The sequence below is a fragment of the Dietzia sp. NPDC055877 genome, assembly GCF_053615975.1.
The window spans coordinates 167348-222642 of record NZ_JBSHCV010000001.1 but is presented as its reverse complement, the minus strand read 5'-3'; the positions used below and the strand labels follow the sequence as shown (position 1 = coordinate 222642).

Below are 55295 nucleotides of genomic sequence, written 5' to 3'. Positions count from 1 at the left end.
ACCCCCGGAGCGCCGAAGAAGAAGGTCCACGTCGCGCCGATCCCGATCACCGTGAACATGGCGGCCACGACGATCGCGAGCCGGCGCGCGCGCATCGCCCACCGGCCCCGACGAGAGCGGGTCGTCCCGGGCGGCTGATCGTGATGCAATACGTCCATACCGACATGGTTTCGCAAGTTGTCCGTATTTTAAAGGGGGGTGCATGCCGAAAGTCGTCGATCATGATGAGCGACGTGCTGAGCTGGTCCTGGCACTGTGGCAGGTGATCCACGATCAGGGCATTGACGGAGTGACGTTCCGCGCCGTCGCGCAGGCGGCGGGCGTATCCGTGGGGCGTGTCCAGCACTACTTCCCTTCCAAGGACGACCTGGTCCTGCACGGCTGCCGGCAGATGGTGGCGTCGGCGGTGGTCGATCACGGCCCTCCCGAGGCGCCGGGTGATCCGCGGACTGCGGCCGAAGAGCTTCGATCACTCCTGATCGGCGCGATGTCGGAGAGCGTCGACTTCAAGGTCGGGGCCTCGGTGTGGGCTGCCTACCAGTCCAAGGCGGCCTCCAGTCCGGGGATCGGAGCGATAGTCACGGACGCACTGGCCGAACGCGCCCGGGCCCTCACCCGACTCCTGGCCGGCGCACGGGGGAGGGGTGGTCGGGAACAGCCTGCCCCGACCTCTGACGACCGCCGGGATGCTCTCCGGTTGGCGGCGCTGTCCGAGGGCCTCACGCTCCGTGTCGTCGTGGGGGCGGTGCGGGCCGACGAGGCCCGCCGAGTGATCCAAGCCGAAGTGGACCGGTGCGTGAACGACACCTGAAGGGATTCCGACTGGCCGTCACCGGCCAGCTGGTCCCAGACAGGGCCCTCGCAGTCGGTAGGCCTTCGAAGAAACAGGCGGATTCGCCGAGGCGAGGGTAACGTTCCGGGCGCGCACACCCGAGATCAGGAGTCCCATGGTGGATGCAATGAACAGTCATGACGCCGGCGCCCAGAATGCCGGCCGTCGGCATCGAGTCGTCATCATCGGTTCGGGCTTCGGTGGACTGGCCGCCGCGCAGCGCCTGGCAAAGGCAGACGTCGACGTGACGCTGGTCGCCAAGACCGGTCACCACCTCTTCCAGCCGCTGCTCTACCAGGTGGCAACCGGCATCCTGTCCGTCGGCGACATCGCGCCCTCGACCCGGCTCGTCCTGCGGGAGCACAAGAACATCACGGTCACCCTCGGTGAGGTCGACAAGATCGACGTGGCGAACCGGACCGTCCACGCCGTCGCCGGGCACATCGACTTCGATCTCCCCTACGACAGCCTGATCGTCGCGGCCGGCGCCAACCAGTCCTACTTCGGCAACGACCATTTCGAGCGCTGGGCCCCCGGAATGAAGACCATCGACGACGCCCTCGAGCTCCGCGGCCGGATCCTCGGGAGTTTCGAACTGGCTGAGATCACCGAGGACGAGGAAGCTCGCCGGCAGCTGCTCACCTTCATCGTCGTCGGCGCGGGGCCGACCGGAGTCGAGATGGCCGGCCAGATCGGCGAGCTCGCACACCGCACCCTCAAGAACAGCTACCGCCGGATCGACCCGGCCGACGCGCGCATCATCCTGCTCGACGCGGCGCCCGCCGTGCTGCCACCCTTCGGCGAGAAGCTCGGCGAGGCGGCGAAGGCCCGCCTGGAGCAACTCGGCGTGGAAGTGCACCTGAACGCCATGGTCACCGATGTCGACTCGACGGGGATCGAGATCAAGGGCGCGGACGGGACGACGCGACGGATCGGGGCGGCGTGCAAGATCTGGTCCGCCGGAGTACAGGCCAGCCCACTGGGCAAGATGCTCGCCGAGCAGACCGACGCCGAGGTCGACCGTGCCGGGCGGGTCAAGGTGAACAAGGACCTCTCGGTGCCGGGCCACCCCGAGATCTTCGTGATCGGCGACATGATGAGCCTCGACAACCTGCCCGGGGTCTCACCCGTCGCGATCCAGGGCGGCAAGTACGTCGCCAAGCAGATCGACCGCGAGCTGGCGGGCAAACAGAGCCCGACGGGTCGGCCGCCGTTCAAGTACTTCGACAAGGGCTCGATGGCCACCGTGTCCAGGTACAGCGCGGTGGTGAAGATCCGTGGTTTCGAGATCCACGGCTTCATCGCCTGGGTGCTGTGGCTGGTCGTGCACCTGGCCTTCCTCATCGGCTTCCGGAATCGCCTGGCCACGCTCTTCTCGTGGGGGATGCACATCCTCGGCGACAAGCGCTCCCACCTCAGCGCGACGTCCCGGTTCGTGTACGGCAGGCGCGCGATCGACCGCGTCTACGGGGACAGCATCGCCTCGAGTCTGGATGACAGGTCGCCGGGAAGTTAGGCGTGGGTGGCGGTTCAGCTGTTCCGCTTCTGCTTCTCCCGGATGAGGTCGAGCGACAGCACGGCGCCGATGATCGCGAGGCGCTGAGGGGCGGTCAGATGCTCAGCGAGCCGCAGGACATAGGTCGACTTCCCGAAGAAGGCGTTGCCGACGCCCGACCACTCCCGCGAGACCCACGCCATGGCGCCGCCCTGACCGTTCACCTGGAACTCGAATCCCCAGATGTTGCCCGTCAGCTCGAGTTCCTCGCCCTGCAGATCCAGCGTGATCCGGGTCTTGAACAGCGCGAGCCGCTTGACCAGCGAGGCGAGGTGGCCGCCGCCGGCGCCCAGGATCTCCATCCGCTCCCGGCCGAACGAGTAGGTGTCCTTCACCCGGATCACCGGGCGCTCCGGCCCTTCGAACACTGTCAGCTCGCGCGATCCGACCAGCATCCGCCCGAGAGTGCTGCCACCGGTTTCCACATGACCGACCTGGGTCCCCTGGTCGTCCATGATCGCGAAATCGTTCCTGACGAAGTTCGTCGTCTGCTGGAACACGAGAACATGGTTCATGAGACTCGACATGGATCCACCCTAGGGTCCGAGCACACTGATCAGAAGGGGAGCAGATGCCCGACACCACCGACCTCCGGGAGGCCTTCGACGCGGCCCGGGACCAGTTCGAGCAGTACCGCGCCTCGGTGTCCTCGGTGATCGAGGAGCGTCCGCCCGGCGAGTTGTCGCGGGCACTCGACGCGATCCTCCCAGACCTGCTGTTCTACGAGGGCCGGGCGTTCGCGGCCGAGCTCGGCCTGGCGCAGCTGGATTCGGGCGACAGTCCCGAGGAGGTCTCGACGGTTCTGGCGCGTGGGCTCGTCGAGCAGCAGGCGGCGCGCCGCAACGGCGACTACCTCGCGGGATTCGCCGACGTGCTCGCCCGGGCGCATCGGGCGGCGGCACACTAGCCCGTCGCCGCCTCATTCCCGCAGGTTACGACCCCGGGGAGCGGGGGCAGAAAGACGGACGCCCCGGGCCGCTGCGTGCGGCCCGGGGCGTCGGCGTCTGAGAATCTAGGACAGGCCGCCGAGGATGTCAGTCGGCAGCAGGCCGCTCAGCATGTCGCCGCTGCCACCGCCACTGCCCTGCGAGACCAGCGACCCGAGCCCCAGCGAGCCGAGGAGGGGCGCCGCCAGCGACCCGATTGCGAGCGATCCGAGTGAACCCATGGATGAACTCCTTTCGACGGGAGTGAGCAGCCGTGACGCTGATCACAGACGCGAGCGTAATCGTCGGCGGGGTGATGCGCCATGCTCGCCGGCGTGGCAGGGTCGTCGGGGACCGCATCTGGAGGACTCACGGGGGAGTGGGATATGCCATCGATCTTCATCTCGGGCGGCGCGGCGGGCATCGGCCTGGCCACCGCCGAGCGCTTCGGCCGTGAGGGCTGGACCGTCGGCGTGTATGACGTCGACACGGCCGCTCTGGCCGCGGTGCAGGCCGCTCACCCGGACTGGATCACCGGCGAGCTGGACGTGCGCGAGGCCGAGCAGTGGGAGCGGGCACTCGCCGAGTTCACCGCGCACACCGGCGGCACCCTCGATGTGCTCGACAACAACGCGGGCGTCCTCGTGGCCGGCGACCTCGCCGAGATCACGCCTCAGGCGGTCAAGGCGCAGATCGACATCGATGTGCTGGGTGTGACGCTGGGCGCGCAGGCCGCGTTCCCGTTCCTCCGGGCGACTCCGGGGGCGCATCTGGTGAACATCGCCTCGGCCTCGGCGATCTACGGCCAGCCCGGCATCGCCACCTACAGCGCCGCGAAGTTCTACGTCGCGGGTCTGACCGAGGCGCTCGAGCTCGAGTGGGAGAAGGACGACATCCGGGTGGTGGGCATCTGGCCGCTGTGGGCCAAGACCGCCCTGGCGGACAACGACGCCAAGACCACCCAGACCCTCGGCGTGCGGATCACGCCGGCGGAGGTCGCCGACAAGGTGTGGGAGTCGGTCCACCCCACGCCGACGGATCGACGCATGCACCGCACGTCGTACTCGGTGGGAACCCAGACGACGCTGCTGGCGAACCTCTCCAAGTTCTCGCCCAACGCCCTGTCCCGACTGGTCAACAAGTTCCTCGCGCAGTAGCCCCTGCCGTGGCGGGGGTGTCCGGGGTGTACACGGTGCACAGGAAATTCGGTCCGAAGTAGCCGATTCCGTACCATTTGTACGCATCTGGCCGGCAGGTGTGACGGCCGACACAGCATGGTTCTACTGTGGTGTGCGCTCGGCGGCTCACCGCGCCGCCCGGGCCCCAGGCATCACCCGCCATGACAGGCGAACGTCGGCCTTCCGTCACATCGGATCCCGGTCGCCGCCGTCCACGAGGAGGACCATGAGAACGTCGGATTCGCGCACCGATCCCAGGAGGGACGACGACGACGGCGTTGTCGTCGTCGACCCGTCTGTCGGCGATCCCACGGTGGGCACGCCCGCGGCGGCGACCACCGCGCCCGCCCCCCGTAGTCGGATCATCTTCGCGTCCCTCATCGGCACGACGATCGAGTTCTACGACTTCTACATCTTCGCCACGGCCGCGGTCTCGGTCTTCCCGCTGCTGTTCTTCGCAGGCGGCGACTCCGGTACGGCGCTGCTCGCCTCCATGGCGACCTTCGGCACCGCGTTCATCGCGCGGCCCCTCGGCTCGGTGATCTTCGGCCACTATGGCGACCGGCTCGGGCGCAAGGTCACGCTGGTCGGCGCACTGCTGACGATGGGTATCGCCACGTTCCTGATCGGCCTGCTGCCGACGATCCACCAGATCGGGCTGTGGGCGCCGGCGATGCTCACCATCATGCGCTTCTTCCAGGGCATCGGCCTGGGCGGCGAGTGGTCGGGTGCCGCGCTGCTGGCGGCGGAGACCGCCAAGCCCGGCAAGCGCGCGTTCGCCGCGATGTGGCCGCAGCTCGGTGCCCCGTTCGGCTTCATCCTGGCCAACGGCGTGTTCCTGCTGCTCACCACCTGGTTCGCCTACGACTCCACCGCGGCCGAGCTGTCCGACCCGTTCCTCGTGTGGGGCTGGCGCATCCCGTTCCTGCTGTCCATCGTGATGGTCGGCGTGGGCCTGTACGTGCGGCTGCGGATCGAGGAGACGCCGGTCTTCGCCAAGGCGGTCGCGCAGAACGAGCGCGTCAAGGCGCCTGTGTCCGAGGTGTTCCGCAAGAACTGGTGGGAGATCATCCTCGGCACCTTCATCATGCTGGCCACCTACGGCCTATTCTACCTGATGACCACGTGGATCCTGTCGTTCGCGATCGGCGGCGAGGCCACCGGCGGGCTCGGCTACGGCTACCGGTCGTTCCTCATCCTGCAGGTCATCGCGATCCTGCTGTTCGCGGCGTTCATCCCGCTCGCCGGCTACCTCGCGGACCGCTTCGGGCGGCGGCGGATGCTCATCACCACCACTGCCGGGATCATCCTCTTCGGCCTGTCGTTCGGCTGGTGGCTCAGCCCCGAGGCCATGGGCACCGGTGACGGGCTCGACGTGGTCCGCATGCTCGGCTTCCTGTGTGTCGGCATGGCGCTGATGGGCCTGACCTTCGGCCCGATGTCGGCCGTGCTGCCGGAGCTGTTCCCCACCCACACCCGCTACACGGGTTCGGGCGTGGCGTACAACTTCTCCGCGATCCTCGGCGCCGCCCTCACGCCGTTCGTCGCGGTGTGGCTGGTGCAGCACTTCTCCGTGGCGTGGGTGGGCTACTACCTCGTGGGGCTGTCGGTGCTGACCATCATCTCGCTGATCCTGTCCCCGGAGACCAGCAAGAAGTCGCTCTACACCGATGGAGTCCATCACCACTAGAGGCTTGGTACGACTCACGCCCCGGGCAGGCCCCCGGATCCGCACCGCGGACCCGGGGGCCTCTTCGTCGCCTTCGCCGGCGGCTCGTCAGTCCGGCGCGTTGTGCGGCATCACCACGACCGGGCACTTCGCGCGAGCCACCACGTACTGGCTCACCGAGCCGAGCAGCATCCCGGTAAAGGCGCCGCGGCCGCGGCTACCGATCACGAGGAGCCCGGCTCCGTCCGACTGCTCGACCAGCACCTTCCCGGGATGGCCCTGGACGACGCGCTGAACGACCGCCGCGCCCTCGTCCTCGCCGAGCGCCGACTTCACGGTGGCGTCGAGCATGGCCCGCGCGTTCTGCTCGAGATTCGCCGGGTTCTCCCACGCGGCCATCCCGTAGGGACTGAGCATGGCGGGCACCTCGTACACGGCCATGACATGCAGCGGAGCGCCCACGGAGCGGGCGTGGACCACGGCCCACTGCAGGGCCCGAACGGAATCCTCGGCGCCGTCGATACCGACAATGACTGGCTTGGTCTCCATGACTGGATCCACATCCTTGCGACGGTGAACGGTTCCCGCCGGGACCGTCGTCTCCCGACGCCACCCTGATGGTAACGCCGCGTCCGGCGGGGTGCGGGGGATCAGCCCGGGCTGACCCCTGCACCGGTATCGAGGGGCGGAATCGGCGGGTTAGAGAGTGAGGTCCACGGCGAGCTGGCGGGCCAGCGCCGTGATGAGCGCGGATGCCGTTCGGGCGACCGTCGGGCTGTCGAGTTCGGGGGCTGCCGGCTCGGCGTCGTCGTCGTAGTCATGATTTTTGCCGTTGCCACCGGCGTCCCGATCCGCGTCGGGCGGCTCGTCCCCCGCGGCCCCGAACTGCGCGTCGTATCGGGCATTGAGCCACGTCGACAGCAGCTGGGTCACGCCGCCCACGACGAACTGCGCGGCGTGGTCCAGGACGATTCCGGGCACGGGCTCGGCGGCCGCCTCGCGGGCGGTCGCGGCGGTGATGCCCACGAAGAACTGCGTGGATTCCTGGCGCTTGCGGGCGATGAGCGCGTTGGCGATGCGGGTCGAGAAGAGGATGTGTCCCGCCCGGGGGTCCGCTTCGAGCGCGTCGACGAGCGAGGACATCGCGCTGGAGATCTGCTCCTCGACGGTCGGCGGCGCGGCGAATGCGGCGGCCACTTCGGTGGCGATCGTGCTGACGCAGGCATCGTACGCGGCTTCCGCCAGGGCGTCCGTCGAGGCGAAGTTCTCGTAGAAGTAGCGCGAGGTCAGCCCGGTTGTGTGGCAGACGCCCCGAACTGTGAGCGGCTCGCCGGTGATGAGCGTGTCGATTGCGCCGTCGAGCAGGCTTTGTCGGCGCGCGGCCTCCCGGTCGGCCGACGAGCGGCCGCCGTAGACGCGCCCGGGCTTGTCGCCAGCGGTCATGCCCGACCTCCCGTGTCTCGCACTGTCGCAGCTGACCGTATCAATCACGTACCGAGCTCGCCGGATCGAATCTGACTACACCCTTGCTCAGATGGTCCTCGCGGGTTTACGGTGGGCACACAGGTCGCCGGGAGTGCGGAAGCGAGCTCCCCCTACTTTTCGAGGACGGACCGATGACCGCTGCGATGACCGACTCCCACTCCGTACCGACGCCCGGCGGCGTCCACGCCGCCCGCGCCGGACTCGACCGGATGATCGCCGTGCGGCGGCCGGCCGAGCGGGACCTCACCGAGATCGACTCGCTGCTGGACCTGTCGAGCGGGCTGTGGATGTGGCTGGCCGGCGCGAACGTGATCATGCAGCTGGCCAATCCGGCCGTGGGTTACGGCGTGCTCGAGAGCCGCGTCGAGCGCGGCCGCGCCGACACGCACCCCGTCAAGCGGGCGCGCACGACCGCCCTGTACCTCGCCGTGGCGACGATCGGGAACGACGACGACAAGGAGTTCATGCACCGGGAGGTCAAGCGGATCCACGACGAGGTCTTCTCCACCTCGAGCAGTCCCGTGCGCTACTCCGGTAACTCCCGCGAGCTGCAGCTGTGGGTGGCGCTGTGCCTCATCCGGTTCTTCGTGGACCAGTACGAACTGCTGTACCGCGAGCTCGATGCCGCCGAGCGCGAGCACGTCCTGACCCTCGCCTCGCCGCTCGCGACCGTGCTCAACGTCCCCGAGGAGGACTGGCCCGCCACCTGGGCGGAGTACGAGGATCGGTTCGCCGCGGGGATGGCGGACGCGGAGATCGACGACCCGGTCCGGCAGATGCTCGATGACCTGTGCGCTTTCCGGATCCTCGACGGCAAGTTCCGCGGTGCCGGAGACCTGGCACGGCGCGCGCTCGGGCCCACCAACCATTCGTACACCCGCTTCGGCGTCCCGGCTGTGACCCGCGAACAGATGAACTGGGAGATTACGCCCGCCGACCTGCGGCGCAAGCGCAGGATGAACGCCGTTGCCCGCGTCGCCGACAAGGTCCTGCCCATGCCACTCAAGAAGATGTACACCCTCGCGCTGTGGGACATGCGGATCCGCCGCAGGCTCGGGGTTAGCGTCTTCTGAGGCTCACTTCCGGTGTCGAACGCCGAGCAAGGGCAGGGCCTGCCTCTAGCCGACTAAGATGAGACCGTCGTCACACTGAGGTACTGGTGGCGGTCGAACAGGAAGGGCGGGTGAGCGCATGGCAGGCGAGCCGCGCGCGCCGGCACCGGGTCCGCTTCCCGGGACCGTGGACGTCAACGGCGTCACGCTCGCCGTCGAGCACGTCGGTGACAGGTCGATGCCGACGGTCCTCCTCGTAGGTGCCCCGACGATGCTGTCCTGGTCGGATGCGCTCTGTGTGGCGGTGGCGCGGGGAGGTCGGCACGTCGTGCGCTACGACCTGCGGGACAGCGGGCGATCAACCAGGCACGACCCGGCCACGCCCGGGTACACGCTCCGCGACCTCGCCGATGACGCCGCGGCGCTGGCTCGGGATCTGTCCGTATATCCCGTCCATCTGGCGGGCATCGGTGTCGGGGGGATGGTCGCGCAGCTGGCCGCGCTCGACCATCCTGCCGCGTTCTCGGCGCTCACGCTCATCGGCACCCGGGCCGTGGCCCCGGGGCCGGTCGACGAGAACCTTCCGGATCACGATGCAGACGTCAAGCGCCGGGTGTTCTCCCTCACCCCGCCGGACTGGGCCGAGCGGGAGTCCGTCGTCGCATTTGCGACAGCGCGAGCCGAGATCCTCGGCAATGACGCCGTGGCGGCAGGCGAGGTGGCGGGCCGGATTTGGGACCGCACGCCCGGGTCCGATGCGGGGTCCCGTCAGGCCGATCAGCTGGGGATGGCGTTCGCCCGCCTGGACTGCGCCCCGCGGTGGCGCGAACGGCTACCCGGTCTCACACTGCCGACGCTGGTCGTGCACGGCCGCTGCGACCGATTTTTCCCCGTCGGCAATGGCGAGGCGCTCGCACACGAGATCCCCGACGCGCGACTGCTCGTCCTCGACAACGCGGCGTCGGCGATCCCGCCCTCCGCGGTGGGAGAGGTCGCCGCCGCGATGCTCGCGCTGTAGGGCCCAGCCGGGGACCATGCCGGGTCGGACTCCGCGAGCTCGGCGGTGGAGTGCCCGGCGGGATCATGACCGGCTTCGTCGCCTCCGGTCGCCGGATGGGGCCATTCTCACGGAAAATTATGTGTCCGTGCAGGGCTCTATGGGACTACTCTTGCCGCATCGTCGTCGTCGACACACAGGGGTGCCCCATGGGAACGCTGAGCTTTACCGCGACGGTCTCCCTCGACGGGTACGCCGCCGACGCGAGCGGGGACTTCCAGTGGTCCGCGCCGGGCGACGAGGTGTTCCGGTTCCACGTCGAGCGCATGGGCGCGGTGTCCACCGAGGTCCTGGGCCGCAACACCTACCAGCTCATGACGTACTGGAACGCCGAGCCCGAGGACGGCTCCTGGGGCGAGGACGAGCGGGAGTTCGCCCGACGCTGGCAGGGGATCGAGCACGTCGTGGTGTCGTCGACCCTGGAGCCTGAGGACCTCGATTCACCGCGCGATCGGCTGGTGCCCCGTCTCGAACTGTCCGAGCTGGAGCAGATCGTCCGCGATGCGCCCGGCGAGGTGGAGATCTTCGGCCCGACTACCGCCGCCGCCGCGATCCGGGCCGGCATGGTGCGCGACTTCCGGTTCTTCGTGGTCCCGAAGGTCGTCGGCGGTGGCCTCCGTGCCCTACCCGCCGACGCGGCGCTCGACCTGGACCTCGTCGAGCACCGCACCTTCGGCGACACCGCGTACCTCCACTACGCCCGGCGCTGACGGCGACCCGGACGGCCCGGGCGGGGTTGCGACTCAGGAACTGAGGTCCTTCTCGTCGTCGGCAACCGGGCCGCCCAGCTCTCCGGTCCCGTACCGGTCGAGCGTCGCGCGCACCTGGGCGCCCCACCGTGCGTGGGCCGCCTGGCGGGAGATGCCGGCCGCACGCCCGATCACGTCCCAGGTCACCCCCCATCGCCGCAGGCCCACGACGGAGCCGAGCGCGTCGAACCCGGCGGCGTGTTCGATCCGAAACGCGAGTACCTGAACGGCGACGTTCCACTGCTCACCGTCGGCCCCCGGCGGGGGCGTGGTACCGAGTACGGCCTGCGCCTGGGTGAATGCCGCGCCCGCCGCGGCGGCGTGCGCCGCCCGGATGGGCGCGTCGAGATCGGCGGATAGTGCGGTGTCGAGGTGGGTGCTCATGTGTCAACTAATAGTTGACGACGACGGCAACGTCAACCCACACTTGACGGAGATCGGTCTTCTCAGGTGTCCGACCCCGCGCTCGCTTGGGTGGTTCGATCCGGCCCGTGGGAGTTGGAGATGAAGAACGAGCCGATGATCCCCAGCGCGGCCACGACCATGGAGACGAGGAACGCCATGTCGGCTCCGTGGACCATCCCCTCCATACCGTGCACCTGCGGGTCGAGTGCGGTCGAGGTCATGACGGTCACCAGAACGGCGGCCCCGACGGAGGCCGCGATCTGGCGGAAGGTGTTGTTGACCGCCGTTCCGTGCGGGACGAGGTGCTTCGGGAGCTGGTTGAGCGCTGCCGTGGTCACGGGCATCATGACCATCGCCGCGCCGAGCATGCGGACCGCGTTGAATCCCGCCAGGTAGGCGAACGACGTCTCGGTGGTCAGCTGGGTGAACGGGAACGTGGCGGCGGTGAGCAGGGCGAAGCCGATCACGGCGAGCCATCTGGCGCCGACGGCGTCGAAGATCCGGCCGGTGATCGGGGACATCACTCCCATGACCACGGCGCCGGGTAGCAGTGCCATCCCGGACTCCATGGCGGTGAAGCCGGTCATGTTCTGCATGTACAGCGGCAGGACGAGCATGCCGCCGATCAGGGCGATGAAGACGATCATGCCGAGCACCGTGTTGAGCGTGAACATGGGGTACCGGAGAACCCGGAGCTCGAGGAGCGGCTCCGCCAGCGTGAGCTGCCGATGGATGAAGAACGCCAGCGCGACGGCGCCGACCGCCAGCGCGATGAGCACCTCGGGGCTCACCCATCCGGCGTCTCCCGCTGTTCCGAAACCGAAGAGCAGGCCGCCGAAGCCCAGCGACGACAGGATGACGGACACCACGTCGAGCCGCGGGTTGGTTTGTTCCGTGACGTTGGCCAGCAGGAAGTACCCGAAGACCGACGCGATCACGGCGATCGGCAGCATCATGGTGAACAGCGTCTGCCACGGCCAGTGGTCCACGATGAAGCCGGACAGGGTCGGGCCGATCGCCGGCGCGAAGGCGATCACCAGTCCGAATGTGCCCATCGCCTTGCCGCGCTCCCGCACGGGGAAAATCGCGAAGAGGATGGTCTGCATCAACGGCATGATCATGCCGCCGCTCGCGGCCTGGATCACGCGACCGCCCAGCAGGATGGGGTACACGGGGGCGAGCGCGCAGACGGCGGTGCCGACGATGAACAACACCATCGCCGCGAGGAACATCGTCCGGGTGGTGAACTTCTGGATGAGGAACGCCGTGACCGGGATCATGATGCCGTTGACCAGCATGAAGATGGTTGTCATCCACTGGGCGTCACTCGCGCTGATGCCGAAGTCCGCCATGAAGGCCGGGAGCGCGGTGTTGAGAAGGGTCTGGTTGAGGATGATCACGAACGCGCCCGACACCAGCACCGCCAGGAGGAGGTTGCGGTTGACCGGCGCCCGTGCGGTGTCGGGCTGATCGGTGGAGTCTCGGGGTTCGGGGGTCACGGCAGGGGCTCGATTCGTGCGGGGTCGGGTGGTGCGGGCGTCGTGGCGGAGGGCCCGACGGTCGGCCCGGAGCAGCGCGTCGCCTCGCGAGACGCGTCTCGAGTGCCTTCGATTCGCGCAGGCTCGTGGGTGGCGGCGGCACGGTGGGCTCGATCCGTTTTTACACTAGGTGCATGTTTGCACTCGATGCAATTTGATGTGCGGGGCGTCACCGTCAGCCGTGGGGTCAACGCCGTGGTGCCGACTCCGGTCGGCGCCTGTCAGAGGGCGCGCACAGATCCGAGCCTGACCACGCGATCCGCGGCGGCGATGAAGCCGTCGTGGTGTGTCGCGCAGACGACGACGGCACCTCGACGGTCCGCCTGGTCGAGGAGAAGATCGTGAATGCGGCCACGGCTGGCGGCGTCGAGTCCGGCGTCGGGTTCGTCCATCAGCACGATGTCCGCCCGGCGTGCGAGTGCCTGGGCGAGGAGAGTTCTCTGTCGCTGCCCCCCGGACAGGTCGGTCAGGGGGCGGGAGTCGTAGCCGGTCAGGCCGACCACGTCGATCATCTCCGCGACGACTTCCCGCGTTCGCCTCCTCCCGAGGCGGCGGCCCCACGTCCCCATCGCGACGGTGTCACGCACGGTGAGTGGGAGGGTCTCCGGCGCGGCTGGGCGCTGCACCACCAATGACACCGTGCCCAGCCGGCGCACCTCACCCTTCTGTGGAGTGCGTACCCCGGCGAGGATCTCGAGCAGTGTCGATTTGCCGACGCCGTTGGGTCCGGCGATGGCGGTGACCGTCCCCCGGCCCAGTTCGAGATCGACATCGTGGATCACTTCGTGTCCTGCGTAACCGAAGCACACGCCGTGGGCGCTCAGTGCGGGGCCATTCGAAGGCGTCAAGGCGAATCTCCTCCTTGTTGAAAATGATTATCAGTACCGTTACCGTACTACCTCGTGTCCTGGTTCCTTGATCCGTTCAGCACGGTGTTCGTCGCGCGTGCTGCGCTCGGTGGTGTGCTCGTGGCGGCCATATGCGGCGTCGTGGGCACCTGGGTGGTCATCCGCGGGATGGCGTTCTTCGGGGAGGCGATCGGGCACGGGATGCTGCCGGGGGTCGCGCTGGCCACAGTGCTCGGCCTGCCCGCCCTGGCCGGCGGAGCCGCCAGCGCGGTGACGATGAGCGTGGCGATCGGCGCACTGCAGCGGCGCGGGCGGCTGTCCTACGACACGACCATCGGTTTGCTGTTCGTCACGATGCTGTCGGTCGGGGTGATCATCGTGTCGCACTCGGGCAGCTTCGCCACGGACGCGACGGCCATCCTCTTCGGTGACATCCTCGCGGTAGGCACTCCCGAACTCGTCACCCTGGCGATCGCCCTGGCGGTCACGGTCGCGCTCGGGGTGGTCTTCCACCGGGCCTTCGTGGCCGCGGCATTCGACCCGCGCATCGCCCAGACTCTCGGGCTCCGTCCGGCGCTGGCCCACGTGGTGCTCATCGGCCTGGTGACCCTCGCGGTGGTGGCCTCGTACCAGGCCGTCGGCACCCTGCTCGTGGTGGCGCTGCTGCTCGCACCGGTGGTCGCCGCGAACCGGTGGACGCGTCGTATCCCCTCCACGATGGCGCTCGCTGCCGTCTTCGGCAGCGCTGCCGTGGTGGTCGGCCTGCTGGCGTCCTGGCATGCGGGAACGGCCGCCGGCTCCTCCATCGCCTTCTCCGCCATCGCGCTCGCCGGGGCCTCAGCGCTGGTCAGAGCCGCGTACGACATCCCGCGAGCCCGCCGGTTGACGCACCACCCGTCTTCCCGCCGGTAGCCGCAGACCCCGTCACCCCCGGCCCGACCCGAATGACTATCCGAAAGCAGGTCATGCAGAATTCCAGAACGATCGTGCCCCTCGCCGTGGCCCTGGCGCTCTCACTCGCGGCGTGCGCCGGTGCCGATGACGAGGGCACCGACGCAACCGGCGCCGCGCCGGCTGCCGAGGTGCCCACCGCGCAGGGCCCCGCCGCTGGGAGTCCCGCCGGAGCGGAAGCCTCCGGAGCCGGACACGGAGCCATCGACGGCGCCGAGGAGGTGGCCGAGCCGCAGCTGCACCTCGTGAGCATCGATTCGGACGGCGCCGTGGGAATGGTGAACCTGCTGGACGGGACCGTCTCCGAACCGGGGGTCATCGCCCCGCCGTCGGCGGTCACCTCCGACGGGCGCTACCTGTTCGCCGAGACGGTCGAGGGCGTCGAGATCGTCGACAGCGGCGTGTGGACGTGGGATCACGTCGACCACTTCCACTTCTACCGGACCTCGCCGCGGGTGCTGGGGCCCGTGGCGGGCAGCGGTCCGGTGGTCGTGTCGACCTCGGCCAACGCGACCACCGGCGGCACCGGGCTGTTCTTCCCGGAGTCGGGCGAGGCGGTGCTGTTGGACAACCAGGCACTCTCCAAGGGGCGGATCGAGGAGGTCTTCCGTCTGGAGACCGAACCACACGAGGGGGTGGCCGCCCCGCTGGGCGGCGGCGCGCTCGTCAGCTCCGTCGACGACTCGGGCGCCGTGACCGGGGTGCGGTTCCACGACTCGGCCGGCGCACCCGTGGACGGCGCGGCGGCCCCGTGCCCCGATGCGCAGGGCACCATCACCACCCGCGTGGGCGTGGTCGTCGGCTGCGCTGACGGAGCCGTCCTCGCCACGCTTGACGGCGACGAGCCGACCCTGGAGCACGTGCCCTACCCCGAGGGCACGGACGCACCGCGCGCCACCGACTTCCGGAACCGCAAGGGGCGCCCCACCACGGCCGCGCTCGCCGGCGAGACCGGATTCTGGCTGCTCGACACCCGCGAGAAGCAGTGGCGGCACGTGCCGACGGCGGAGCCGCTCGTCCAGGTCTCGGCGTCCGACGACGCGGACCGACACGTCGTCGCACTGGACCACGAGGGTAGGATCCGCGTCTACGACGGCGCCGCCGGAGCCGAGATCGCCGCAACGGAACCCCTGCTGGCCGCAGCTCTCGCGGACCCGGAAACGCGGAAGGGGGTCGACCTCACCGTCGACCGGGAACGCGCCTACGTCAACGACCCCGCCGGGGGCGTAGTCCACGAGATCGACTATCGCGGCGGGGCGCGCGTCGCCCGCTCTCTCGACACCCCGACCGCGCCCGACTTCTTCGCGGAGACGGGGCGATGAGGCGGCGGCGGACACCCGTGGTCGGCGTCCCTCAGGGGCCGGTAGCCGCGGTCCTCGTGGCCGTGCTGACCCTGGCCGGGTGTACGGGCGCCGACGCGTCATCGGACCGGCCCGTGGTCGTCGTCACCACCAACATCCTCGGCGACGTGGTGGAGAACCTGGTCGGCGAGAGCGCCGACGTGACGACGCTGATGAAGCCCAACGCCGATCCGCACTCCTTCGAGATCTCCGTCCAGGAAGCGAGTCTCCTGGACCGCGCGGATCTCGTGGTTTCCAACGGACTGGGCCTGGAGGAGGGCCTGCAACAGCACCTGGACCGCGTGGCCGACGCGGGCGTGGAGACGTTCACGGCGGGGGAGCAGATCGAGGTCATCTCCTACTCGCAGGAGGAGGCCGGCGGCGCCCCGGATCCACATTTCTGGACCGATCCGCGCCGGGTCGTCGACGTCGTGGACGCGCTGGAGGCCGAGTTGCTCGAGGTCGAGGGGATCGACCGCGCGACCGTCGAGGCGGGCGCCGAGCGATACCGCGCGGAACTCGCCGAACTCGACGAGGAGATGACGACCGCGTTCGCCGAGATTCCCGACCACGCGCGCGCCCTCGTCACCAACCACCACGTGTTCGGCTATCTGGCCGAGCGCTTCGACTTCCGCGTCATCGGCGCGGCCATCCCCGGGGGCACCACCCTGGCGTCCCCGAGCGCCGCCGATCTCGATGACCTCGCCTCGGCGATCACCGAGGCCGACGTTCCCGCGATCTTCGCCGAATCGTCCCAGCCCGACCGGCTGGTGCAGGTGCTGGCGAGCGAGGCCGGGATCGACGTCGAGGTGATCGAACTGTTCACCGAGTCGCTCACCGAACCGGGCCGGGGCGCGGACACCTACCTGACGATGATGCGCGCCAACACCACGCGCATCGCCGACAGGCTTTCGAATCACCCATAGGAGAGGAACACCGAATGACAACACGGATCACACGCGGCGCCGGAGCGCTCGCGATGCTCGCGACGGCGTCGCTGCTGGCGACGGCGTGCGGGGGCGGCAGCGGCGCCGGGGACAGCGCGGAATCCCAGGACTCGGCGACCACGAGCGCCACCGCGGCGGCTGACGCCGGCGCCACGGAGAACCGCCTCGCGGTGGCCTACGAGAACGGGATCGCGGTCCTCGACGGCGACACCCTCGAGGTGGTCGAGGAGTTCGAGTCTGAGGAGTTCACCCGACTCAACGCGGTCGGTGACGGCCGGAACGTTCTGGTGACCATGTCGGACGGCTTCCAGGTCCTTGACACCGCCGAACCCGCCCTGACCGACCTGGTATTCGAGGCTGAGACCCCCGCGCACGTCGTGCGACACGACGGAAAAACGGTTCTCTACGACGACGGCACCAGCGACACCACCATCTTCGCCACCAGCGCGCTGCTCGACGGTGGCGGACAGCTCCCGGAGACCGAGACGGTTCCCGGTGACCGGGCCCACCACGGGGTGTCCATCGTGTTGTCGGACGGCACCTTCCTCACCACGATCGGCGACGACGCCGGCCGCTCGGGAGTGCGCGCCATGGACGCCGACGGCACCGAGGTGAGTCGCAGCGAGGAGTGCCCCGGCGTCCACGGCGAGGGCACCGCCGCCGACGAGACCGTGGTCTTCGGCTGCGAGGACGGCGCGCTGCTGTTCCACGACGGCGAGTTCGAGAAGCTCACCGCCGCCGACGACTACGGGCGGATGGGCAACGCGTACGTCTCCGAGACCAGCCCGCTCATCGTCGGCGACTACAAGGACGACCCGGACGCCGAGGGCGTGCTCCTCGATCAGGTCGCGCTCATCGATCCCGAGGCCGGCACCCACGAGGTCGTGGATCTGCCGGAGGGCGTCGAGTACACGTGGCGGGGCGTCGCCCGCGGGCCCGGCGACCTGGCGTACATCCTCGCCACCGACGGGTCCATCCACGTGATGGATCCCGCCACCGGCGAGATCTCCGAGAGTCACGAGGTGATCGAGTCGTGGGACGGGCCGGCGGAGTGGCAGAACCCACACCCGGCCATGACCGTCCGCGGGGACATCGCCTACGTGACCGAGCCTGCGACGCGCTCCGTGCACGCCGTCGATCTCCGGACCGGTGAGGTCGTCGCCTCCGGCCAGATCCCCGGCGAACCGAACGAGATCGCTGTGGCTCTGGGGTAATCGAGCCCGGCAGTGGGAACCGGCGGGCCGCTACGACTCCCGCGCCCGCCGGTTCCACAGCTGATGCGTGCGTCCACCCGGGGTCGAGAAGACCTCCACGTCGAACCGGTCCGTCAGCGCAGCGCCGTGGGGGAACGCGCGCTGGCCCTCGCCCAGGACCACCGGCACCACCACGACGTGCATGAAGTCCACGAGGTCGGCCTCGAGAAACTGGCGGCAGACCGTCGGACCTCCCCCGATGCGCACGTCGGTGCCCGGCGCGAGCTCGCGGGCGCGCTGCAGGGCCTCGGCGGGGTCGGCGTCGAGGAAGTGGAAGACTGTGCCGTTGGCGAACTCGATTGGCTCCCGCGCGTGATGAGTGAGCACGATGACGGGCGTGCGGAACGGCGGTTCATCGCCCCACCAGCCGCGCCACCCGTCGTCGGCCCACGGCCCGGACTGTGGCCCGAATTTGCGCCTCCCCATGATCTCCACGCCGATGCCCTGCCCCCACAGGCTGGTCAGGGCGCGGTCGAGGGTGATCGGCGCATCCACGCCGTCGATCCCGTGGATCACCCGGCCGTCGAAGCCCGCGAAGAGCGCCGCGGCGTCGCCGATGGGGTGGTCGGTGGTGACGTAGGTGCCGGCGGCGAAGCCGTCCAGCGAGACGAACATGTTGTGGATCCGGACTCTGGACATATCGTCCCCTGCCGTGCGGGCTGCGGTGTGTCCGGAAGAGTAGGACTGTCGGCCGCCGGGCACAAGGCCCCCGCGTCGTGGTCGGTGCGGCGCGGCGGCCGTCGCGGTCAGCCCGCCGGTCGGATCTCGCTCTCGGTGACCCACTTGTGGTTGGTCATGGTCATGTTCTCGGAGTGGACGTCGACCATGTAGACGGTCTCCTGGGTCGAGCTGTCGATGGTCGCCGTCGCCCCGTCCATGCCGGGCATGTGGGCGGCGCGCAGGACGACCTCGGTGCCGTCGGGCAGCGGTGCCGGGCCCGGGTTCTCCAGTTCCTCGTGGACGACCCATTTGTGGTCGACGACAGGCTCACCGCCGTCGGTCGGGGTGTAGCTGACCGAGTAGGTGGTGGTGTCGAACGCGCCGGAGACGGTGGCGGCGGCGCCGTCCATCCCGGGCATGTGGTCGGCGGACAGGATGACGTCCGTCCCGACCGGGAAGGCGGGATCGCCGGCCTCCGCGATCCCCTCGGGCGCCGGCCCGCCGTCCGCGGGATGCTGATGGGCGTCGTGCTCGGTGCCGTCGGAGGGCGCGGCGTCGGTGCCGTGCCCGGTGTCGGAGGGGCCGTCGGCGTCGGTGCCGTGCCCGGTATGGTCCGACGACGACGAGCTCTCCGTCGCGGTGGCCTCGCCCGTCTCCGCGGTGTCACTCCCGCAGGCGCTCAGTGCCAGTGCGGAGGCCAGTGCGACTGCTGCGAGGGCGGTCTGACGATTCATGGTGTGTGTCCTCTCGTCGGTTTCGCTGACCGTGAGGATATACCCGCAGGGGGTATCCGTGCCACGACGGAGGGTGTGCGGACGCTCCCGCGACCGACATCTGTCTGCGGGGCGCCGGTGGGCGGTTATGCCAGAAGCTGCGAACCGGGGGTGGGCGCCGCCATGGTGTACTGCCGCGCCCTCTCGGAGATGGGCGCCCCGTGACGGAGCGCGCTGGCGGTGTCGAGTGAATACCAGAGCTGGCGGACGAGGTCGATGGCCGGTCGGATGGGTGCCATGAGGGGTTCCCTCCCTACGAGGTGAATGTGGGTGCAGCTATACAGATCTGTATAGCTAACTTCAGATTAGCTATACAGGGTTGTAAATTCAAGGGCGTTATGGCTACTGAATTCCCCGACCTGTCCGACCTGACCCCGGGGGCGCAACGCATCCTCGACGAGGCGTCGACCCTGTTCTACGAGCAGGGCATCCATGCGGTCGGTGTCGACATGATCGCCGCCGAATCCGGGGTGACCAAGCCGGTCCTGTACACCAACTTCGGCTCGAAGGACGGCCTCGTCGTGGCATATCTACTGAATCGGCACAGGTGGTGGTGGCACCTGCTCGAGGAGGAGGTCGAGCGCGCGGAGAGTCCCCGGGTTCTGGCCTTCTTCGACGTCTACGCGGCCGATCCCGGGAACAGCCGACGCGGCGACGCGTTCCTCAACGCCGCCGCCGAACTGCCGGACGATCATCCCGCCCACGAGGTCATCCGCTACCACAAGCAGGCGATCTACGACCGGCTCGTCGAGCTCGTCCGCGAGGACACGCCGCCCGAGGACGATCACCGGATGCTGGCCAGGCACCTCTTCCTCCTCCTGGAAGGGGCGTTCGCGCACCGTCGGATCTACGGCACGTCGCTGCTGACCGACGGCCGCGAGATGGCCGCGCGTCTGATGTCGGAGGCCGCGGCGACGTGACGCCGGTGATAATCGAGATGATCGTGCCGGCGGTCCTCGCGCTCGTGGCCTGGGTGGTCACGTTATGGCGGATCGCAGCGGAGCCGCGGCGCTCGGGCCACGGACTGCCGCTGTACGGCGGCCTGGGATGACCGGCGACGAGTGACCGGCTACGCGTGACAGGCCGCTCGTGTCAGTCGCTGCCCGGCGGCGTCGCAGGGTTGAACACGCAGTACATGCGGAGCTGGTCGTGCGCGACGATCGTGTGCCGCTCGTGGCCGTCGAGCAGGTACATGGTGCCCGGGGCCAGTGGGTGCGTCGTGCCGTTCTCGCGGTTGATCAGCTCGCCGTGCCCCTCGATCAGCCAGACGGCCTCGATGTAGTCGGGGTAGTGCAGCGGCGTCTCGGTGCCGGCCTGCACCGTGGTCTCGTGGAACGAGAAACCCACGTTGTCGTCCGACAGAATGATCCGCTTGGACGTCCACGTGTCACCGCTGACCTGACGATCGGTCCCGGTGATCTCGTCGGTGGTGCGCACGATCACTGCTTTACCTCCATCTGGTCGAGAAACTCGCACAGCTGTCGGCGGGCGCGGCGGCCCTCCGGGATGGGCTGCATGGTCCAGTTGTGGAACATGCCGGGGTACTCGTGGAAGTCCACGCGCACGCCGCATTTCCGCGCGGCGTCGCGGACCCGGCGGGCGTCGGGATTGAGGATGTCGCGGGTCCCCGTGAACACGATCATCGGAGGGAAGTCGGTGTAGTCCGCGTAGACGGGACTGATTTCCGGGGCGTTGGGGTCGTCGCCGTCGGCGTACCACTCGCCGGCCTGCCGCAGCCCGTCGATGTCCAGCTCCGGGTCCGCGGCGTCGATCTCCTCGGAGCGCGGGTCGGAGACCTCCATGTCCAGCCACGGCGAGAGCAGCGCGAGCGCGGTGGGCAGCCCGTCGCCACGCTCCCGCAGGGTCTCGGTGAGGTACACGGTGAGCGCGCCCCCGGCGGAGTCGCCGAACACGAATCGGTGGCCCGGGTGATCGGACAGGTAGTGCTCGTAGACGGACATCGCGCAGTCGCGGATCTTCTCGTGCCCGACCGACGGGGCGAGCGGGTAGATCGGGAACACCACCTCGGCGCCGGTACTCAGCACGACGTCGCGGACGAAATCCCAGTGGTGGTTGTCGGGCTCGGAGACGAACGCCCCGCCGTGAAGGTGGAGGATCTGGGTGCCGGAGCGCTGTGCGGCGTGCTCGGGGGTGAACACGTGGACGCCGACCCCCGCGACCTGGTCGGTGCGCACGTTCAGGCCCTTGCAGGACGACGCGCGGGGCACTGTCTTGCGGGGGTCCTGCGCCTGGGGCAGTGAATGTCGCATGGATGAGGGATCCGCGTAGAACCGTTTGCTTCGGCGCGCACGCAGCGACGCCATCACCATTCGAGCTCGTAGGGAGACCATGGTCGCCGACCGTACGTGGCCGTCCGTCGATCGACTACCGATCGCGGGTGCCCGTGCGCGCTCACGGAATCCCCCTGCAGCGTCATGATGGCCAGGGCCCTTGAGGTGCGCACCCTCTTTGCAGCATTCCGGGTGCGTAGATCGGCTGAAAATGTGCATTCTGGGCGCGTAGGTCAGACCGCCTCCGGCGCGCACGCGAGGGGCGTCGGCGGGCCGACTAGGATCGATGCCCGTGGCCGCCTCTCTGCTCATCGCCGGTACGACCTCCGATGCGGGCAAGACCGTCGTGGTGACCGCACTGTGCCGAGCGTTCGCTCGCCGCGGCCTCAAGGTGGCGCCGTTCAAGGCGCAGAACATGTCCAACAACTCGATGGTCGTCAGCAATCCGGGCAGCCCCGGAGACCCGGGCACGCCAGCCGGCTCGGACGGCTCCTCGGCCACTGGCGAGATCGGGCGCGCCCAGTGGATCCAGGCCGTCGCGGCGGGGGCCGCCCCGGAACCCGCGATGAACCCGGTGCTCCTCAAACCCGGCGGCGACCGGCGCAGCCACGTGGTGGTGATGGGGCAGCCGGCCGGATCGGTGTCCTCGCGCGACTTCGTCGACGGTCGCGCGCATCTGGCCGAGGCCGCTTTCGCCGCCTACGACGACCTCGCCTCCCGCCACGACCTCGTGATCTGCGAGGGCGCCGGCAGCCCCACCGAGATCAACCTGCGCGCGAGCGACTACGTCAACATGGGTCTCGCCCGACACGGCGACATGCCTGTCGTGGTGGTGGGTGACATCGACCGCGGAGGGGTGTTCGCCGCCCTCTACGGCACCGTCGCGCTGCTCGAGGCCGCCGACCAGCGCCTGCTCGCCGGCTTCGTGCTCAACAAGTTCCGCGGCGATGCCTCTCTGCTCACCCCGGGTCTTCGCGAGCTCGAGGCGCTGTCCGGCCGGCCCACGCTGGGGGTGTTCCCCTGGCATCCCGACCTCTGGCTCGATTCGGAGGACGCGCTCGCCGTGCCCGCCCCTGTCGGTGCCGCGTCCGCCGGCGCTGCGACGGCCGCTCTGCGCGTCGCGGTGATCCGGTTGCCGCGAATAAGCAACTTCACCGACGTCGACGCGCTCGGCCTCGAACCGGATGTCGAGCTGCGATTCGTCACGGAGCCCCGCGACCTCGCCGGGGCCGACCTCGTCGTCGTCCCCGGGACCCGCGCCACCCTCGACGACCTGGCCTGGCTCCGCGCCCGGGGGCTCGACCGCGCGATCTCTACACATGTCGAGCGCGGCGGTGCGGTCCTCGGGATCTGTGGTGGATGCCAGATGCTCGGCCGAGAGATCACCGACCCGGACGGCACCGAGGGGCGCCCCGGCGCGCGCGTCGACGGCCTCGGGCTGGTCGGCCTGACCACCCGCTTCGCCGCAGATAAGGCGCTACGCCTGCCGGTCGGGCGAGAGTTCGGCGAGGACGTGACAGGGTACGAGATCCACCACGGGCGGATCACTCGGGGCGACGACGACGAGTTCATCGGCGGAGCCCGGCGGGGTCGGGTGTTCGGCACCATGTGGCACGGCACGCTGGAATCGGACGGGTTCCGCAGCGCGTTCCTGGCCGAGGTGGCCCGCGGTGGGAGTGCAGGGGCAGCGGGGGACGGGCGGGCCGGATGGGTGCGCGAGGCGTCGGGCGTGAGCTTCGGCCGGGCCCGGGAGTCGCGGCTGGATCTGCTCGCCGACCTCGCCGAGGAGCACCTCGACCTCGACGCGCTGCTCGGGCTGGCTCAGGCCGGTGCACCCGCGATGCCGCTGCTCGAGCCGGGGGCGAGCCGATGAGCGGCCCCTCCGCGGCCGCCGGATCCGGCCCAGCCAGTGATGCCCATGCGGGCGGGGCCGTGCTCATCCTCGGCGGGACGGGAGAGGCTCGTGCGCTTGCTGCGCTACTCGTCGACCGTGGGATTCCGGTGGTGTCGTCGCTGGCCGGACGGGTCTCGAAGCCGCGGCTGCCGGTGGGGGAGGTGCGTGTCGGGGGCTTCGGCGGGGTCGACGGGCTCGCGGCGTACCTGCGGGAGGCGGGCGTGCGCGCGGTCGTCGACGCCACCCACCCGTTCGCGCGGGTCATCTCCGGAAACGCCGCCGCTGCGTGCGCCGCGGCCGGGGTCCCGCTGCTGCGGCTGGAGCGTCCGGGCTGGTCGCAGGCACCGGGGGCGGAAAGTTGGCACTGGGTCGACAGCCACGACGCCGCCGCCGTCACCGCCGCCCGCCTGGGTAGGCGCCCCCTGCTGACGGTGGGCCGGCAGTCGCTGGATCGCTTCACCGGACCGCTAGCCGACGTGCCGGCGGTCGTGCGCGTGGTGGATCCGCCGGATCAGCAGCTGCCCGAGCAGTGGCTCGTGCTGCGCGCGCGGGGCCCGTACACCGAGGACGGCGAGCGCGAGTTGATCGACCGGCACGGCATCGATGTGCTGGTCACCAAGGATTCCGGCGGGGCGTTGACCTGGCCGAAGTTGGCGGTCGCGTCGGCCGCCGGCATCCCGGTGGTCGTGGTCCGCAGGCCTGGCCCGCCGCCCGGAGTGCGGGTGGTGGACACCGCGGAGGACGCCGCCGACTGGGCCACCCACCCGCGGTTGCAAGACATGACCACCGCGTCGCAAGACATCTCTAGCGAGATCTAGCCGAGTTTCGCCACTGAGGTCGTGCTACTGCGAGTGCATGTCTTGCAACCGCGGGTGGGTGGCGAAGCGGTGCGCGTGGTCGGCGAAACGGCGCGCGAGTGCGGGGTGGCCCGCCCAGTGCGTGTGCAGGTAGGACGCATGCAGCGACGCACCCGCGAACCCCTCCGCCCCGGCGGTACTCGTCCACGCCGGAGCCATCTCGCGGACACCTTCGGCAGACGGGACCCCCGCAGAAGGGGCGACCGCGGTGCGGTGGAACTCGTGGCCCGTGACCTCGGTGCCCGCGGCGGCCAGGACGCTATCGGCGGGCGCGGTCGACCGGCGGTACGCCAGCGTGAGCCGTGGGGCCATCGCGGCATCCGCGGGCACGGCCCCGACCATGGGCGAGCCGTCGACGGTGCGACAGAGATACAGCAGCCCGGCGCACTCGGCGACCGTCGGCGTGCCGGCCGCGATCGCCGCGCCCAGCGCGGACAACATCGGCCCGTTGGCACTGAGTTCGGAGGCGTGCACCTCCGGGAACCCGCCCCCCAGGTAGATTCCTGCGGTCCCCTCGGGCAGCGCCTCGTCGGCCAGCGGGTCGAACGCCGCAACCGAGCAACCGGCCGCCTCCAGTAGTTCGACCGTCTCGGCGTAGCGGAAGGTGAAGGCCCGGCCGCCGGCCACGGCGATGCGAGGGCGGGCCGTGTCGTCGTCGTTGTCGTCGACTCCGGCGCCTCCGACCCCCATCCGCACGTCGGCCCCACCGCCACCGACCCCCGCCAGCGCCTCGGCCGCGTCCCACGGCCCTCCCACCAGCGGCGGGGCGCTCCGCGCGATGCGCATGACGATGTCCAGGTCGAGCGATGTCGCCACCCGCTCGGCCAGGTGATCCAGCGACCGCGCGGCCTCGGGGCGCTCGGCGGCGGGCACGAGGCCGAGGTGGCGGGAGGGGGCGGTGACGTTGTCGTCGCGGTGCAGGACGCCCAGCACCGGGATGCCCAGGGGCGCCAGCGCGCGGCGGACCTCGTCGGAGTGCCGCTCGGAGCCGGCTTTGTTGAGCACGACCCCCGCGATCCGGATACCCGGCTCATATGTCGCCATGCCCAGCACCACGGCCGCGATACTGCGAGAGGCGTGCGAGATGTCGACCACGAGGATCACCGGGCTGCCGGTCAGCGCGGCGACATGCGCGGTGGAGGCGAACCCGTCGCCGCCGATGTGGCCGTCGTAGAGGCCCATCACACCCTCGATCACCGCGACGTCGGCCGGGCCCGCGCCCGCGGGAGCCCCGGAGCTCGCACCGACGCCGGCCGCGGGCCCGCCAGCCTCCGCCGACGCCCCGTGGCGGAGCAGCGGCACGATCCGGTCCTCGCCGACGAGGTGCGGGTCGAGATTGCGGCCGGGCCGCCCCGTGGCGAGGGCGTGGTAGCCGGGGTCGATGTAGTCGGGGCCCACCTTGTGGCCCGAGACCCGCAGGCCAGCGCGGCGCAGCGCGAGCATCAGCCCCGTGGCGACGGTGGTCTTGCCGTGGCCCGACGCGGGCGCCGCCACGACGAATCGGGGCAGGTCAGCGCTCACCGCGCGTCACCGTGCGCGTCGGGGCCGCGGTGGCCGCTGTCGCGGTGGCCGCGCCGGCCCGGCTCACCACTCAATGCCCCGCTGCCCCTTCTGCCCCGCATCCATCGGGTGCTTGACCTTGCCCATCTCGGTCACCAGATCGGCCACCTCGAGCACGCGCGGGTCGGCGTCGCGGCCGGTGATCACCACGTGCTGGCGTCCGGGCCGGGCCGCGAGGGTCTCGGCCACGTCCGCCGCATCCACCCATCCCCACTTGATGGGATAGGTGAACTCGTCGAGCAGGTACAGGTCGTGCTGCTCGGCGGCAAGGCGGCGCTTGATCTCGGCCCAGCCCTCGGCGGCGTCGGCGGCGTGGTCCTCCTCGGTGCCGTCCTTGCGCGACCACGACCAGCCCGACCCCATCTTGTGCCACTCGACGGGCCCGCCCTCGCCGGTCTCGGTGTGCAACTGCCCGAGCCGTTCCATGACGCTCTGCTCGCCGATCTTCCACTTGGCGGATTTCACGAACTGGAACACGCCGATGTCCCAGCCCTGGTTCCAGGCGCGCATCGCCAGGCCGAACGCGGCGGTCGACTTCCCCTTGCCGGGCCCGGTGTGGACCATGACGAGTGGCCGGTTGCGCCGCTGGCGGGTGCTGAGCCCGTCGTCGGCCACGGTCGTGGGCTGTCCCTTGGGCATCAGGCCACCTCGTTTCGGGGAGAGCGTGAGTGGGTGCGGGCGCGGACGGTGTCGGTGAGCCCCTCGGCGGTGACCTCGCCCAGGGGCACGTGCTCGGCGCCCAATTGTGCGGCGAGTTCGGCGGCCAGCCCCATGCGGAATCGGCCGGTCTCGCAGTCCACCACAACGGATGTAGTGCCCAGCGACGCCAGCCCGGCCGCCGCGGCGCGGGACCGTGCGAGGGCGTCCGGGCCGTGGGTGGCGCGGCCATCGGTGACGACGACGACGAGCGGCCGCCGCCGCGGATCCCGGACCCGCTCCCGGCGCACGACCTCTGCGGTCGCGAGCAGACCCTCCGCCAGCGGAGTGCGGCCGCCCGCGGGGAGCTCCGCCAGGCGTGTCGCGGCGATGTCGACCGAGGAGGTGGGCGGCAGGGCGACCTGCGCGCCGGACCCGCGGAAGGTCACCAGACCCACGGTGTCGCGGCGGCGGTAGGCGTCCAGTAGCAGCGAGAGGATGGCGGTCTTGACCTGCTCCATCCGGCTCCGGGCGGCCATGGACCCGGAGGCGTCCACGCAGAAGAGCACCAGGTTGGATTCGCGGCCCTCGCGCACGGCCGAGCGCAGGTCCTCGGGGGCCAGCAGCAGCCGGCCGCCGTGCAGGCCACCCGTACGGCCGCGGCCCGCCTGCCACCTGGCGGCGGCGCGGATGGTGGCGGGAAGATGCAGGTCCGAGCCGGTGAAGTCGCCCGATCCGATCCGTCGTCCCGAGCTGGTGAGCGCGCGCGATCGGCGGCCGGCCGCGCCGTGGCCGGTGCCCGCGACGGACAGCAGCCGGGTGCGGTACGGGCCCGCGGCGGAGGCCACGGTGCCGGGCGGGACGCCGCCGGGAGCCCCGGCCGGGGCGTCACCCCGGTCGGCCTCCTCAACGGTGTCGGGGCCCTGCTCCGCGTCGGGGCGCTGTGGGGCTGCGGCGTTGGTGCGGGTGTCTGACTCCTCGGTGCCGCGGTCGGCGCGGGTGTCGTCGGTGGCACTCGGCGCGGCTGCATCGGCTGTGTCCGCATCCCTGGGGGCGTCCGCCTCGGGGGCCCCGTCGGTGCCCGGCTGCCCGTCCGGGGTCTCGGCGCGATCCGTGGACTCGGTGTCCGGATCCCCGTCGGGCTCGGGGTCGGGCTCGTCGTCGTCGCCCAACAACCTCTCCAACAGGTCCTCGTCGAGGCCCGGCGCATCGAAGGGGGCGCGCCGACGGCGGTGGGGTAGCGCCATGCGCGCGGCGACGCGGATGTCCTCGCGCGTGATCCGCGCCCGGCCCTGCCAGGCGGCGTGCGCGGCGGCGGTGCGGGCGGTGACGATGTCGGCGCGCATGCCGTCCACGTCGAACCCGGCGCAGACCCGCGCGATGGTGGCCAGTGCCCACGGCGACATCGGCACGCGGTCGACCAGCTCGCGCGCGGCGACGATCCGCTCGGCCAGCGCGGCCTCGTCGGCGGCGAAGCTCGAGGCGAACCCGGTCGGGTCGGATTCGAACGCGATGCGACGGCGCACCACCTCGGCCCGGAGTTCGGGGTCGCGCGGGGCGGCCACCTCCACGGTGAGGCCGAATCGGTCCAGCAGCTGGGGCCGGAGCTCGCCCTCCTCGGGGTTCATGGTGCCGATCAGCACGAAGCGCGCGGCGTGGTCCACCGAGACGCCGTCGCGCTCGACGGTCACGCGGCCCATCGCGGCGGCGTCCAGGAGAAGGTCCACCACGTGGTCGTGCAGGAGGTTGACCTCGTCCACGTACAGCAGGCCGCGGTGGGCCCGCGCGAGCAGGCCGGGCTCGAAGACGGTGACGCCGTCACTGAGCGCGCTCTCCAGATGGAGAGAGCCGGTGATGCGGTCCTCGGACACGCCGATCGGCAGCTCGACCAGGCGGACGGCACGCTGCTCGACAGGGGCGTCGGCGGGGATCCGGCCGTCGGGGGTCTCGGTGCCGCGGTCGGTGGGCGCGGAGGAGAAGCGATCGCCGGCCACCACGTCGATGGGCGGTAGGACGCCGGTGAGCGCGCGCACCATCGTGGACTTGGCGGTGCCCTTCTCGCCGCGGATGAGGACACCACCCACCGACGGCGACACCGCGGTGAGGATGAGGGCGAGCGCCATGTCATCGGATCCGACGACGGCGCTGAAAGGGTAGTGCTGTGGCATGGGGGCTCCCGCTCTCGTCTGCCAGTGGCGGTCAGCGCGAGGCCGGTCTCCGGACTTCCCGGCTCATCTCGGAACGTGCGCACTGTGCGCGATCGTCTGAGAGGCCGGGTCACCGTAGCGGGCCCTGTGCCGGATTCTCACCGGCTTCCCTGATTCTCCCCTCCGCACCGCCTGGGCGGGTCGTGGGGCACCTCGTGCTGTGGGGTTGTTCAGTTGACTGCATGCCAGGCTACCCACCATCTCCGGCACCGTGGCTCCCGGCCTCGGCTGTAGTCTTCCGGCTCATGAACGCACAGGTGGTCGTGGTGGGCATCGGCGGCGACGGCTGGGACGGTCTCGACGAGGCCCGCCGTCGCGCCGTCCGTGACGCCGATGTGCTGCTCGGCGGGGAGCGTCATCTCGCGATGATCCCGGGGGAGGTGGCGGCCATACGGGAGCCCTGGCCGCGGCCGCTTCTGCCTGGTCTGCCCACGCTCCTCGAGCGCCACCGCGACCGCCGGATAGTGGCTCTGGCCTCGGGCGACCCGCTGGTCGCGGGCATCGGGGCAACACTCATCAACGCACTCGGTCGCGACGCGGTGACGGTGCTCCCCGCCGTCTCGTCGGTGGCACTGGCGCGTGCGCGGATGGGCTGGTCGGCCGAATCAGTGGCGGTGCTCCGGGACCATCGCACGATCGCCCGCGAACTGTCCCCCGGGCGTCGGATCCTGATCCTCTCGGCGGACCGCCACACGCCCGCCGAGGTCGCCGCGATGCTCACCGCCGCCGGCTTCGGCGCGAGTGAAATGACCGTGCTGGCCGACCTGGGCGCCCCCGCGGAGGCGAGCGAGCGCAGTCGAGCGAGCGAGTGGTCGCCGGGCGACGAGGCCCCGGCCCTGCACGTGCTGGCCGTGGAGTGCGGGGTCGGAACGGGGCAGGACGGGCGCCCCGACAACGACGACGACAACGCCGGCCCCACGGCCCCACACCCGGCGCGATGCCTGGGCATGGTGCCCGGGCTTCCCGACGACGCCTTCGAATCCGACGGCCAGCTCACGCGCCGCGACCTGCGGGCGTCGGCTCTGTCCCGGCTGGCCCCGGGGTACGGGGAGTTGCTCTGGGACGTGGGAGCCGGTGCCGGCTCGGTGGGGATCGAGTGGATGCGGGCCCACCCGAGCTGCCGGACGATCGCGGTCGAGGCGAACCACGCCCGCGCCGAGCGGATCGGTCGCAACGCAGCCCGCCTCGGGGTGCCCGCGCTCGAGGTCGTCCGGGGACGTGCGCCCGAGGCTCTGGAGGGGTGCCCCCGTCCGGACGCCGTCTTCATCGGCGGCGGTGGCACTGCTCCGGGACTGGTCGACCTGTGCTGGGATGCGCTCCGGCCGGGCGGTCGGCTGGTCGCACACGCGGTCACCGTCGAGACCGAGCGCGTGCTGCTCGACGCCCGCGCCGAACTCGGCGGCGAACTGACCAGGTTCCACGTGGAACACGCGGACGCGATCGGTGGATTCACCGGCTGGGCGCCCGCGCGCGCGGTGGTGCAGTGGGCCGCCGTCAAACCGCTGGAGACATCTGTAGAGGAGATCTCGTGACCGTTCATTTCGTGGGTGCCGGCCCCGGCGCCGCTGACCTGCTCACACTGCGCGCGGCGGCCGCGCTTCGGGCGGCCGACGTCTGCCTCTACGCCGGCACCTACCTCGACGAGGGCGTGCTCGATCACTGCCGGCCCGATGCCCGCCTGGTCGACACCCAGCACCTGGACCTGGACGGGATCATCGCCGAGATCGCCGCCGCTCACGCCGAGGGGTTGGACGTGGTGCGGCTGTGCTCGGGCGATCCGTCGCTGTACTCGGCGCTGGCCGAGCAGACGCGCCGCCTCGACACCGCCGGGGTGCCGTGGGACGTGGTCCCGGGCGTGCCCGCGTACGCGGCGGCCGCCGCCGAGCTGGGCGTGGAGCTCACCGTGCCGGAGGTGGTGCAGTCGGTGGTGCTCACCCGCGTTCAGGCCCGCTCCACAGCGATGCCGCCCGCGGAGGCGCTGGAGCACTTCGCCGCCACCGGAGCGACGTTGGTGCTGCACCTGGCCATCACGCGGATCCGCGAGCTCGCCGAGCGGTTGGTGCCGACGCACGGCGCAGACTGCCCGGTTGCGGTGGTCGCCAACGCCAGCCGCCCGCACCGCGTGGAACTGCGGGGCACGCTCGCCGACATCGCGGACTCCGTCGAGGCGGCGGGACTACGACAGGCCGCGGTCATTCTGGTCGGCCGCGCGCTGGACCGGCCCGGCTCGGCCGAGTCGTGGCTCTATGCCTCCGACCCGGAGCGGGAGTCGAAGCGGCGGCGAGCCGGGCGGTAGATAGCGCGGGAGGCGACCGGCCCGCACGGGGCGCGAGGTCACTCGATCTCAGCCGATATCGCGGCGGCGGTAGCCCGCGAACCCGACGGCGAGCAGGGCGGCGGCGACCAGCAGGAGCCAGCCGAGCCCGCTCCAGTGCGGGGCCGCTGCGTCGACTGTCGGGACGTGCCGGAGCGGGCTGACGTCGAGCGCCCAGTCGGGCAGCCTGAAGGTCGGGCCGAGCAGGGTGAGCGCGAAGGTCGCGACCAGCCCCAACCAACCGACCAGTCGGATCCGCGGCGCCGCCCCGACGGCCGCGACCGCGAGTGCGACGAGCACCCAGCCCCCCGGTGTGGTTGCCACCGCCTGCCCGAGGACCGTCGCCACGGAGAGATCGGTGGAGCGTGCCGCGACCAGGCCGAGGGCGAGTCCGGCCAGGGTCATCCCGATCGCGGTCCCGAGCAGCGCCACCACGACATTGGACGCCAGGTAGACCCACCGACGCAGCGCGGTCGCGTACAACGGTTCCGTGCGCAGTGCGACCTCGTCGGCGTGGATACGCATGACGACCTGCACGCCCATGATGCCCGCGACGATCGCGACGATCTGCAGAATGGTCGCCACGAACGCCATGGTCAGGTCGGTCGCACCCGAACCTCCCGAGACGATCACCCTCGCCATCTCCGGGTTCGCGGTGAAGAGCGTCCCGAGGGACCCGGTGAGACTGCCGAGCAGGGCGCCGAGTCCCGCCAGCCCGATCAGCCAGGACACGACCGTGGCGCGGTGGAGGCGCACGGCCAGGCCCCACACCGAGGTCACGACACCGCCGGTCTCCGGGCCGGGCCGCGGGGGGATCAGACCCTGGCCGAAGTCCCGGCGGCTCTGCAGGGCGAACGCCGCTGTCACCAGGGCGACGGACAGTGCCAGCGCGGCGAGCAGCGGCCACCAGTTGTTCGCACCACCGGGGTCGGTGCGCTCCAACCACCCGAGAGGGGTCAACCAGACCGTCCACGCCGGGGCGTCGCCGGCGTCGAAGTAACCGCGCAGCGCGAAGCAGACCGCCAGGGTCGCGATCGCCAGGCTGCTCGAGGTGCGGGCATCCGATCCCAGCTGCGCCGTGACCGCCGCTACGGCACCGAAGATCAGACCCGATGCGGAGAAGGTGGCGGCCAGCGTCAGGGTGGCGACCGCGCCGCCCCCGCAGGCGACGGTGAGCAGGAAACACACCACCCCGACCGCAACCGACGCCGCCGCGGCCAGGAGCACCGCGACCATGAGACGTGAGTGGCGACCGGTGACACCGGAGGCGATCAGTTCCGCCTGGCCGGAGTCCTCGTGCTCGCGACTGTTCCGTACGACCGTCAGGATCGCCATGATGCCGGCGAAGAGTGCGCCGAGCTGACCGGCGCGCCACGCATTGAACCCGTCGGCTGTCATCAGGTCGCGCGCCGGGCCGAAAACCAGTGCCAGCGCGGGATTGGCGCCGAGGGTCGCGGCCAGCTCCTGTCGTTCGGCGGCGGTCGGGAAGATCCAGGTATAGGCGAGGACGGAGGTCGCGGACAGCGCGGAGATGAGCACGACCCACGGTGCGATGTTGCGGACGTCCAGGCGCAGTGCCACCCGCAGCAGCGGGCGGGTGCCGGTGAGTGTCGAGGTCATCGCGACGCGGTCCGTCCGCGGGAGTCCTGCCGGCCCTCGTACTGGCGGAGGAACAGGTCCTCCAGTGATGGCGGGGAGACCGTGAGCGCCGACATCTCGTAGGCGATCAGCCCGGCCATGGCGTCGTTGATCCGGCCGGGCGGTACCCATGCCGTGAGGCGGTCGCCCTCCAGTGCGGGCTCGTGCAGGAATGTCAGTTCCCCGAGGTCCCGGGGCGCCCGACCGAGCGTGGCGCGGAGCGTGACGAGGCTGTTCACCCGCAGCTGCTCGAGCGTCCCACGTTCGACGATCCGGCCGTCGCGGATGATGCTGACCCGGTCGGCCAGAGACTCCACCTCACTCATGATGTGACTGGAGAGCAGGAAGGTGCGGCCCTGTGCCTTCTCCGCCGCGATCTCCTCCTGGAACACCTTCTCCATGAGCGGGTCGAGGCCAGAGGTGGGTTCGTCCAGGATGAGGAGGTCGACGTCGGAGGACAGAGCGGCGATGATGGCGACCTTCTGCCTGTTCCCCTTGGAATAGGTGCGGCCGCGCTTCGTGGGGTCCAGCTCGAACCGCTCGAGGAGGGCGGCACGTCTCGCGTCGTCGAGTCCGCCGCGCATGCGGCCGAGGAGATCGATGGCCTCACCACCGGACAGGGACGGCCAGAGCACCACGTCGCCGGGGACGTAGGCGAGGCGACGATGGAGTGTCACGACATCTCGCCACGGGTCGCCGCCCAACAGCTCCGCGGTGCCGCCGTTGGCGCGCAGCAGTCCCAGCAGCACTCTGATCGCGGTGGATTTCCCCGCACCGTTCGGGCCGAGAAACCCGTGGACCTCGCCACGCTCGACCTCGAGATCGAGTCCGTCGAGCGCTCGGACCGCGCCGAAGGCCTTCACAAGACCTGAGGTGCGGATGGCCAGTTCGACGGTCGGACTCATGTCGGCCCCTCGTGTTGCAGCGATGGAAAGGGCGACATGCTCGGTGAGGTCGCCGGGTACGTGCCGGACGATGGTGGGCGCCGCAGTGGCCAGCATCATCGCCCGGAGGGTGAGTCGGAGACTAGGTGTGCTGCCCATCAGATTCCATCGATTGTCGAAATTCGACGTTCTGCTCGCCGGCCCGGTGCGACATCGGAGGCCAGCGATCGCGCTGTGCGAGGTGACCGATCAGTCACAATCACGTCCGTCGCCGCGGTATGCTGGGCGGAATGACCTGCTGGAGGTGCATCGATGACTGACCTGAACCCGACGGGAGAAGGCGGGGTCATCAGCGCCCTCTACAGTGATGCCGGACTCGAGGCCGATGGCCCCGCGAAGCGGACGAACAAGCGCGGGCAGCAGACCCGTGAACGTCTCGTCCAGGCGGCCACGGAGTGCTTCACCGAGTACGGATACACGCGCACCCGAGTCTCGGACGTCGTCCGGCGCGCCGGGAACTCGCAGGGCAACTTCTACCGGCACTTCACGTCACTCGATGACATCTTCCTGGCGGTGCTCCGCCCGGGACTCGAGGGTCTGTCCGCGGTGTCCCCCAAGCGCTCGGGAGACAGCGCCGAGCTGGCCAGCCTGATCGAGACCAACACCGCCTACCTGCACACATATGCCCGCCATCGGCACATCCTCCGGCTGCTCCGAGAGGCGGCGGCCTCGAGCCCCAACGACGGATTCCAGGCACTGTGGCTCCGTGTCCGAGGGGACTTCGTGGCCAGAACGCACCGGTGGTTGGTGCGGTTGCACGAGGCCGGGAAGATCGAGGGGGACGGTCTCGAACTGCTCGCCGAGAGCCTGGGGTGCCTCACCGAGCAGCTGGCCTACGTCAACGTCGGGCTGCCGGCGGTGACGCCGCGCCCTGAGCGGATCGACGAACTGGGGGAGTCGCTCGGTCGGTCCTGGTACCGACTGGTCTCGCCCGCCGAATGACCTGAGCCCACGACGTCGAGCAATCGGCGACACCGTGGGCTCAGTCGGGGCAGCGGTGGGCCCAGGCGCGGCAGCGGTCAGAACTCGACCTTGGCGACCTTCGAGAGAGGGGTCGCCTGGCAGCCGAGGATGTAGCCCTCGTCGATGTCCTCGGGCTCGAGTGCGTCGGTCCGCCCGCGATGGACCTCACCCTGGGCGAGGTGGCACGTACACGCACCGCACTTGCCCTCTCGGCACGCGTAGGGGGTGTCGATGCCGGCCAGCACCATGATGTCCACGAGCGTGTGCGTCGCCGGCCAGGGGAGCGTGTGGGTCTCGTCATCGATGATCACCTCGAGCATCGCGGCGTCCGACAGATTCTCCTCGTCGACAGTGGCGATCGGCTGGAATGGGTCGCCGGTGAGTGACCGGTACTCCTCGGTCTGGATCCGGAACACGTCGAACCCGGCCTGCTCGGCGCCGTCCCGCACCATCTGCATGAACGGCGCCGGCCCACACGTGAAGATCTCCCGCTCGGTGTACCCGGCGGCCCAGGCGGCGAAACTCTCCACGTCAGGCAGTCCACGTTCGGCCTCCAACCAGTGGTGGACCACGAGGCGATCACCGTGCTCCTCGCGCAGTGCCTCGAGTTCGCTGCGGAAGATGATCGACTCCTCGTCCCGGTTGGCGTAGAAGAACGCGATGCGTCCCGTGATCGAGTCGAGCACCGTCCGCAGGATCGACATCGCCGGCGTCACCCCCGAGCCCGCCGCGCACAACAGAAGATCCGCCTCCGGGCTGCGCGGGGTGAACAGGCCGCTCGGCGCCAACACCCGGAGCCTTGAGCCCTCGGTGACGTTGTCGCAGAGCCAGTTCGAGGCGTACCCACCGGCGGTGCGTTTGACCGTGACGGCGATCCCGGGCTGCGACGGCGAGCTGGAGATCGAGTAGCAACGCGCGACCCATCCCGTGCGGTCGCTCGGGATGGCGAGTGTGAGGAACTGTCCCGGGGTGAACGCGTAGTCCGCCCGCAGTTCCCCGGGGATCCCGAAACGGAACGTCTTGGCCTCGGCGGTCTCGTCGATGATCTCCTCGACGCGCAGGACGTGGCCCAGCAGGTCGGCGCCCGGGTCGAGCAGATCCTTTTTCGTGGGGGTGGTCATGGCTGTACTCCGTTCACCTGTCACCGGGCTGCCGCCGCGAGGCGGTGCACCGGGTGGCCGGTCGCTCCCGTGTCGATCGCGTACCGGATGAGCGCACGCACGTGGTCGTCGTCCGCTGCCCGCGATGTGGTGACCGAGCCCTCGGCGTAGACCTTGCCGGTCGAGCCGTCGATCGTGATCTTCTTGCCGACCAACTGCCCGACCAGGCCCTCGCCGGCGCCGACCACGCAGGGAAGGCCGATCTCCCGGCATACGAGCGCGGCATGGGAGGTGGTCCCGCCGACCTCCGTGAGCACGCCGACGGACTGGAACATGGCGGGGACGTCGTCCGGGGCGGTGAACGTGCGCACGAGGATCACGTCCTCGCCGTTGCCGGTCAGCTCCATGACCTCGTCGAAGTCTCGGGCCACGACGCCCGTCGCGACGCCGGGGCTGGCGCCCAGCCCGGTGGCCAGCGCCGTGGCGGCGCCCTCCGCGGAGTCCTCGACGGCCTCGGCCCCGCCGAGCGAGTCGACGTGGTCGTCGGTGATCCGCTGAAGAGCCTCGTCCGTGGTGATCACACCGGACTCGGCCAGGTCGACGGCGATGCGGACCGCCGCGCGCGGTGACCGCTTACCGGCGCGGCACTGGAGCATGTACAGGCGGCCGCTCTCGACGGTGAACTCGATATCGACCAGGTCCCGGTGCTCGGCCTCGAGAATGCCTGCGATCCGGGTCAGTTCACCGTGGAGCCCGGGGGCGTCGGTGGCCAGCGCGGCGAGCGGGGTCGGGGTCGTTTCGCCCGACACCACGTCCTCGCCCTGGGCGTTGGTCAGCCACTCCCCGAACAGGACGGGCTCGCCGGAGCTGGGATCGCGACTGAACATCACGCCGGTGCCGGAGTTGTCGTCCCGGTTGCCGAACACCATCGCCTGGACCGTCACGGCGGTGCCACCGCCTGCTCCGAGACCGTGGCGTTCCCGGTAGGTGCGGACGCGCTCGTTGGTCCAGGAGTCGAACACCGCGCCGATGGCCTGACGAAGCTGCTCCCAGGGGTCAGACGGCGGGGCCGGCTCCGCGGATTGCTCGCCCAGGACGATCTCGGCGTAGGACCGGCAGAACCGGGCCCAGGTGTCCTCGGCCCACCGTGCGTCCCCGCTCTCGGCGGCGAGCATCTCCGAGAGTTCGGGGGTCAGTCCGAGGTTGAGGACGGTGTCCATCATTCCCGGCATGCTCTGGGCGGCACCGGAACGGACGGAGACCAGAAGTGGCGACGGGCCCGTGCCGAACGTCCGACCGGTGTCGGACTCGAGGGCGCGGACGGCCTCCACCACGGCCTCCCACACCTCGTCGGGGAGGGCGCGGCCGTTGCCGTGGTACAGCCCGCACACGTGCGTCGGCAACGCGAACGCGGGCGGCACGGGAAGCCCGAGCCCCTGCATGCGGTTCACGCTGTAGGCCTTACCTCCGAGGATCTCGCGGTCTCCCGGCTGCGATCCGTCGAGAAGAACAACGCTGGGTACGGTCATGACTGCATTCCTTCGTGGGTGCTGGTGGTCGAAGCGTGTTGTGCGGCGAAGCGGGAGGCCATCAGGCCTCCCTCGGCGAGGATGTCGATGCCGTTGAGCCAGGAAGCGGCGGGGGAGAGGGCGAACCCGACGATGGCCGCGACCTCGTCCGGCCTGCCGTGCCTGCCGACCGCGGCCACGGAGCGGTCCATGGAGTCCCGGCCCATGCTGGTCGTGAAGTCGGAGAGGATCGGGGTCTCGACCGGTCCCGGACTGACGCTCAGTGCGCGGACTCCGGTGCCGATGAGCTCGGCGGCCAGCAGTGCGGTCCAGTCCACGAGCGCACGCTTCGAGGTGTCGTACGCGGCCGGCCCGTCGAGCGGGTGTGCTGAGAGCCACTCGAGGAGCGTCTCGGGATCGCCGGCGTCGATGAGCTGCGCGACGGACTCCGGGGGCTGGGTGTTGCGGTGCGCCGCGACGGAGGCCACGTTGACGATCGCCGCCGCGCCGGGCAGGCGCGGGAGGACACCGCGGGTGAGCAGCTTCGGGGCGAGGACGTTGACGCGCAGTACGGTCTCGGCGTCCGCGGTTCCGGGGACGCCCGCCACGTTGGCCAGCCCGCCCAGCTCGTCCGGCAGGGAGTCGAGGATCGTCCGGATGGAGTCCGGGTCGGCCAGGTCGCAGCCGATGATCCCGTCGGCGGGGGCCCTGTCGAGGCCGATCACCTCGCGGCCCTGCCGCCGCAGGAGTGCGACCAGCGCGGCGCCGATCCCGGAGGCCGCGCCGGTGACGAGGACGGGGGCGGTACTCACGCCATCACCGCCGTCACGTCGGTGAACTCCTCGATGCCCAGTGGGCCGAGCTCGCGGCCGTACCCGGAGTGGCGCATGCCGCCGAACGGCACGAGCGGCCGGTTCCGGGTGCGGACCCCGTTGATCTTGACCTGGCCCACCGACAGTCGCTCGCCCACCCGGCGGGCGCGATCGGTGTCCGCGGACCAGACCTCGGCGGAGAGCCCGTAGTCGCTGTCGTTGGCCACGCGAACGGCGTCCTCGACGTCGCGGTAGGTCTGGAGCACCACCACCGGGCCGAAGATCTCCTCGCGCACCGCGCGGGCGTTCTCGGGCAGGCCCGCGATCACCGTCGGTTCGACGAAGTAGCCGGTCCCGCTCGCGGGTGTGTGGGCGGATCCGCCTGTCACGACCGCGCCTCCTTCGGTACGCGCGTGTTCGATGTGGTCCAGTACGACGCGTTGCTGCGCCGCGGTGACCAGCGGGCCCTGCGTGGTGTCGGGGTCGGCCGGGTCGCCGAGGACGAAGGTCGCGGCGGCCTCGCGGATCAGGTCCACGACGTCGCCCGCGCTCTGCTCGGGGATGAGCATGCGGGTGGTCGCGTTGCAGGCCTGGCCGGAGTTGACCAGCCCCGACCTCAGTGCCGCCGGTACGGCGGTGGCGAGATCAGCGTCCGGGAGTACCAGGGCGGGGGACTTGCCGCCGAGCTCCAGGGAGCACTTGACGAGATTCCGCGCGGCGAGGCCGGCCACCTCCTTACCCGCCCGGACGCTGCCGGTGAAGGAGAGCCTGGCCAGGCCCGGATGGGAGGCCAGCGCGGCCCCGGTGACCGGTCCGGTGCCGGTCACGACGTTGACGAGACCGGCGGGCGCGCCCGCCTCCATGAAGAGTTCGGCGATCCGCAGCGCGTCGTACGGCGTCTGTTCCGACGCCTTGAGGACGACCGGGCTGCCGGCCGCGACGGCCGCGGAGACCTTGGCGACGATCTGGTGCACCGGCATGTTCCAGGGGGTGATGGCTCCGACCACTCCCGCACCGGAACGGGCCAGGGTGGCCCCTTCGATCTCCTCACGCCACGGGAACCCGTTGCGCGCGACCTCGGCGGTGGCGCGGAGGACCCGGGACGGGAGCTGGGCCTGGGTGACGCGGGCCAGCGTGACGGGCATCCCCATCTCTCGGCTGACGAGCGCTGCCATGGAGTCCTCGTCGGCGGCCAGCAGGTCCGCCACGGCGTCGAGCAGCGTCGCGCGTTCGGCCACCCCTGTGTCCCGCCAGGTGGGGTGGGCGCGGGCGGCGGCGTCGACGGCCCTGGCGACGAGGTCCGGGCCGGCCTCCGGTGCGCCGCCCATCGGCGCCTCCGTGTAGGGGTCGACGACGACGTGCTCCGGACCGTCGGCGACGACGAGCTCGCCGTCGACGAGGCATGCCGCGGGTTCGAGACGCTCAACCATTGCTCGTCTCCAGACGCACGTCGAGCCGCTTGATGCCGCGGAAGAAGTTGCTCCGCAGACGCGCGGGCTCGCCGAGGACCTCGATCTCCAGTCCCCGTTCGGCGAGCCGCGAGTAGAAGAGCTTCGCTTCCAGTCGCGCGAGGTTCGAACCGAGGCACGCGTGCTCGCCCCAGCCGAAGCCGAGGTGCTCGTTGGGGTCGCGGGCGCCGATGAACTGGTCGGCGCGCTCGAACGCCCGGGGGTCGCGGTTCGCGGAGGTGAACCACATGACGACCTTGTCGCCCGCCCGGATCGTCCTGCCGTGGAGCTCGACGTCCCGGGTGGCGTTGCGCCGCATGCAGATGATCGGGCTGACCCACCGGATCATCTCCTCGACGGCCAGGCGCGATCTTGCGGGTTGCTGCCGGATCGCGGACCAGGCCTCGGGGTTCTGGTGCAGCGCGTAGGTGCCGCCGGACAGCAGGTTCCGGGTGGTCTCGTTCCCCGCGACCATGAGGATCAGGTAATAGGCGTCGAGTTCGCCGCGGTTGAGGGGCTGGCCGCCCGCGGTGCCGTTGGCCAGGGTGGAGATGAGGTCGTCCTGGGGAGCCCGTCGACGCTCCTCCTCGAGGCCGCGGAAGTAGTCGAAGATCTCGTCGCGGGCGGCTGCGGAGTCCTCGGGGCCCGAGGAGTGGTCCGGGTCGTCCGGCGACATCCGGTTGGTCCACTGGATGATCCGATCGGTGTCCGCCAGGGGCGCGCCCAGCAGACGGCTGATCATCACGACGGGCAGGCGTGCCGAGATCTCGTGCACGAAGTTGAAGGTGCCCTGCCCGACGTGCTTGTCCAGCAGGTCGTCGATCACGGACGTGATGTCGGCTTCGAGCTGCTTGACCTTCACCGGGCGGACGTGCGGGGTGGACACGCGCCGCAGCGGGCCGTGCTCCGGCGGGTCGACGTGGTGGATGCTGCGGGCCCCCTCGCCCTCCGCCCGGCGACTCGGGATCTGGGTGCCCTCGACGACCGTGAACGCGGCGTGGTTGTTGGCCACCGCCACGACGTCCGCGTAGCGCGTGACGGACCAGAATCCCTGGCCGCCGTCGGGTTCGTCGTTCCAGTGCAACGGATCCGATTCGCGGAGCTCGTCGAAGAGTTGGTGGTCGTAACCGCCCTCGAACGAGTCGAGGTCCATCAGATCGATGTCTGTCGCAGGGGGCATGGTGTACTCCTTGGGCCGGTTTGTGACGCCGGTTCCACTAAACGGGCCGTGTCGCCCGGGCCGAGTCCGTTGATTTCCAGTCGGGCGGTGGCTAATGTGATCCCCACCATAGTGACTCGCGGGTCGCATTTAAAGCCCCTTCCGGAAATGAGTCACGAGAACCCACCACGAGGAGGGCGCCATGTCCGTCACCTTTGATCTCCTGCACTCCCTGCGAGTGAAGGGGCTAGCGAAGCCCGAGGTCCTCAGCGACCTGTCCGGGGTGCCGTCGGCCGAGCTCGAGGCGGCGTGCGCACCCCTTGTCGAGGACGGGCTCGTCATGCTCCGCGGCGGTGCGGTCGGTGGGTACATGTTGACGCCGAAGGGGCGGGAGGAGGCGGCGCGCCTCCTGGTCGACGACGACGAGACGACCGCGGCCACCGGGGCGCTCGCGGATTTCGACGAGGCGTTCCTGCCGCACAACACCGAGTTCAAGAAGATCTGTCATCGCTGGCAGATGCGCACCGATGACGAGCCGAATGACCACACGGACGCGGAATACGACGCCGCGGTGATCGGTGAGCTCGCCGAGTTCCATGCCGGCTTCCTGCCGGTGCTCGAGAGCATCGAGGGGCCGCTACCCCGGTTCGGCCGGTACCGCGGCCGACTGGAGGCCACGTTGCGTCGCCTGCAGTCGGGAGACGCGGCGTCGTTCGCCAGGCCGATGGCGGACAGCTACCACGACATCTGGATGGAGCTGCACAACGACGTGGTGTTGAGTCTCCGGCGCGAGCGGACATCGGCCGACGAGAGCTGACCTCCGCGCACACATGCCGATTCCCGGCGAGGAGAACCTCGCCGGGCATCGGTGTCCGTGTCCGTGTTGCGCCGGGCGGCCTACATGGCTGCCACCGGGTCGGCGGCGGGTGCGTCCTCGAGGACCGTCACCTTGCCGGAGGTGCCGTCGACCTCGATGAGTGCTCCGTCGGGGATGCGCCGGGTGGCGTTGGTCGCGGAGACGACGCACGGGATGCCGAGCTCGCGGCTGACGATCGCCGCGTGGGAGAACGGCGCGCCGACGTCGACGACGACACCCGCCGCGGCCACGAACAGCGGCGTCCAGGACGGGTCGGTGATCGGAGCGACAAGGATGTCGCCGGCCTCGAGTGCGCCCGGATCGTTGGGCGAGAGCAGCACCCGTGCGCGACCGCGGGCGACACCGTTGCATCCGCCGACCCCGGGGAGCTCGCCGCCGGCGCCGACGGCCGGCGCGGACTGGGCGTCCACGCGCTCCCAGGTCGAGAGCTCGGGAGCCTCGCCGGTCACGACGAACGGCGGGACGTAGTTGAACAGGTCGAGGTAAGAGGCCTCCCGCTCGGCGAGGAGGTCGGTGAACGCAGAGGGGTTCGCCAGGTAGTCGTCGAGCTCCTCCGCGAACAGCATGAAGGCGTGATCCGCACTCTTCAGGTGTCCGGCCTCGACGCCGCGACGCCCGAGCTCGAGCGCAGGCAGGCGGATCTCGTGCATCGCCATCGCGGCGGTGGTACGGCCGCGCTCTCTGCCTCGCATCCACAGGGCGGCCGCGCCCAGCACCACGTCGAGCTGGGCTGCCGCATCAGGATCGCCCTGAAGGGCCTGCCGAACCTCGGCGGTGGCGGTCTCGCGCTCGGCGGCCCGCTCTGCGTTCTTGGTGTACGGGCTCTGGTCGTCCCCGAGGCGGCGCATCCGGTCGATGGTGCCCAGGGGGATCTCGGGGACCTGGGACCAGGTCCGGGCACGGATCTCCCACTCGGCGGGGCCGCGGAAGTCCCATGCGGACAGGAACTCGTCGAACTCGGCGAAGAAGGCCGAGACCGTGGGGTCGGTGCCGGCGGCCAGCCGCTCGTACAGTCCGGCTACGCCCTCGTCGAACAGCGCGGCCACGGCGGGCTCCCGAGCCGTACGGCTGAGGTCCCACATCATGTTGGACGGGATGGCCGAGTCGACGTTGCCGAGGCCACTGACCAGGGTCAGCGAGAGCTCCGGCTTGCCGACCGCCTCGGCCAGCTGGGCGACGGCGCCCAGGCCGACGCCGCACTTGAGGCTGGCCTCGATGTGCCGCTTGAACAGCGGGCGCAGGATGTAGTCGAACGACGTGATGCGCTCCCGTAGTTCGGCGTCGGACATCTGGCGGACATCCGGCCGGGTACGCCGGATCTCCATGACCTCCTCGCGGTCCCGGTCGTACAGCGGCAGGCCGGTCGCGCCGAGGACCTCCTCGTTGAGCCACGCGCCGGCCGAGGCCTCGAAGGCCGGATCCTCGTCGAAGTCCCGCTTCTCGCTCTCGTAGCTCGGGATGCCGGGCATGTCGCCGAAGTACTGCAGGTCAACCGCCTCGGCGGACATCCCGGGCACCCGGATTCCGAACAGTCGCATGAGTGACATGTTGATGTACAGGTAGCTGCCGAAACCGGGGAGGACGCTGATGGGCACGCCGGACTTCTCGTACAGGCTGTCGTCCCACACGCCGCACGCGACGAACGCATCGCGCCAGCCGGGCTCCAGGTTGTGCTGGAACCCCGCAGACGCGTTGAGCGGGCTGATCGGGTCCGGGAAGATCTCGCCGACGTTCGCTCGTGAGTAGAGCGGGAAGACGGGGGAGACCGCGTCGTTGATAGGCCACTGGGACATGAATGCTCCTTGCTGAGGGAACCGCGCCAGGTAGTGACGGACTGGTCACATCATCTTGTGAGCGTCGTCACTTGTCAAGGGGGTTGTCTGCTGGGAAGTTCGCAGTTAAGAGGGGGCGATCGCGGAATCGATGGCAGGTGTCCTAGACAAAACAGTGACTCATCGATCACACTCGTGGAACATCTTCTTTCCAGCGGAGGAGCGCCACGTGCGGATTCTGGTGACCAACGACGACGGCGTCGACGCCCCCGGGCTGATCGCGCTCGCCCGGGCACTCTGCACTGCAGGGCACCACATCGAGATCGCGGTGCCGGCGAGCGACCGGAGCGGTACCGGTTCCGGCGTGGGGTCGATCGAGCACGGTACCGAAGTCTCGCTCGAGGAGCGCGAGCTGCCGGGACTGCCGGGGATCCGCACCCACGTGATCGACGCGCCACCCTCCTTCGCGGTTCTCGCGAGCTGCACCGGAGTGCTGGGCGATCGGCCGGATCTGGTGGTCAGCGGGATCAACGACGGCTTCAACACCGGTCGCTTCCTCCTGGCCTCGAGTACGGTCGGCGCCGCGCTCGCCGCCGGCTCGCTCGGCGTCCGCGGGATCGCGATCAGTGCGGGGTTCGCGCCGAACCACCGCTTCGACACGGCCGCGCACGTCGCGGTGGAGGCCGTGGGGTGGATGATCGAGAGCAGCCGCCCCCGTACCGTGCTCAACATCAACGTTCCGGACCGGGACATCGAGGATCTCCGGGGCGCGCGGATGGCGAAGCTGGCACCCCGCGGGCTCATGGGACTGCGTGTCAGCCGGGGTGACCGCGTCCTGCGCATGGAGCGCTACGAAAATGCCGAGGGTCTGGGCGTGGAAACGGACGCAGCGCTGGTGAACGAGGGTTTCGTCTCCGTCACGGCGCTTCCCAGTATCTCGGATCCGGGTCGTGAGCCCGGCGCGTCCACCCCGGCCGAGTACCTCGGTCGTGCTCTCCGACTCCGGGGCGAGCGATCGGCCGTGACCGGCTGAGGGCCCCGCGGGGCGTCGTCCGGTTTGTCGCGCCGCGGGAGCCCCGGCGGCTAGGACGGCCCCCGGCGGACGAGCCGGGACGCGTACTCGCTCTGCAGGGCGCGCTTGTTGAGCTTGCCGGTGGGCAGCCGCGGTAGATCGTCCACGAACTCGAACCGTCGCGGGGACTTGAAGCGTGCGAGCCGCGCTCGACAGTGCTCCGTGAGCATGGCGGCGAGCCGGGCGTCCGGCGAACTTCCTGCCGCGGGCTCGACGACCGCCACGACCTCCTCGCCGAAGTCCGCGTGGGGGACGCCGAACACGGCGACGTCGGAGACCGCCGGGTGTGCGGAGAGTACGGCCTCGATCTCCTCCGGATGGATGTTCACTCCGCCGGAGATGATCATGAACGACGACCGGCCACTGAGATACAGGTAGCCGTCGTCGTCGAGGTGTCCCAGGTCCCCCATGCCCTTGAGTGACGTGGCGCCGTCCGCGGAGGTGGCCTCGAAACACACGGATCCGTCGGTGCCGACAGGCACGTCCCGACCGGACCGGTCGACGACCCGGACCCGGGCCGCGCCCAACGGTCGGCCCACTGAACCACGACGCTCACGTGCTTCGCCGGGGGAGATGTAGGTGTGCCCGTATCCCTCGGAGGCGCCGTAGTACTCGTGCAGGATGTCGCCCCACCAGTCGTTGATCCGGTCCTTGAGCTCGGGAGGGCAGGGTGCGCCCGAGGTGACGGCGACCCGGTGGGAGCGCGCGGGTGGGACCTCGTCACGATACTCCACTGTCAGCAGGCGGCTCAGCATGGTCGGTACCCACTGGGAGTGCGTGATCTCTGCATCGTGGAGCGTCCGCAATGCCCGCGCGGCGTCGAACGACTCCATGCAGACGACCGTCCCACCCGCAGCGAGGACCATCAGCTGGAAGGTGAACGGGGCGGCGTGATAGTTCGGGGCCGGGGACAGGAATCGGATCCCGTCGGTGATGCCGAGTTCGGTCGCCAGGCCCGGGTGGCGCGTCGGGGCATCCAGGGGGTGGATGCCCAGCAGGGGCTGTCGGTAGGCCTTCGGAGTGCCCGTGGTGCCGCCGCTGAAGAGGGTGCGGGCGCCGAGGAGCTCATTCTCGACAGGAGTGGTCGGGAACCCGTCGAGCGCCGACCAGAAGTCCGTGGCGCCGGGCGTTCCGGAATCGACCGACAGGATCAGTGGGGGCCGTTCCATGTCGGCGGTCGCCTGCCGGACGAGCGGAGCCATCTCGGCGTTGGTGACGACAGCGCCGGGCGCCGCCGCCCCCAGGATGGGCGTGAGATCGGACGACTTCAGGTGCCAGTTCACCGGTGTGACCTGTAGGCCCGTCCGCATTCCCGCGGCCACGGCGATCGGCCAGGGCAGGCTGTTCGGCAGCAGGATGGCGAGGGCGTCTCCGGGGTTCACCTCGTGGCTGCGTAGCAGGTGCGCGACTTGATTCGAGCGTTCGTCGAGTTCGCGGTAGGTGAGGCGCGCTCCGGAGCCGGCCATCTCATAGGCGATGGCGTCGGGTTCGTTGCCGGCGATCGTGGGCGGGTACATCGTGGACCTTTCCTGCACTGTGTGACCGGTCGATCACGCAAAGGAGGCGCGAAACTGATCGTTCCCTTGACCCGCCGGGGAGGTGGGCGGATAAGATGTGACGCAAGAATCGCAAACTTGCCGCGGTTCGTCAATGCCCCCGCCGAGAGAGGCCGTTGTGGAACTGCTCATCGTTCGTCACGCCCAGCCCGTGCGTGCGTCAGGGGGAAACGTGCCCGCCGACCCCGCACTGACCGAGCTCGGCCGTGGGCAGGCCGCTGCCCTCGCCGAGTGGGTGGGCCGCGGCGAGGGCAAGCGCCCCGCGAGGATCGTGAGCAGTCCGATGCGGCGCGCGTTCGAAACGGCCACCGCGATCGCGGAGAGAACCGGGGTGCAGGTGGCGGTCGACGAGCGGCTCGCCGAGTTCGACCTGGGCGCCTCCGAGTACATCCCGCTGGAACAGCTCGGCCATGACGTCTTTGCCGCAGCCGCGACTGCGCTGACCACAGGGGTCTGGGGAAACCACCGGTTCGATCCGCAGGAGTTCCGCGATCGGGTGTGGTCAGCGTTCGACGAGATCGCCGCTGTACAGACGGAGGGCCGCGTCGTCGTGGTCTGTCACGGAGGCGTGCTCAACTCCTATCTGAGCCGGGTCGTCGGACGCGAGTACGGAGCGTTCTTCATGCCGCGCTACACCTCGGTGAGCCGGGTGTTCGTCAGCACCGGAGGCGAACTCCGACTCGGCTCCCTGAACGAGCTGCCGCACGCACGAGCCCGAGCGGGACTGACGTTCTAGGTCGCCTGTCGACGAGCAGACGGTCGGGCGGGTCGCGGTCAGGTGGCCGCGACCCGTCCGGTCAGGGCCTGAGCTCGGTGGCCGCGGCGAGTTCGGACTTGGCGATAGTGCGCAGATGCACCTCGTCCGGCCCGTCGAAGATGCGCATGGCGCGATGCCAGCCGTACATCGCGGCGAGTGGGACGTCGTCACTGACGCCCATGCCCCCGTGCACCTGGATCGCCCGGTCGATCACGTTCAGGGCGATTCGCGGCGTGGTGATCTTGGCCATCGATACATACGGGGCAGCGGCCTTGTTGCCCTGGGCGTCGATGATCGCGGAGGCGTGCTGGCACAGCAGGCGGGCCTGCTCGATCTCGAGGCGGGATTCGGCGATGCCGGCCTGGATCATTCCCTGCTCCGCGAGAGGCTTGCCGAACGCGATGCGTTCCTGGACCCGGGTCGTCATCAACTGGAGGGCGCGCTCGGCTGCACCGAGGGCGCGCATGCAGTGGTGGATCCGGCCGGGCCCGAGGCGGGCCTGGGCCAGCGCGAATCCCGACCCCTCCTCGTCGAGGATGTTGGTGACCGGGACGCGCACGTCCTCGAACAACATCTCGCAGTGTCCGTGCTGGTCATGCCGCCCGAACACCGGTACGTCCCGCACCAGGGTCACGCCGGGGGTGTCCCGGGGGACGATGATCATCGACTGCTGCAGGTGCCGCGCCGCGGTCGGGTCGGTCTTGCCCATGACGATGAAGAACGCACAGCGCGGGTCCGCGGCGCCGGATGTCCACCACTTGCGGCCGTTGATCACGTACTCGTCGCCGTCACGCACGATGGAGGTCTCGATGTTGGTGGCGTCCGAGGACGCGACGTTCTTCTCGGTCATCGCGAACGCGGACCGGATCTCGCCCCGCAGGAGGGGTTCGAGCCACTGCTCCCGCTGCTCATCGGTCGCGAACAGGTGCAGCAGCTCCATGTTCCCGGTGTCGGGGGCCTGACAATTGAGGGCCTCGGGCGCGAGCTCGAGAGACCAGCCGGTCACCTCGGCGAGGCTCGCGTAGTCGAGCTGGGAGATGCCCGACTCGGCCGGGAGGAAGAGGTTCCACAGCCCCCGGGCCCGGGCCTTGGTCTTGAGTTCCTCCACGACGGGCGGGAGCGTGTGATCGTCCTGACCGCGTTCGGCGCGATAGGCGTGGTAGGCGGCCTCCGCGGGGAAGACCTCGGTGTTCATGAAGTCGACGAGCGTGGCGCGCAGCTCCTGCGCTTTCGGCGACGGGGTCAGTTGGAGCCCGGAGATGTCCTGCATGTCAGTGTCCGTTCTGTGGTGAGGGGCGGGTGGATCTAGAGTTCCGACTGAGTAGCGCGGTCGTGGGCGCGGTCCAGGATCGGCGCGACCATGCCGCCGATGTCGTCGTACCAGTCGCCCACTGTCGTCCCTGCGAGATGCCGGGCGTGGATCTGCTCGAGGATCACCGCGAGCTTGAGATCGGCGAAGATGATGTACCAGTCGAGACTGTCGATCGAGATGGTGCGGAGGTCGGCGTACTTCCTCACCACCTCTTTCGCGGTGGGGAAGCCCTCGAGGGCGGTCGCCCCGGCGGTGATCGGGTTGTGGAACGTACCGACCTCGTCCCAGAAGCTGATGAGCATGCCCAGGTCGGCTAGGGTGTCTCCCAGGGTGGACATCTCCCAGTCGAGCACCCCGAGGATCTGCGTGGGGTCCTCGTGGGCGACCAGGAGATTATCGATCTTGTAGTCGCCGTGAACGATCCCCGGGAGCGTCGTCTCGGGCATGGACCGACGCAGCATGCCGATCACCTCGTCCACCCGGGGCCTCTCGGAGGTCTTGATGGCGTGCCATTGGCGCTCCCACCGGTTGAGCTGCCGTTCGAGGTAACCCTGGGGCCGCCCCCAGTCCTCCAGGCCGACGTCGGCCGGATCGATCTCGTGGAGAGCGACCAGGGTCCTGATCATCGTGTCGGTGAGCCGGCCTCGCTGGTCCGGGGTCAGGGACCGGGTGTCCTCTGCGGTACGCAGGGTGCGCCCGACCAGCTTGTCCATCACGTAGAACTCGGCGCCGAGCACCTCCGGGTCCCGGCACACACCCACCACGTGGGGGACGGGCACGGCGGATCCGGCCAGGGCGCCCATCACCGTCGCTTCACGCGACATGTCGTGAGCGGACTGGAGGACTTCGCCGTAGGGCGGACGTCGCAGGATCCAGTGCTGGGTGCCGTCGGACACCTCGTAGGTCGGATTGCTGCGGCCTCCGGCGATCAGGCGGGCCGTCAGGGGCCCTGCCAGACCGTCGGGCCGAACCTCGTGCATCCATGTTCGTAGCGCGGGGATGTTCACCGTGCCCGCGGAGGAATCACTCTCTGCCATTGCAGCCCCTCATCTAAACGATCGTTTGGATACACCATAGCGTCGGCGGAGGGATCCCGGAGGGAAGTCGGCTCTAGCTCTCTGTGGCCCCGCCCGGTGCGGCCGGGGCCGAGGCGCCTGTGAATCCCACGGTGCCGAGCGCCAATTCCACATACCTGTCCGCCATCTCGCCTGGTGAGACATCGCCCGAGCTCCGGTACCAGGAAGCCACCGCGTAACCCATGTTGATCACCGCGCGCGCGGCCTCGCGCGGGTGGTTGGTGGTGAACGCTCCCTCGTTGATCCCCCGGTCGACCACGTCCTGGAACATCCGTTCCTGCTCATCGCGCAGTGTCACGATCAGCTTGCGTCCCGGTCCGTCGAGACTGCGCAGTTCGGATGCGCCGATCAGTGCTTCAGCCTGGCGATCGGTATGGAAGAGGATCCAGGCGTGGACCAGTGCGCCCAGTTGCGCGGCCGGGTCCGTGCCGGCACCCATCAGTGCCGTTCTGGTCGACGAGAGCACGTCGCTCAATGTCTGAACCATGATCGCCTGCAGCATGTCCTGCTTGGAGGCGAAGTGGTGATAGATCGAGGCGACGGTGACCCCCGCGTCTCCGGCGATGTCCCGCATCGACGTTCCGTGGAAGCCCCGCTCGGTGAAGTTGCGGATCGCCGAGGCCAGTACCGGCACCTTGCCGCGCCGTTGTCGGCTCTCGCTGCGTGCATCATCACGGGTGGGGCCAGCCATCTCCACGCTCCCGGTAAGTAGTGATCGTTTGTTCGGATGATATTCGTCTCGGGCGCCTACAGCGCTACCCGGTGGGAGTTCGCGTGTTCTCCTGGAACCCGCGCTGCAGTGTCATGATCACCAGGCGGCTGCCGATCACGTAGGCGATGAGCAGGAGGGCCATCCCGATGTAGGTGGTCATCAGCAGGTCGTCCGACCACCGCGGCCCCTCTTCGGACAGCACCAGGGCGATACCGCTGAACGCCGCCACGACAGTGAGCACGGACAGGGAGATGACCTGCGCGAAGTGGTTGGCCACCGCCCTGCTCGTCGGGTCGGCGAGCGGAGAGAAGCTCAGCCCCAGGTTGTCGCGGTCGAGGCGTCCCAGGATCGACGACAGTCGGGCGGGCGCTCGCTCGGCGATCGGCGCCACCAGCGCCGCCTGCTCGATGCCCGTGCGCACGGAGTGGCCGGGCGAGAGGCTCTCCCGGAACACCGACGAGGCGATCGACCGGGTGGTGGCGATGACGTCCATATCCGGGGCCAGAAGGGACAGCGTGCCCTCCAGTGCGCCCAGGCAACGGAAGGCCGCGGCGATGGATGACGGGACCTTGAACCCGGCGGAGACGACCGCCCGCAGCAGGTCGTTGAACAGGACGTCGGCCGGCATGCCCTCGATGCGCATGATCAGGTCGCCGATGAGCCACTGCGTGGTCACGAGGTCCAGGTCCGCCGGCGGGATGAGGATGTGGCACAGGGCGGTGGTCGCGGCGGCGCCGTCTTGGCGGTCTATGGCGATGAGCAGCGATCTCAGTCCCAGACGGGCCTGGCGGTCCAGTCGGCCGACCGAGCCGAAGTCGAGAAGGGCGAACGACCCGTCGGGGGTGAGCAGGATGTTCCCGCCGTGCAGGTCGGCGTGGAAGACGCCGTCGACCAGGATCTGCCGCAGGACCACCTCGAGGATCGTGCGGGTGAGGTCCTCGCGCTCTGTGGCGGACAGCGCGTCGATCTGGTCCGCGGCGCGGGACAGGGGGATGCCGTCGATGCGGTCCATCGTGAGGATCCGCCTGGTGGAGAACCGCCGGTGCGCACCGGGGATGATCACACCATCGGTTCCCTCCAGGGCCGCGAGGTTGCGCAGCTCCGTCCGGTAGTCCAGCTCCTCGGACAGGGAGGCCCCGAATCCCTCCGCCAGGTCGATCGCGCCGAGCTGGCGAGCCCACGCGGCCCGCTTCTCCAACAACCGGGCCAACCGGGTGATGATGTCGAGATCGGCGCGCACGGTCGCGTCGGCCGACGGGCGCTGGATCTTGACCACCACTTCCTCACCGGTCGTCAGCGTGGCCTTGTGCACCTGTCCGAGGGAGGCCGCGGCCAGCGGTTCGGGATCGAACTCCGAGAACAGCTCCTCGGGCGGACCGCCCAGCTCGGCGGTGAGGGACTGCCGGACGGTCTCCCACGGATCCGGCGGGACCTGGCTGTGTAGCTGCGACAACTCGCTCATGTATGCAGGCGGGAGGAGATCGGGGCGGGTCGAGAGCATCTGCCCCAGCTTGATGAACGTCACCCCGCCCTCGGTGAGCGCCGTACGCAGCGCGACAGCGGTGCCGGGTCGGTTCAGGCGGTCCACGGCTGAACGGGACCGACCGAGGTAGCCGATGAGTCCCTGACGGGCGGCGATGGCGAAGATCTGCCGGAACCGGCGGGCGCGCCGGAACCAGCCGGGCGTCCCGCGCACGAACTCGATCGGACCCGGCAGGCTCCCCGTGGGCACGAGGATCTCGGTCACGACCAGGATGCTGATCTCGAACGCGATGACCCAGGCGACGAAGAGCACCGAGATGGCGACCGTGCTCCAGACGTGTTCCGGGGCGGACGGGTCGTCGATACCCGTGTGTTCGAGTGTGGTGAGCAGGAGGGGGTTGGCGACGAGGGCGACGATGAACGAGAACACGAAGATCCGCGGCCACCCCACGGGTCCGCCCATCAGCCGCCGGACCGTCCAGGCGACCAGAACCGTGTTGATGACAACGGAGATGACAATGAACAAGGTCTGCACGCCTTCACTGTAGGGTCGCGCCCCTGTTGGGAGGGGCGCTGCGGCAGATGCGCACGGGCGTGACGGGGACCGACCCGCAGCGCGGCAGGTGCCGCACCGCGGGTCGGTCACGCGACCGGGGTTACGAGCGGGGGCCGGACGGGGCGGTGGCCCCGGTGTCAGGGGCCGTGACTGTGGCGCGGCGGGTGACCAGGATGTCGACGACGACGAAGACCGCCAAGGAGATCCCCAGCAGCGGCATGAATATCCCGAGCCCCACTGCCACGGTTGTCGCGATTGCGTAGACCTGCCAGGAGAGTCCGGAGGTCCTCCCCAGGGGTGCGGGTAGTCCACCTCGGGTCGGGCGGCGCTTCCACCACATCCGATATCCCGTGATCGCGAGCGCCACGACCGTCAGCGCCGTCGCGGCGAGGGCGATCTGTAGGGGAAGCCCGAACATGATCCCCATGTGCAGGTAGATGCCCCAGGACGAGAGTTTGGAGTACGGCGACAGGTCCCCGAAGTCGAGCCGGTCGACGATCCGCCCGTCGTCCCCCGAGACGGCGACCGAGTCCGAGCTGAACACCCACGGTCCCCACAGCTGGCTGACCGTCCATGCCGAGTCGGCGTCGGCGGGTGCGCTCATCCGGAGCGGGCCGTCCAGTCCGGCGTAGCGGGCCGCGTCGAGGACCGCGGGGGCCTGTTCGGCGGGGGATCGCTGCCCTGCGTGCTGGGCGGAGTGCCCCCGGTGTTCCGCGTGTGCGTCGGCCGTGGCGACATCACCGTTGATCGAGGTCTGCAGGGGGGCGGATCGCCAGTTCATCGCCGAGACCACGGAATCGATGTTGCCGCCGGTGTAGGTCGACCAGGTCAGGCCCGTCGTGGCGATGCCGATGAGGATCACGGCGAACCAGGTGCCGAGGGTCGCGTGTAGAGACATCGTCTTGCGGCGCGAGCCCGGTCGCGCGGGAACGCCCCGCAGCATCGCGGCCCGACGCGCGGACCTGGCGGCACGAGTCCTGCGCCACCACAGGAACAGCCCGCTCAGCGTGAGGATGAGCAGCCAGGAGGCGGCGAGTTCCGAGTAGATCTCGCCCGCGGCGCCGAGGTGCAGGTCGCTGTGCAGGCCGGAGATCCAGCTGCGCAAGGGGAGTTCGCCGATGCCCGAGTAGCTGGTCAGCACACCGTTCACGGAAGCATCCGCGGGGTCCACGAAGACGGCACGGTTCACGCCTTCGGGCAGCGAGTCGTCGGCGAAGAGGATGCGGGTGGCGGTCCCGGGTTCGTCGGCGGGCCAGACCTCGACCAGATCGAGCCCGGGCTGGCGGTCCCGGGCGGCCGCGATCTGCTCGGCCAAGGGCGTGCTCGTTGTCGTCGTCGTTGTCGTCGCGGAGATCTGCTCCTGGTAGGCGAGTTTCTCCAGCGTGGGGGACAGCGCGTAGAGCGCGCCGGACAGCGCGGCGACGATGAGGAACGGGGCCACGAACAGCCCCGCGTAGAAGTGGATCCGGACCAGGATCGCCCTGAGTTGCTCGGCGACGGGTCTGGCTGTTCGCGCCGGTCGGGTGGGTTTCGGTGGTCGGGTGTGCTCGGCAGTCGTGGGTGCCACAGACATGGCTGATACCTCTCGCAGATGCCGGTGTCCTGCGCGCGTGTGGCCGGGCCGGGGCGGGCGGAATCGCGCCGCGGCCTCACGGCATACGCGACGGCGGGATCACCGGTGATGAGCCCCCGCGGGTCAGGCGGGGGTTGATGAGATCTGCAGGGGAGCGCGGGTGGCCGGCGGCATGGTCGTCACCATGGTGAGGATGGTCGTCGTCTCGTCGACGACGCGTCTCGTCCACCGCACTCGTGGCGACCAACGCGGAGGTGCGAACGGGAGCCGCTCGGGGATGGGGTCAGCTCCGCGCGCCCCGGGCGACGGGCGGCCCGCGAAGGAGCCCGCGAGAGAGCAGGAACCGGTCGGCTGCCGCGCGGGGCGTGCTCGCCGGTGGCGCGGTCCGGGCCCGGTCGACTGCGCAGAGGCGTCCGATGGTCAGCTGCTCGGCGCGGGCGGCCAGCCACCCCAGCACGCCGGCCACCAGTGCGAGGGCCCCGGCGGCGACCACCGTGGCCACGGCGTGGGCGGCGAGCATCGACCAACTCGGGGCGCCGTGGCCTGCTGCACCGGCGCCGGCGATGTGGGCGCCCGCGGTCATCGCCTCGCGGGCCATCGCGGACTGTTCCGCCGGTGTGTACAGCAGGTGCGCGGCGTGCCCGGAGACGCCGTCGGCCCCGTGTGCATGGCCGTGGAGCCGGTGCGACCATGCGAGTGCGTGGTGCACGGACCCCTGCGCCGCGACGAGCCCGGCGGGCACGACCAGGGCGGGATGGAATCTGCCCACCCCGGCGGCGGTGAGGATCCCGACCCCGGCGCACGCGGCGACGGTGGCGATGACCGCGTCCACGGTGACGGGCATCGGGCCGGTCGAGGCGAGCCAGTGCGCGACGACTCCCGTCGCGCCGCTGACGATCGCCACGACGAACCCGCACAACGACGCCACTACCCAGGGAAAGCCCTGGGCGGTGCGGGTCGGGGACACCGGCTGAGCGTACCGCCCGGCTCTTACGACAGGGCCGGGGACCTGATCGGGCTGAGCGCCATGGCCGCCGCGCTCGGACCGGAGAGCAGCGCGTCCCACAGCAGTTTCGCGCCGAAGCCGACCAGGACGAGCCCCGTCCCGCGATCGATCATCGTCAGGGTCCGCGGATTCATGAGCCGCCGGCGCGCGAACGACCCCGCGGTGATGAGCAGAGCGAACCAGGTCAGGGTGAGCAGACCGTGGACGCCCGCCAGGGTGGCGCCCATCGGCAGCGGTGCGACGCCGTCGGGGAGGAACTGAGGGATGGTGGCGATGTAGAACACGCCGACCTTGGGGTTGAGGAGGTTGGTGCCGGTCCCGACGAGATAACCCCGCCAGGGCGATCCCTCCGCCACCTCGCCCGTGTCGGCGGTGGGAAAGGACACTGCGCCGTCGCGGATCGACCGCCGGATCATCGAGACGCCGAGCCAGCACATGTACACCGCGCCGGCGGTGGTGAGCACGCGATACGCCAGCTCGGAGGCGGTGAGTAGCGCCGAGACCCCCACGGCGGCAGCGATGCCCCAGGCCATCGCGCCGGTGGCGATCCCCGCGGCGGTGGCCCAGGCGTACGGGCGGGTGCGGGTCAGTGAGGAACGGAGGACCAGCGCCGTATCGAGCCCGGGCACCAGCGTGATCAGGCCCGCGACCAGGGCAAACGCGAGTACCGCATCGAGGGGGGTCATGGATCCAGGTTAGAGCGGAGGAGGCTTGGCGGCGGCGTCGTTACCCCCGTCGGCCCTCGCCGGTGGCGGGCACTGCAGGTGTGGGTGCCGCCCACGTGCGCGCGTCGTGCGGAGCCCGGAGAATCCCTGGAACCCGGCTTGCCCACCCGTGTTTTGATGGCACCACTGCGAGGAATTCGGCTCATAGCCGCAGTGGTGCCGACGAGCTTCGCGATGGTGGCGACGAAACGGCAGCGAGGTCCGGAACGTCTCGGGGGCAGGCGACGTCAAGACGGTGGGGGCTACGGCTCGGGCTCGCCCGCGAACACG

The 55295-nt window shown here is 70.2% G+C and carries 54 protein-coding genes and 1 riboswitch (1 of these 55 cut by a window edge); of the genes, 22 read left to right on the top strand and 32 right to left on the bottom strand.

The genetic code is table 11. The features are described from left to right. On the bottom strand, positions 1–158 hold the beginning of the coding sequence (locus tag ACWGLC_RS01055; RefSeq protein WP_452098183.1) for an alpha/beta fold hydrolase. Its footprint begins 889 nt before the window's first position; only the first 158 of its 1047 coding nucleotides appear in the window; its start codon is at positions 156–158; its stop codon lies off the left edge, out of view. 44 nt (positions 159–202) lie between these two features. Here ACWGLC_RS01055 and ACWGLC_RS01050 point away from each other — a divergent pair, with 44 nt between their 5' ends. Both ACWGLC_RS01050 and ACWGLC_RS01045 read left to right on the top strand, forming a co-directional pair. After that, positions 203–811: a TetR/AcrR family transcriptional regulator gene (locus ACWGLC_RS01050; RefSeq protein WP_452098182.1), complete on the top strand. Its 609-nt coding sequence runs from the start codon at positions 203–205 to the stop codon at positions 809–811. A gap of 148 nt (positions 812–959) precedes the next feature. Continuing rightward, positions 960–2348 carry an NAD(P)/FAD-dependent oxidoreductase gene (locus tag ACWGLC_RS01045; protein WP_452098181.1) on the top strand — a complete coding sequence of 463 codons (1389 nt, stop codon included), beginning with the start codon at positions 960–962 and terminating at the stop codon, positions 2346–2348. 14 nt (positions 2349–2362) lie between these two features. Here the strand turns inward: ACWGLC_RS01045 and ACWGLC_RS01040 are convergent, their stop codons facing one another. Beyond that, positions 2363–2914: an LURP-one-related/scramblase family protein gene (locus ACWGLC_RS01040; protein WP_452098180.1), complete on the bottom strand. Its 552-nt coding sequence runs from the start codon at positions 2912–2914 to the stop codon at positions 2363–2365. Between the two features lie 44 nt (positions 2915–2958). Between ACWGLC_RS01040 and ACWGLC_RS01035 the strand changes: the two genes are divergently transcribed. Next, the gene (locus ACWGLC_RS01035; RefSeq protein WP_452098179.1) at positions 2959–3294 is read left to right on the top strand and encodes a hypothetical protein; all 336 of its coding nucleotides are present in this window, start codon (positions 2959–2961) and stop codon (positions 3292–3294) included. 105 nt (positions 3295–3399) lie between these two features. On the opposite strand, the gene ACWGLC_RS01030 is transcribed toward ACWGLC_RS01035, so the two are convergent. Continuing rightward, a complete protein-coding gene (locus ACWGLC_RS01030) occupies positions 3400–3555 on the bottom strand; it encodes a hypothetical protein (RefSeq protein WP_230929393.1) in 156 nt (51 codons plus the stop codon). Between the two features lie 144 nt (positions 3556–3699). Here ACWGLC_RS01030 and ACWGLC_RS01025 point away from each other — a divergent pair, with 144 nt between their 5' ends. Further along, the gene (locus tag ACWGLC_RS01025; protein ID WP_452098178.1) at positions 3700–4470 is read left to right on the top strand and encodes an SDR family oxidoreductase; all 771 of its coding nucleotides are present in this window, start codon (positions 3700–3702) and stop codon (positions 4468–4470) included. Between the two features lie 247 nt (positions 4471–4717). Beyond that, complete coding sequence (locus ACWGLC_RS01020; RefSeq protein ID WP_452098177.1) at positions 4718–6181, top strand: MFS transporter; 1464 nt, start codon at positions 4718–4720, stop codon at positions 6179–6181. A gap of 87 nt (positions 6182–6268) precedes the next feature. On the opposite strand, the gene ACWGLC_RS01015 is transcribed toward ACWGLC_RS01020, so the two are convergent. Both ACWGLC_RS01015 and ACWGLC_RS01010 read right to left on the bottom strand, forming a co-directional pair. Beyond that, positions 6269–6709 carry a universal stress protein gene (locus ACWGLC_RS01015; protein ID WP_452098176.1) on the bottom strand — a complete coding sequence of 147 codons (441 nt, stop codon included), beginning with the start codon at positions 6707–6709 and terminating at the stop codon, positions 6269–6271. A gap of 150 nt (positions 6710–6859) precedes the next feature. Beyond that, on the bottom strand, positions 6860–7603 hold the full coding sequence (locus ACWGLC_RS01010) for a TetR/AcrR family transcriptional regulator (RefSeq protein WP_452098175.1): 744 nt from the start codon (positions 7601–7603) through the stop codon (positions 6860–6862). Between the two features lie 173 nt (positions 7604–7776). Here ACWGLC_RS01010 and ACWGLC_RS01005 point away from each other — a divergent pair, with 173 nt between their 5' ends. The 3 genes from ACWGLC_RS01005 (at position 7777) to ACWGLC_RS00995 (ending at position 10464) form a co-directional block, all read left to right on the top strand. After that, positions 7777–8718, top strand: a complete 942-nt coding sequence (locus ACWGLC_RS01005) for an oxygenase MpaB family protein (RefSeq protein ID WP_452098174.1) — start codon at positions 7777–7779, stop codon at positions 8716–8718. A gap of 118 nt (positions 8719–8836) precedes the next feature. Continuing rightward, complete coding sequence (locus ACWGLC_RS01000; protein ID WP_452098173.1) at positions 8837–9715, top strand: alpha/beta fold hydrolase; 879 nt, start codon at positions 8837–8839, stop codon at positions 9713–9715. A gap of 188 nt (positions 9716–9903) precedes the next feature. Beyond that, on the top strand, positions 9904–10464 hold the full coding sequence (locus ACWGLC_RS00995) for a dihydrofolate reductase family protein (protein WP_452098172.1): 561 nt from the start codon (positions 9904–9906) through the stop codon (positions 10462–10464). A 33-nt stretch (positions 10465–10497) separates the two neighbouring features. On the opposite strand, the gene ACWGLC_RS00990 is transcribed toward ACWGLC_RS00995, so the two are convergent. The 3 genes from ACWGLC_RS00990 to ACWGLC_RS00980 all read right to left on the bottom strand — a co-directional run bounded on the left by ACWGLC_RS00990 (position 10498) and on the right by ACWGLC_RS00980 (position 13294). After that, the gene (locus ACWGLC_RS00990) at positions 10498–10887 is read right to left on the bottom strand and encodes a hypothetical protein (RefSeq protein WP_452098171.1); all 390 of its coding nucleotides are present in this window, start codon (positions 10885–10887) and stop codon (positions 10498–10500) included. 62 nt (positions 10888–10949) lie between these two features. After that, positions 10950–12407, bottom strand: coding sequence for an MDR family MFS transporter (locus tag ACWGLC_RS00985; RefSeq protein ID WP_452098170.1), 1458 nt, complete (start codon positions 12405–12407; stop codon positions 10950–10952). A 260-nt stretch (positions 12408–12667) separates the two neighbouring features. After that, positions 12668–13294 carry a metal ABC transporter ATP-binding protein gene (locus ACWGLC_RS00980; protein ID WP_452098169.1) on the bottom strand — a complete coding sequence of 209 codons (627 nt, stop codon included), beginning with the start codon at positions 13292–13294 and terminating at the stop codon, positions 12668–12670. 54 nt (positions 13295–13348) lie between these two features. Here ACWGLC_RS00980 and aztB point away from each other — a divergent pair, with 54 nt between their 5' ends. Genes aztB through aztD form a run of 4 tightly spaced genes read left to right on the top strand, consistent with a single transcriptional unit; the run spans position 13349 to position 17746 of the window. After that, positions 13349–14206, top strand: a complete 858-nt coding sequence (gene aztB, locus ACWGLC_RS00975; RefSeq protein ID WP_452098168.1) for a zinc ABC transporter permease AztB — start codon at positions 13349–13351, stop codon at positions 14204–14206. Positions 14207–14259: 53 nt separating this feature from the next. Continuing rightward, on the top strand, positions 14260–15567 hold the full coding sequence (locus ACWGLC_RS00970; protein ID WP_452098167.1) for an ABC transporter: 1308 nt from the start codon (positions 14260–14262) through the stop codon (positions 15565–15567). Positions 15568–15584: 17 nt separating this feature from the next. Beyond that, positions 15585–16511, top strand: a complete 927-nt coding sequence (gene aztC / locus ACWGLC_RS00965; RefSeq protein WP_452098166.1) for a zinc ABC transporter substrate-binding protein AztC — start codon at positions 15585–15587, stop codon at positions 16509–16511. Positions 16512–16525: 14 nt separating this feature from the next. Beyond that, positions 16526–17746: a zinc metallochaperone AztD gene (gene aztD, locus ACWGLC_RS00960; RefSeq protein ID WP_452098165.1), complete on the top strand. Its 1221-nt coding sequence runs from the start codon at positions 16526–16528 to the stop codon at positions 17744–17746. 30 nt (positions 17747–17776) lie between these two features. Here the strand turns inward: aztD and ACWGLC_RS00955 are convergent, their stop codons facing one another. The 3 genes from ACWGLC_RS00955 to ACWGLC_RS00945 form a co-directional block, all read right to left on the bottom strand. Next, the gene (locus tag ACWGLC_RS00955) at positions 17777–18424 is read right to left on the bottom strand and encodes a dihydrofolate reductase family protein (protein ID WP_452098164.1); all 648 of its coding nucleotides are present in this window, start codon (positions 18422–18424) and stop codon (positions 17777–17779) included. A gap of 107 nt (positions 18425–18531) precedes the next feature. Beyond that, a complete protein-coding gene (locus ACWGLC_RS00950) occupies positions 18532–19179 on the bottom strand; it encodes a YdhK family protein (protein WP_452098163.1) in 648 nt (215 codons plus the stop codon). Between the two features lie 125 nt (positions 19180–19304). Next, positions 19305–19457 (bottom strand): hypothetical protein, encoded by a 153-nt coding sequence (locus ACWGLC_RS00945; RefSeq protein WP_452098162.1) that lies wholly within the window; start codon positions 19455–19457, stop codon positions 19305–19307. 99 nt (positions 19458–19556) lie between these two features. Between ACWGLC_RS00945 and ACWGLC_RS00940 the strand changes: the two genes are divergently transcribed. Beyond that, positions 19557–20138 carry a TetR/AcrR family transcriptional regulator gene (locus ACWGLC_RS00940; protein WP_452098161.1) on the top strand — a complete coding sequence of 194 codons (582 nt, stop codon included), beginning with the start codon at positions 19557–19559 and terminating at the stop codon, positions 20136–20138. Further along, positions 20135–20269 carry a hypothetical protein gene (locus ACWGLC_RS00935; protein ID WP_452098160.1) on the top strand — a complete coding sequence of 45 codons (135 nt, stop codon included), beginning with the start codon at positions 20135–20137 and terminating at the stop codon, positions 20267–20269. The genes ACWGLC_RS00940 and ACWGLC_RS00935 overlap by 4 nt, the downstream gene beginning before the upstream one ends. A 41-nt stretch (positions 20270–20310) precedes the next feature. Here the strand turns inward: ACWGLC_RS00935 and ACWGLC_RS00930 are convergent, their stop codons facing one another. Both ACWGLC_RS00930 and ACWGLC_RS00925 read right to left on the bottom strand, forming a co-directional pair. Continuing rightward, on the bottom strand, positions 20311–20661 hold the full coding sequence (locus ACWGLC_RS00930) for an ectoine synthase (RefSeq protein ID WP_452098159.1): 351 nt from the start codon (positions 20659–20661) through the stop codon (positions 20311–20313). Beyond that, positions 20658–21488, bottom strand: a complete 831-nt coding sequence (locus tag ACWGLC_RS00925; RefSeq protein WP_452098158.1) for an alpha/beta hydrolase fold domain-containing protein — start codon at positions 21486–21488, stop codon at positions 20658–20660. Before ACWGLC_RS00925 ends, ACWGLC_RS00930 begins: the two co-directional genes overlap by 4 nt. 307 nt (positions 21489–21795) lie before the next feature. Between ACWGLC_RS00925 and ACWGLC_RS00920 the strand changes: the two genes are divergently transcribed. After that, positions 21796–23382, top strand: coding sequence for a cobyric acid synthase (locus tag ACWGLC_RS00920; protein WP_452098157.1), 1587 nt, complete (start codon positions 21796–21798; stop codon positions 23380–23382). Further along, entirely contained in the window at positions 23379–24221 is an 843-nt protein-coding gene (locus tag ACWGLC_RS00915; RefSeq protein WP_452098156.1) for a cobalt-precorrin-6A reductase, read from the top strand. The genes ACWGLC_RS00920 and ACWGLC_RS00915 overlap by 4 nt, the downstream gene beginning before the upstream one ends. A gap of 24 nt (positions 24222–24245) precedes the next feature. On the opposite strand, the gene ACWGLC_RS00910 is transcribed toward ACWGLC_RS00915, so the two are convergent. The 3 genes from ACWGLC_RS00910 to ACWGLC_RS00900 form a co-directional block, all read right to left on the bottom strand. After that, positions 24246–25781 (bottom strand): cobyrinate a,c-diamide synthase, encoded by a 1536-nt coding sequence (locus ACWGLC_RS00910; RefSeq protein ID WP_452098155.1) that lies wholly within the window; start codon positions 25779–25781, stop codon positions 24246–24248. Positions 25782–25844: 63 nt separating this feature from the next. After that, a complete protein-coding gene (gene cobO, locus ACWGLC_RS00905; RefSeq protein ID WP_452098154.1) occupies positions 25845–26459 on the bottom strand; it encodes a cob(I)yrinic acid a,c-diamide adenosyltransferase in 615 nt (204 codons plus the stop codon). Beyond that, entirely contained in the window at positions 26459–28624 is a 2166-nt protein-coding gene (locus ACWGLC_RS00900; protein ID WP_452098153.1) for a VWA domain-containing protein, read from the bottom strand. Before ACWGLC_RS00900 ends, cobO begins: the two co-directional genes overlap by 1 nt. A gap of 23 nt (positions 28625–28647) precedes the next feature. Next, positions 28648–28834, bottom strand: a riboswitch (cobalamin riboswitch). A gap of 74 nt (positions 28835–28908) precedes the next feature. Here ACWGLC_RS00900 and cbiE point away from each other — a divergent pair. Both cbiE and ACWGLC_RS00890 read left to right on the top strand, forming a co-directional pair. After that, positions 28909–30195 (top strand): precorrin-6y C5,15-methyltransferase (decarboxylating) subunit CbiE, encoded by a 1287-nt coding sequence (gene cbiE / locus ACWGLC_RS00895; protein WP_452098152.1) that lies wholly within the window; start codon positions 28909–28911, stop codon positions 30193–30195. Continuing rightward, the gene (locus ACWGLC_RS00890; RefSeq protein WP_452098151.1) at positions 30192–30959 is read left to right on the top strand and encodes a cobalt-precorrin-4/precorrin-4 C(11)-methyltransferase; all 768 of its coding nucleotides are present in this window, start codon (positions 30192–30194) and stop codon (positions 30957–30959) included. The genes cbiE and ACWGLC_RS00890 overlap by 4 nt, the downstream gene beginning before the upstream one ends. Positions 30960–31007: 48 nt before the next feature. On the opposite strand, the gene ACWGLC_RS00885 is transcribed toward ACWGLC_RS00890, so the two are convergent. After that, positions 31008–32597 carry an ABC transporter permease gene (locus tag ACWGLC_RS00885; RefSeq protein ID WP_452098150.1) on the bottom strand — a complete coding sequence of 530 codons (1590 nt, stop codon included), beginning with the start codon at positions 32595–32597 and terminating at the stop codon, positions 31008–31010. Further along, positions 32594–33520 (bottom strand): ABC transporter ATP-binding protein, encoded by a 927-nt coding sequence (locus tag ACWGLC_RS00880; RefSeq protein WP_452098363.1) that lies wholly within the window; start codon positions 33518–33520, stop codon positions 32594–32596. Before ACWGLC_RS00880 ends, ACWGLC_RS00885 begins: the two co-directional genes overlap by 4 nt. A gap of 291 nt (positions 33521–33811) precedes the next feature. Between ACWGLC_RS00880 and ACWGLC_RS00875 the strand changes: the two genes are divergently transcribed. Then, positions 33812–34501 carry a TetR/AcrR family transcriptional regulator gene (locus tag ACWGLC_RS00875; protein WP_452098149.1) on the top strand — a complete coding sequence of 230 codons (690 nt, stop codon included), beginning with the start codon at positions 33812–33814 and terminating at the stop codon, positions 34499–34501. Positions 34502–34578: 77 nt separating this feature from the next. On the opposite strand, the gene ACWGLC_RS00870 is transcribed toward ACWGLC_RS00875, so the two are convergent. The 5 genes from ACWGLC_RS00870 to ACWGLC_RS00850 are packed head-to-tail and all read right to left on the bottom strand — an operon-like array spanning position 34579 to position 40570. Beyond that, positions 34579–35643: a 2Fe-2S iron-sulfur cluster-binding protein gene (locus tag ACWGLC_RS00870; protein WP_452098148.1), complete on the bottom strand. Its 1065-nt coding sequence runs from the start codon at positions 35641–35643 to the stop codon at positions 34579–34581. Positions 35644–35663: 20 nt separating this feature from the next. Beyond that, the gene (locus ACWGLC_RS00865; protein WP_452098147.1) at positions 35664–37151 is read right to left on the bottom strand and encodes a pyruvate, phosphate dikinase; all 1488 of its coding nucleotides are present in this window, start codon (positions 37149–37151) and stop codon (positions 35664–35666) included. Continuing rightward, positions 37148–37942, bottom strand: a complete 795-nt coding sequence (locus ACWGLC_RS00860; RefSeq protein ID WP_452098146.1) for an SDR family oxidoreductase — start codon at positions 37940–37942, stop codon at positions 37148–37150. Before ACWGLC_RS00860 ends, ACWGLC_RS00865 begins: the two co-directional genes overlap by 4 nt. Continuing rightward, positions 37939–39372 (bottom strand): aldehyde dehydrogenase family protein, encoded by a 1434-nt coding sequence (locus ACWGLC_RS00855; RefSeq protein WP_452098145.1) that lies wholly within the window; start codon positions 39370–39372, stop codon positions 37939–37941. The genes ACWGLC_RS00860 and ACWGLC_RS00855 overlap by 4 nt, the downstream gene beginning before the upstream one ends. Then, on the bottom strand, positions 39365–40570 hold the full coding sequence (locus ACWGLC_RS00850) for a cytochrome P450 (RefSeq protein WP_452098144.1): 1206 nt from the start codon (positions 40568–40570) through the stop codon (positions 39365–39367). Before ACWGLC_RS00850 ends, ACWGLC_RS00855 begins: the two co-directional genes overlap by 8 nt. A gap of 181 nt (positions 40571–40751) precedes the next feature. Between ACWGLC_RS00850 and ACWGLC_RS00845 the strand changes: the two genes are divergently transcribed. After that, positions 40752–41366 carry a MarR family transcriptional regulator gene (locus tag ACWGLC_RS00845; protein ID WP_452098143.1) on the top strand — a complete coding sequence of 205 codons (615 nt, stop codon included), beginning with the start codon at positions 40752–40754 and terminating at the stop codon, positions 41364–41366. An 80-nt stretch (positions 41367–41446) separates the two neighbouring features. Here ACWGLC_RS00845 and ACWGLC_RS00840 read toward each other — a convergent pair whose 3' ends face one another. Next, entirely contained in the window at positions 41447–43219 is a 1773-nt protein-coding gene (locus ACWGLC_RS00840; protein WP_452098142.1) for a PEP-utilizing enzyme, read from the bottom strand. Between the two features lie 208 nt (positions 43220–43427). Between ACWGLC_RS00840 and surE the strand changes: the two genes are divergently transcribed. Beyond that, a complete protein-coding gene (gene surE / locus ACWGLC_RS00835) occupies positions 43428–44231 on the top strand; it encodes a 5'/3'-nucleotidase SurE (RefSeq protein ID WP_452098141.1) in 804 nt (267 codons plus the stop codon). Between the two features lie 50 nt (positions 44232–44281). Here the strand turns inward: surE and ACWGLC_RS00830 are convergent, their stop codons facing one another. Next, entirely contained in the window at positions 44282–45787 is a 1506-nt protein-coding gene (locus tag ACWGLC_RS00830) for an AMP-binding protein (protein WP_452098140.1), read from the bottom strand. A gap of 133 nt (positions 45788–45920) precedes the next feature. On the opposite strand from ACWGLC_RS00830, the gene ACWGLC_RS00825 reads away from it, so the two are divergent. After that, on the top strand, positions 45921–46562 hold the full coding sequence (locus tag ACWGLC_RS00825) for a histidine phosphatase family protein (RefSeq protein ID WP_452098139.1): 642 nt from the start codon (positions 45921–45923) through the stop codon (positions 46560–46562). 61 nt (positions 46563–46623) lie between these two features. On the opposite strand, the gene ACWGLC_RS00820 is transcribed toward ACWGLC_RS00825, so the two are convergent. The 7 genes from ACWGLC_RS00820 to ACWGLC_RS00790 form a co-directional block, all read right to left on the bottom strand. Continuing rightward, positions 46624–47853, bottom strand: a complete 1230-nt coding sequence (locus ACWGLC_RS00820; RefSeq protein ID WP_452098138.1) for an acyl-CoA dehydrogenase family protein — start codon at positions 47851–47853, stop codon at positions 46624–46626. Between the two features lie 35 nt (positions 47854–47888). Then, positions 47889–48932 (bottom strand): phosphotransferase family protein, encoded by a 1044-nt coding sequence (locus ACWGLC_RS00815; protein WP_452098137.1) that lies wholly within the window; start codon positions 48930–48932, stop codon positions 47889–47891. A 73-nt stretch (positions 48933–49005) separates the two neighbouring features. Next, positions 49006–49662 carry a TetR family transcriptional regulator gene (locus ACWGLC_RS00810; RefSeq protein ID WP_452098136.1) on the bottom strand — a complete coding sequence of 219 codons (657 nt, stop codon included), beginning with the start codon at positions 49660–49662 and terminating at the stop codon, positions 49006–49008. Between the two features lie 64 nt (positions 49663–49726). Then, positions 49727–51700 carry an ABC1 kinase family protein gene (locus tag ACWGLC_RS00805; protein ID WP_452098135.1) on the bottom strand — a complete coding sequence of 658 codons (1974 nt, stop codon included), beginning with the start codon at positions 51698–51700 and terminating at the stop codon, positions 49727–49729. Positions 51701–51821: 121 nt separating this feature from the next. After that, on the bottom strand, positions 51822–53294 hold the full coding sequence (locus tag ACWGLC_RS00800; protein ID WP_452098134.1) for a PepSY-associated TM helix domain-containing protein: 1473 nt from the start codon (positions 53292–53294) through the stop codon (positions 51822–51824). Positions 53295–53577: 283 nt separating this feature from the next. Beyond that, positions 53578–54261 (bottom strand): hypothetical protein, encoded by a 684-nt coding sequence (locus ACWGLC_RS00795; RefSeq protein WP_452098133.1) that lies wholly within the window; start codon positions 54259–54261, stop codon positions 53578–53580. A gap of 23 nt (positions 54262–54284) precedes the next feature. Beyond that, entirely contained in the window at positions 54285–54986 is a 702-nt protein-coding gene (locus ACWGLC_RS00790) for a LysE family translocator (protein WP_452098132.1), read from the bottom strand. Between the last annotated feature and the right edge of the window lie 309 nt (positions 54987–55295).

Excerpts from the sequence above, each read along its gene's own strand:
- ACWGLC_RS00820 (WP_452098138.1), bottom strand. The coding sequence starts at position 47,853 with ATGCAGGACATCTCCGGGCTCCAACTGACCCCGTCGCCGAAAGCGCAG.
- ACWGLC_RS00865 (WP_452098147.1), bottom strand. The coding sequence starts at position 37,151 with ATGACCGTACCCAGCGTTGTTCTTCTCGACGGATCGCAGCCGGGAGAC.
- ACWGLC_RS00825 (WP_452098139.1), top strand. The coding sequence starts at position 45,921 with ATGCCCCCGCCGAGAGAGGCCGTTGTGGAACTGCTCATCGTTCGTCAC.
- ACWGLC_RS00920 (WP_452098157.1), top strand. The coding sequence starts at position 21,796 with ATGCCCGTGGCCGCCTCTCTGCTCATCGCCGGTACGACCTCCGATGCG.
- ACWGLC_RS00810 (WP_452098136.1), bottom strand. The coding sequence starts at position 49,662 with ATGGCTGGCCCCACCCGTGATGATGCACGCAGCGAGAGCCGACAACGG.
- ACWGLC_RS00845 (WP_452098143.1), top strand. The coding sequence starts at position 40,752 with ATGTCCGTCACCTTTGATCTCCTGCACTCCCTGCGAGTGAAGGGGCTA.
- ACWGLC_RS01025 (WP_452098178.1), top strand. The coding sequence starts at position 3,700 with ATGCCATCGATCTTCATCTCGGGCGGCGCGGCGGGCATCGGCCTGGCC.
- ACWGLC_RS00885 (WP_452098150.1), bottom strand. The coding sequence starts at position 32,597 with ATGACCTCGACACTCACCGGCACCCGCCCGCTGCTGCGGGTGGCACTG.
- ACWGLC_RS00830 (WP_452098140.1), bottom strand. The coding sequence starts at position 45,787 with ATGTACCCGCCCACGATCGCCGGCAACGAACCCGACGCCATCGCCTAT.
- ACWGLC_RS00945 (WP_452098162.1), bottom strand. The coding sequence starts at position 19,457 with ATGGCACCCATCCGACCGGCCATCGACCTCGTCCGCCAGCTCTGGTAT.
- ACWGLC_RS01010 (WP_452098175.1), bottom strand. The coding sequence starts at position 7,603 with ATGACCGCTGGCGACAAGCCCGGGCGCGTCTACGGCGGCCGCTCGTCG.
- ACWGLC_RS00995 (WP_452098172.1), top strand. The coding sequence starts at position 9,904 with ATGGGAACGCTGAGCTTTACCGCGACGGTCTCCCTCGACGGGTACGCC.
- ACWGLC_RS00790 (WP_452098132.1), bottom strand. The coding sequence starts at position 54,986 with ATGACCCCCCTCGATGCGGTACTCGCGTTTGCCCTGGTCGCGGGCCTG.
- ACWGLC_RS00870 (WP_452098148.1), bottom strand. The coding sequence starts at position 35,643 with ATGACCACCCCCACGAAAAAGGATCTGCTCGACCCGGGCGCCGACCTG.
- aztD (WP_452098165.1), top strand. The coding sequence starts at position 16,526 with ATGACAACACGGATCACACGCGGCGCCGGAGCGCTCGCGATGCTCGCG.
- ACWGLC_RS00840 (WP_452098142.1), bottom strand. The coding sequence starts at position 43,219 with ATGTCCCAGTGGCCTATCAACGACGCGGTCTCCCCCGTCTTCCCGCTC.
- ACWGLC_RS01035 (WP_452098179.1), top strand. The coding sequence starts at position 2,959 with ATGCCCGACACCACCGACCTCCGGGAGGCCTTCGACGCGGCCCGGGAC.
- ACWGLC_RS00800 (WP_452098134.1), bottom strand. The coding sequence starts at position 53,294 with ATGTCTGTGGCACCCACGACTGCCGAGCACACCCGACCACCGAAACCC.
- ACWGLC_RS01030 (WP_230929393.1), bottom strand. The coding sequence starts at position 3,555 with ATGGGTTCACTCGGATCGCTCGCAATCGGGTCGCTGGCGGCGCCCCTC.
- ACWGLC_RS00880 (WP_452098363.1), bottom strand. The coding sequence starts at position 33,520 with ATGAGTCCGACCGTCGAACTGGCCATCCGCACCTCAGGTCTTGTGAAG.
- ACWGLC_RS01005 (WP_452098174.1), top strand. The coding sequence starts at position 7,777 with ATGACCGCTGCGATGACCGACTCCCACTCCGTACCGACGCCCGGCGGC.
- ACWGLC_RS00900 (WP_452098153.1), bottom strand. The coding sequence starts at position 28,624 with ATGCCACAGCACTACCCTTTCAGCGCCGTCGTCGGATCCGATGACATG.
- ACWGLC_RS01015 (WP_452098176.1), bottom strand. The coding sequence starts at position 6,709 with ATGGAGACCAAGCCAGTCATTGTCGGTATCGACGGCGCCGAGGATTCC.
- ACWGLC_RS00850 (WP_452098144.1), bottom strand. The coding sequence starts at position 40,570 with ATGCCCCCTGCGACAGACATCGATCTGATGGACCTCGACTCGTTCGAG.
- ACWGLC_RS00925 (WP_452098158.1), bottom strand. The coding sequence starts at position 21,488 with ATGCGACATTCACTGCCCCAGGCGCAGGACCCCCGCAAGACAGTGCCC.
- ACWGLC_RS01045 (WP_452098181.1), top strand. The coding sequence starts at position 960 with ATGAACAGTCATGACGCCGGCGCCCAGAATGCCGGCCGTCGGCATCGA.
- ACWGLC_RS00955 (WP_452098164.1), bottom strand. The coding sequence starts at position 18,424 with ATGTCCAGAGTCCGGATCCACAACATGTTCGTCTCGCTGGACGGCTTC.
- ACWGLC_RS00915 (WP_452098156.1), top strand. The coding sequence starts at position 23,379 with ATGAGCGGCCCCTCCGCGGCCGCCGGATCCGGCCCAGCCAGTGATGCC.
- ACWGLC_RS00990 (WP_452098171.1), bottom strand. The coding sequence starts at position 10,887 with ATGAGCACCCACCTCGACACCGCACTATCCGCCGATCTCGACGCGCCC.
- ACWGLC_RS00970 (WP_452098167.1), top strand. The coding sequence starts at position 14,260 with ATGCAGAATTCCAGAACGATCGTGCCCCTCGCCGTGGCCCTGGCGCTC.
- ACWGLC_RS00815 (WP_452098137.1), bottom strand. The coding sequence starts at position 48,932 with ATGGCAGAGAGTGATTCCTCCGCGGGCACGGTGAACATCCCCGCGCTA.
- ACWGLC_RS00875 (WP_452098149.1), top strand. The coding sequence starts at position 33,812 with ATGACTGACCTGAACCCGACGGGAGAAGGCGGGGTCATCAGCGCCCTC.
- ACWGLC_RS01040 (WP_452098180.1), bottom strand. The coding sequence starts at position 2,914 with ATGTCGAGTCTCATGAACCATGTTCTCGTGTTCCAGCAGACGACGAAC.
- cbiE (WP_452098152.1), top strand. The coding sequence starts at position 28,909 with ATGAACGCACAGGTGGTCGTGGTGGGCATCGGCGGCGACGGCTGGGAC.
- ACWGLC_RS01000 (WP_452098173.1), top strand. The coding sequence starts at position 8,837 with ATGGCAGGCGAGCCGCGCGCGCCGGCACCGGGTCCGCTTCCCGGGACC.
- ACWGLC_RS01020 (WP_452098177.1), top strand. The coding sequence starts at position 4,718 with ATGAGAACGTCGGATTCGCGCACCGATCCCAGGAGGGACGACGACGAC.
- cobO (WP_452098154.1), bottom strand. The coding sequence starts at position 26,459 with ATGCCCAAGGGACAGCCCACGACCGTGGCCGACGACGGGCTCAGCACC.
- ACWGLC_RS01050 (WP_452098182.1), top strand. The coding sequence starts at position 203 with ATGCCGAAAGTCGTCGATCATGATGAGCGACGTGCTGAGCTGGTCCTG.
- ACWGLC_RS00950 (WP_452098163.1), bottom strand. The coding sequence starts at position 19,179 with ATGAATCGTCAGACCGCCCTCGCAGCAGTCGCACTGGCCTCCGCACTG.
- ACWGLC_RS00940 (WP_452098161.1), top strand. The coding sequence starts at position 19,557 with ATGGCTACTGAATTCCCCGACCTGTCCGACCTGACCCCGGGGGCGCAA.
- ACWGLC_RS00855 (WP_452098145.1), bottom strand. The coding sequence starts at position 39,372 with ATGGTTGAGCGTCTCGAACCCGCGGCATGCCTCGTCGACGGCGAGCTC.